Below are 46,143 nucleotides of genomic sequence, written 5' to 3'. Positions count from 1 at the left end.
CGTGAACGGATCGGGAATGCACACTCACCAGAGCCTGTTCGATAAAAAAGGCAATAATCTTTTCTATGACGCGAAAGACAAATATAAACTTTCAAAACTCGCGTACCATTACATAGCCGGACAGCTGCATCACGCGAGGGCGATGAGCGCTGTGCTGGCGCCTACGGTCAATTCATATAAAAGGCTTGTGCCGGGCTATGAAGCTCCTGTCTATATCTGCTGGGCTCAGATCAACAGGTCCGCGCTTATAAGGATACCGAGGTTCTCTCCTGGAAGGGAGCTGGCGACCCGCGCCGAGCTCCGGTGCCCTGACCCGAGCTGCAATCCGTATCTCGCGTTCGCAGTGATGCTCAAGGCCGGAATGGATGGCATCAAGAAAAAAATGGTCATTCCTGCTCCGACGGAAGAGGATGTATACGAATTTGACGAGGAAAAACTTAAGAAAAGGAACATAAAAACGCTGCCCGGATCATTAAAGGAAGCCTTGGATGAAATGGAAAAAAGCCAGATCATTAAGGACGCGCTCGGAGATCATACTTTCAAAAGGTTCCTTGACGCGAAGAACGCCGAATGGGACGATTACCGGATCAAAGTGACCCCTTGGGAGATCGACAGGTATTTAGAGATCCTGTAAGCCATGAAGATCGCCATTGCATCGGATCACGCGGGGTTCGATCTCAAGGAAAAGATAAAGACCTTCCTCCTGAAAAAGAAAATTCGCGTCAGGGACTACGGAACATTTTCTTTAGGACCGGTAGATTACCCCGTCTATGCAAAAAAAGCCGCGTTGTCCGTCTCTTCAAAAAAAGCCGACAGGGGCATCCTTGTCTGCGGCAGCGGGATAGGGATGAGCATGGCAGCCAATAAAGTCAAAAAGATAAGGGCTGCCGCGTGCGAAAGCTTCCATACCGCGAAGATGTCAAGAAAACACAATGACTCGAACGTGCTGTGCCTCGGAGCGAGGCTGCTTTCAGCCAAAAAAGCCCTGAAGATCGTTGATATATGGCTGAAGACAGGTTTTGAAGGCGGCCGCCATTTAAGAAGGGTCAGACTACTCGGATGAAAGCATTCATTATGGCCGCTGGCGTCGGGACACGCCTTGAGCCTCTTACACTTGCGATACCTAAACCTCTTGTCCCCATATGCAATGTCCCTGTAATGGAATACAATATCAAACTGCTGAAAAAACACGGCATAAAAGATCTAACCGCCAATCTCCATTATTTTCCCGAACAGATACAGCACTATTTCAAGGACGGTTCGGGGTTCGGGGTGCATATAAATTACTCGTTCGAAGAAACGCTTCTTGGAACGGCCGGCGGCATAAAAAAAATGGCCGTGTCGGCACATCTTTCCGACAGGGAGTTTATCGTCCTGAGCAGCGATGTTTTGATGGATATCGATCTTAAGAAGCTTATTTCATTCCACAGAAGAAAAAAAGCCCTTGCGACGATCGCTTTGACCAGGGTTGAAGACACGTCTGAGTTCGGGGTCGTGATACGCGACGCGGACTGTAAAATAACAGCGTTCCAGGAAAAACCGAAAAGAGAGGAAGCTCTGAGCAATTTTGCAAATACCGGAGTTTATATTTTTAACCGTGAGATACTTAAAATGATACCGAACGACAACTCATTTGATTTTGGAAAGCAGCTTTTTCCGGAATTGGCGGCAAATAATATGCCTTTTTACGGCATGGAACAGGCCGGCTACTGGAAGGATATCGGCAATATCCATAATTACAAGACAGCAAATTTTGACATGCTGAAAAAAAAGAAACGGCACGGCAGTGACCGCGTCCTGGCCGGACGCAACTGCAAAATAGATCCGAGTGCCCGTTTTGAAGGTAATGTCATAATAGGTGATAACTGTATTATCCGCGGAAATTCCTTGATAAAGGACACCATAATATGGCCTGAAACCGTTGTGGACCGCGGGGTCGAGATAGACGAAAGCGTAATAGGCAGCTGGTGTTATATCGAGAACGGTACCGTCATCGGAAAGGACAGTATCATAGCCAGCCGCTGCCGTATAAGAGCGGGTTCAAAGATCCCCGCGTCAAGTTCGTTTTTGCCGGACCGCGTGATCTAACCGCAACTGCGCCACTTTTTCCTTGATCCATGCAAGTTAATACCGTGATGTTCCGATAAATTACTTGATATGGATAATTGTAAATTGGAGTTCCCGGAATGGTGCGACGAGAAGGTCATCGAGGCGATCATGGAGGTCATCTCGGAAGCGGAGAAGCAGTCCGAGGCGAAAAAGGAAGAGCCGGCGGTGAGCGGCAATTGAAAACACTGCAAGTTTTACGTCATATAGAACGAACAATATATTGAGGAAACAATAATGGCGGCAAGAGTAGACATAGATACAGTTAACGCTCAGGTCAATTCGATATTGAACGAGTTGAAGATGTCTTTCGTCTCGCCAAACACGAACGTTTCGCTTCCGGTCATGAGCAATATTCAAGTGTCAACCCCCGAATTGGATGTCATAAAAGACGCTTTAAAACAGGGGAGTAATAAATAGATGACGCAAGGACAACCGGTAAATCAAGGTTCAAAAGGCCTCGCGACCCAGCTGCGGGACGCATACGAGCAGACCGCGCAGGAATTCCTGAAAGGTAATAATGCGGGGACCAACGTGGCGGGTGCTGAAAAAACAAATCCAGCCGTGAATTCTGAAGATGTGAACATGCTTTTCAATAAGAACATGACATTGAATGTTGTCGTATAGGATAAGACCATGAACATCATCAACCCATATTTTTCATCCAATTCCGTCGATGCGGGGAAAAACCACAGTACGAGCCGGCCGGCAGCCAACTCGGGCGCTTTTCTGGAAGCGGTCAAGAACGCCGGGTTCGGGTTCCTGGCTCCCGTGTCAAAGAACGCAGGCAAGGACAAGAGTGATATAAAAAGACATAAGCAGGAAAAAGGTTCGTATAGCAAGACTGATACCGTATTTGATCTCATAGGCAGGGTTGAATCGGCGGAAAGGAAAAACGGGTTTCTTGAAAGATGATCAATATCTATGCAAGTTACATGAAAACCGTTCCGATAGATAAATAGAGAATAAAGAACGGCTGATCGGAGAAAATAATGGCAGCGATTCAAAATCCGGTAACAATAACAGACGGCAGTGATACAGGAACAACTGTAGATTGTTCTGATTTTACTACTGCGACTGCAGATCAATTCATGTCAGCCGCGGATTTTGATGCCATGGACAGTGCCGACGGATTTCAAGACGGAATAGTAACCGAGAACGGATTCAAAGCGTATCTTAGCAGCAACAACATTGATCCGAGTGATTACAGGGTTGGTACGACAAATTCAAATATTGCCACATCATTCAATACTGTAGCCAATCCCCTAAAACATACAGGGACAAATATAACCTCCGATGATCTTAAGATAACCAGAGACGAATGGACTTCTTATCAACTTCCTAAATTGACTGTCGCAGGTTTATTTACCAACATGGACTTTACTACGATAGACACGAACCATGACGGGGTAATTAACGCAAGCGAATGGGCCGCTACAACTAACCCTTTACATGCTAATACGACATTATTCAATTATCTTGCAGCAAGAAGCGAAGCAGGTGGATATGTAATTAACGCGCAAGGGTTGAATGCCTTTGTGGCTGACGCAGCAAGATTTAACAGCGGAAATTATGGCTTAGCCGATATAGTAAGGATATTCAGATCGTCCTTGGACGCAAACGGGAACGGAGGCATAAAAAATTCCACATTGACCAGTTTAGGGATCACGGCAGCTAATATAACCAGATTTACAAACTCGAATGCAAATCTGGCACTTGGAACAGCAAAAATAATTCCATTAGCAGCAAGCCCGACCATAGCTCAAAATCTGGCCTTTACTAACACAATAAACACTTTCTATAAAAATACCTGGAATAGCGATCAGGTATCAAGTGCTGATTTTACGATGTTAGATGCCAATGGAGACATGAAGATCTCCAAAGATGAATTGTATGACTTTGTCAGCACGCTCGGAATAAATAAGACACGCGCAGAATCAGATCAAATGTTCGACGATATAAGAGGTACCGATGCGGATATAACTTTAAGTCGTTGGAATATACATGTTAACATAAACAACACTAACAGAGCCAATTGGAACCAGGGCATATTTACTTCCGCGGATTTTGGAGCGATTGACGTGGATGGCGACGGGAAAATAAGTATGAGCGACTGGGTAGGATCAAACCTTCCGATTACAAATCTTACCGGAACATTAAGCCGCCTTTATTCATATCTTAACAGCGGTGATAATACAATTGATATCAACAAATTCATGTTCGCGCTTACGGATACGAATAGCGACGGAGTGATCGATTTTGCCACGGAATGGAGCTCGGTTATTGGAACTAGTCCTGCACCCGGAATCGTTAACTCTCAGAATCTTCTCGGATGGAACTGGATGAGAGATGGAGTTAATGTTTTGGCAACGCCCCTTACCAATGACGGCGTAATGACGCTTGCTGAACTGGTGGCGGCCAATCCTTACGGTTTGAATCCTTTACCTACTACTACAAGCGGGAGCTTAATTTCTCAGGGCCAAAATATGATCTACGGCATATACCAGAGGGTACTGGCCCTCGATACGCAGAATAACGATGTGGCAAGGGGCCTGGCCGGCAAATCGGCCAGTGTCTATCTTCCGGGTCTGGGCGTTTATATTGACGCTTCGGACGGACTTGACGCTAGCGAGCTGTTCCAGGTAGGGCAGTCAAGCAACATCATAGAGACCACGATCCAGGCTCTGACGCTCATACCGCAGAAGCTGGATGCGATAGCAAAGGCCATGCTGAAATATGCTCAGCCATAAGCTATATTTAACGCAATATTCCATGCAAGAATTCCCAGGCGGTTACCGATAAGTAAATAGAAAGGCGATGACGAAGTAATAAACGAGAGGGGGTGAAAAAAGATGACAAACTCAATAGCAGGAGTCGTAGCAGATCTGATCGCAAATGACAAAGGGATAGAAGATGTAGCATGTGCGATGGTAGCCAATGCACCGACAGACGTAATGCTTCCGAACTTGTATGACAACAACGGCAATAATCTGCACATCACATTAGGCAAAGGAACGGAAGTGGGAGCAGCGCAATTGTTCGTGATAGGAACAGCGGCAGCCAGAACAGAAGTAAAAAGCTCAGCGGATGCAATAGCCGAAAAAGAAAAACAGACGATGCAGAAGAACGCTCTGAGGGATGCAAAAGGTTAATCGGGTATAGCTTGAGAGAACAAGGATATAGGGGTGTCTTGCAAAACGGGGCACCCCTTAAGATAGATAAAAAGGCAACATGAAAGACGTTAAAGGAGAATGAAATGGTACTCGACTCTATAAATGATCAGCTTTCTATATCAAGTGCCCAGGCAAAACCAGGGAATCTTTCTACCACATCATTCGGTTTCAAGAACCTTTTTATTTATTTGTACGATGCGCTGAATAAGGTGTCGATGGAAATGGCGGACCCGACCACAAAGTCCATTGAGATAAACGGCATAAAACTTGACGACAAAAGTTCCGCAGCAGCTTTATTCGTCATCAACAGGTATACCAGCCAGCTCGAGTCGATCAACACCATGGCCATGGACCTGCTTACAAAACAGGGATCATTCCAGGATTCGGTTTCAAAGCTGATCGGATAATGCGAAGTCCCTTTAATAATAAATAAAAAGGTGAACATCAAGCAATGAGTTACGACAATCCTCTAGAGATCAAGCCGCAGATGTGGCTCCCCATCTCGTCAGAAACTCCGGAATACGGGCTCGAGAATTTGCTTTATAATGAGACCACGCCGCGCGGCAAGAGATGGCTGAGTAACAGGTACAATTTCCTGCTTAACATGATGAAGTTCATCCCGCGCGCAGAATCAGAGATATATTCATCTAACTATGAGGATGGAACATGGGCGCCATATGAGTTTTGCACAAGTACAAATGTAAATACAACAGCTGGCCATCCGTTTACTACAATTTTTACAGGTTCTGATTTTACTGACGCCTGCTCTGGTGCTGGTTTTGAACGACATGGCACGGATTTATTTAACGCCTTGAAAAATTTGGGTTATCTTGATAGCAACGGCCTCTTAAACGTTCAAAAGTATAAAAATCAAATTTATAGGGTTTATAAGGATGAATTGATAGCTGGAGAAGAGTTTTCACGCTGGTATGGGGGATTATCCGATTATGATAAAAACAAATTAGCATCAGCGATATGGGACAAGCTGGGGTCCGGCCCGCAACATGATCCCGTTGGTCAGCCGGGTTTCGGAAAAAGGCATTCCCAATCATCAGATGATGGCGTAGTTGACTTTCTCGGAGCAGGAAAAGGATCAGAATTCCCATTTAACTTTACACCAGCATTCTGGGATTTCAATCCAGTTAAAGAAACCGATACAAGAGTTGATTTTCTTGTCGGAAAAGGAGACCTTTCAAAAAACCAAACTGCCTATGGCATGAGAAACGATGGATCTATAGTTGCTACAGCATTTCCCGTATATGCGGCTTCGGAAGACGCGACAGACCAATATACATATCTTTTGAATAATTCGGGCGGGGATTATAAAACTACAATAAACAATTATCATCCGGTCGATTACAACAACTTCTTCTACGGTTCGAACCCTGCCATGCTCAGAAATTGGGACGGGCCCTCCGGAACGGAGCTTTCAAAACTCGACCTTCCAAATCTGGCGGACTATTCAAGTTCATTTACCAACGCGGAATCATTTTTCAACGGGTATTCATCGAACACGGATTATTCCAAATTCAACGGCGACCAATATAAGGTGGGTGCCCCTTCGTTTTATGAGCTTGCGATGGACCCGAGCGCCCCGTGGAATTTTGATAACAGATATGGGGATAAAGCATATACCAACCCAAATAATTGTTCTGAAGATTCTTGGTGGACGACAGGGAGAGAGCCAAATTTTGAGTCCCAAGCCGCATTCAATATAGCTGTGTTATTACTTGAATCGCGGAGAAGGTATTTTGCGGGGATGACCGAGCTCTTCGGCCCGCATTCACAATATTACAATATGAGCTGGTATAGCCAAAATATCGGCTTAAATAATATATATAATGGCGCTTCTGATGACAAGCCGACTACAACTTATAATGGTTCGCTCGACAACGCCATGATCAAGAGCTTTGATAAATGGATGGGCGACTATCACAGGGGGGATACCGAAAGTTCAGCTGATCCCTGGACAGGGAAGGAATCCGGGGATTACAACAAGACGTTTCTGCAGACATTCTCACTGGCGCAGCACAGGCTTTCCCAGTGGATCATGGACTTCGGTCCCATGAGTGGGAATAGTTTGGGTGGGGGCTGGTATTCCACGACCGATTACTACAGGCTTTCCAATTTCAGAAGCTGGCTGAGCACAAATCTTACAAATTATTATAACAATTCTCCGATGAAAACTTTGCATGATAAATACACAAGCTCTGGTTGTGCCGGCGCAAGCGTATTTACACCTTCTACAACTCCTCCAACACAAGAACAAAAAGATACCTATAACACATATACAACCAACGTCAATGCTTTTATAACTTATTATGGAGCTAATAAAAACGAGCTTAAACTATCAACATATTATCTTGATGCGGATAAACAAGTATGGATACCAGATACTTCTCCTGCTGGAGGATATTGGATCGGCGTCAAGACCGCCATGGACGCTCTTACTGCAGACCTGCCGCCTGCCGAGACAACCACAACCACGACAACAGATGTAACAACATATACAACAACAACAACAACAGATCCTGTTACTGGCAGAGTGACAACAGTAACAACGCCAGTAACAACACCGGTAACAACAAGTACTACTGGTGCTACAATGGATGCTGCTAAATTGCGTGACTACGCGACTAAGATCAACAAATACATGACATATATGGATCCGGCCTTCGATGAATTCAAAGGTGAATTGACGTATACCGATACTTCCACAGCAACACACTCGCGGCAGCCTGCTTCATTTTGGGGGGGCAGGTCATGGGATACCACAGCTGGTAATTTCATTTCAAATATCGGAGTATTTGAAGACGACAACTCCAATTTGGCTCCGGCAGGAGCATCTCGTTACTCTTATAATATAAATTATGATGATGCAAGACACCCATATGGCAGCAAACCTTCGGACATAATAAATAATGTTTATACGAATTATTGGGGAGGAGGCAATCCTCCTTACGACGGATATGTTCATTACGCTTCTTCATCGGATAAGCAAGGTTACGGATATCTAAGCGGACAGCATCATTTTTATTCGATCGGACAACAAATAAATAATTTGAACGTTATGAATCTGAATTCTGCAATGGTCCGAATAAATGTCGAAATGGGCGAATATGCCAAGGCTAATTTCTGGAGAGGAACAATTAATGCCTATGGAGGGTATGATAATCCGGGTGGTATACAGGATTATGGCTGGACTGCCGTCCAGGCCTCAAAATATATTTGGATGACGCATGAGGTCGGAGCACTGTATGAAGCTGAAACATACGGCTTTATGAATGAGTTAATGGGAAACAATATAGTCAACTCCCAGAAGCATAGAGAGTACGAAAGGAAGATGCAAGAATACAAAGAAGGCAAAAAAGAGAAGGAAGATGACGAGAGGGATGACAAAAAAACCGCGGCAAAGCAGGAAAATGATAAGAAGCAACAAAATAACGCCTCATTCTCTGCTTTGATGAAAAAAATCGCGCAACAAAGACAAAGCGGATCCAAACAAAAATCCAAATAATCTGCAACTAAATGCCGATAGCATATATTTGGCCTCATTGAGTAAATTAATTACTTCTTTTTTATGCAAGTTTGTACTTTTCAATTACGATAGATATATAGCATATGAACATACGCGCATTGATGTTGTTTTGGCCTGCTTTGTTATATAACGGAAGGTGTTTTTAATGAACACGGGCACCAGCACTAATCTCGACGGAACAAAGCTTTACAACAAGGCTATGATGGAACAGCTTCTTGCCAGGAAACAGGAAGCTCTCCAGAAGCCCCAGCAGAACAATGCTCCGAAGGTAACGGACAGCGCCCCTGTGATCAAATGGACGGTCGAGGAAGTGGACGGAAAACTCACCCTGAACGCGCTGCCGATATCGTCGGACGTGGACGTGTCTTCGGTGCAGACCGAGGGAAGCGTGAAAAGGCCGGATGTCCTGAACATGTTCGGCATAAAGATAGACCTGAAATCAAAGGTGGACTCGTTCAAGGAAAATTACATGAAGAACTTTGTGCTTTCAAGGTCGCACAACCTCCTGGTGTCGAAGTTCGCCGAAATGAAACTGTCTTTTTACGGGACGATGCTGTCGCTGCTCGGGACCAGCTGCCAGGAGATCATACAGATGCAGAGAAAAGCCACTTCGAACGCGATCTCACAGAATAAGATACTTTTTGAAGAGAACGAATACACTTCGGAACTGCTCAATATAATAGGGGGCCCGAGAAAATACGTCAAGACGCAAAAAACGGTCATCTCCGAGATCAGGAAGCAGCTGATCACGCAGTGCGAAAGGCTCGGACTGACCGAATATTTCACGAAAGAAAAAGTGCTCGAGGTACAGACCGAGCAATGCAAGAAGATATCGTCCAGGCTGCTCGAGGAAAAGATGGGGATCGAATACCAGCTTTCGATGTTCGACCACGGGATCTGCTGAAAGGGAGGGAACGCGCGATGCAGGATCAGGAACAGGACAGGTTATCAAGGGGCGACCTGGCCCTAAAACTTATCAAGATAAACGCTTTTTTGATAAAGGCGGAACGCCGCCTTGAAATGCACAACAAGACGCTCGAAAAAATTATCAAAAAAGCGGTCGCGGAACAGTCTAAGATCGCCGCCGAGATCAGGAAGCTGAAAGATAAGAACCACAGGATCTCTTAAACGGGGGAAATGAAATGTCAGTGAACATACTCAACAAAGCGGCAAGCCAGGAAATGGCGGCCATAGCCAATAACGCCCTGATATCCGGAGTTGCGGGCGATATCAAGGACAAAAACTTTACAAAAAGCAAGTACGACTCCGCAAGGATCGAGGAGAACCTCATGCAGGTGCTTGAGGCGGAGAACTTCGGCGAGGAAGGCATGTCCGTGCTAAGAGCGATAGTCAACAAGGTAGCAGGCTCGGGGATAATACTGGCCGGCAACCCGCTTGATCAAGGACAGAAGATAGGCGCAAGGGAAAAAGAAGACGCGCCGAAAAAGGCCGGGGAGGAGACAGAAAAAGACTCCGTGGAGGTCGGCAAGGTCATCATCAAAAAGACAGCCAGCCGCATAGCCAACAGTTTTAACCTGAACAACGGTTCAAACTTTGCCGACAACAAAGAAGCCCAGACCCTTGTCGAGCAGTATTCGGCCGCTTACTGCGAGTTCCTCACTAACAACAAAAAAACGACTCCCGAAAAACTGGTGAAGCTTGAAGCCGCGCTGAAGGAAAAAGGCCTGTCCGACAAGGATATGGCCGGACTGCAGAAAGAGGCAAGGGCAGCCATCAGAGCCGATATCTCGGTGAAGATAAAAGAGACCCTCCTTATGCGCGAGCTCTCCGGGAGCAAGCTCGAAAGCGCCTTTTTCGAGCAGGCTACCCACAGCATTCTTGAAAACTCCTTCTTCAACGAGAAGACGGGCGGATGGGATTTCGGCGGGTACAACGACAACCTTCAGGGGACGGTCGATTCCGCCGGCGAAAAGGTCAAGGAGGAGCTGTCAAAGTTCGCTCTCGAACATCTTGAAGAAAAACTGATAAGCAAGATGGTAAACAAGGACAAATCGAGCGATGATATTACCCCGATACTGAATATGCTGAAAAAAACCGGCACCGATATCGATAAATGGGCAAATAAAGTCTGGAAAGACAGAAAAGAGGACCTCGGGTTCAATCTGATAGATGTTCCCGTCGGAAACGTAGGCCTGCAGGTAAATACCAGCACCGACGATCAGAGCGGAGGAAAAAAAGAAAAAGGCGAGTTCGAATACACCAAAGATGACGAGAAAGAGATACTTGTGAACAGGATGCGCGGGCTTTATATGAAGCGCCTCCTGAAAAACGACCTCAGGACGTACCTTACGACCAGCTTCGAGATCAGGAAACTCAAGAACGGGCTGATGGCCCTGTCCGTATACACGAGAGAGCTCGACGAGAAGATAGCTTTTGAGGCGGAGATCTCCGCTAAAGAAAAAGTCGTGGAGATGATAAAAGAAGCCCTGCTAGAACGCGCTACGCTGTATCACCTGCGCGGCCCGGCCTTCAAGCTTGTCGAGAAGAAAATGAAAGGCCTTTTGAAGAACGCGGCCCGTCTCGGCATAGACATAAGCGAACCGGAGTTCGAGAGCCTGAAGTATAACGCCAACAAGAGAATGATCGATATAGTCCGGAGGCAGATAGAGGTCATGAACGACATGCTGACGAGAAGAAAGAACAACAATATCTTAAAAGAGATATCAAAACTGCGGCTAGTCGAAAAACGTTTGATCGAGGAGACAAGCAGCGGTCCGGAGCCTGATAAGATCCCGGTCGAAGGCTCCGAACATCTGGTGGAGGCATAACATGGTTTTTCAAGTAGATTACAAACAAATAGATCAAACTAAGATATTAAATCAAAATCAAACGCAGGCAACAGGTCAAGATATTCCCAATGCTGACCGCAGCAAAACAGGCGCTATCGTCTCAAATTGGATGAAAGATAAAAATCTAAATGACGGCAAACTAAAAGACAGCGGAATAAAAAACAGGGCAGAACTTGAAGCATTTTTAAACAAAACAAATTTTGCCGATAAAAATCAGGCAAACCTCGCATTATCGGCCTACTTGGAGATAAAAAGGGCCTCTTATGGGAAAGTAAAAGATGTCGAAATATTGTTTCGAAACGGCAAGTTTAATAAAGATAACGCTTGGATCAGAGTGATCGGCAACATACCCGGCAAACAAGGCCAACCCGGCAACGCAAATGCTGTCTTGAAGGAATTCGCGTGCCAGCTCACAGAAGAAAAAGCCCAGGAAAATATAAAAAATATAATAAATAATATAAACGGGGAGATCAACGTCGCACAGTTTGATGACCAGACATCAGACGATGAAACAGACGGAAGTATAGAAGATATAATTGATGGCGGAGTATTATTCGGTATAAATGAAGACTATTTAACGCAGGCAATAAACACCTGCATGGAGTCCTGCAATAGAATTTCAGAAAATATCATAGAACAGCGGAGACAATTAAACGAGGAGCAAAAAGAACTTGACAAAGAGTTTTATAAGAAAAAGACAATGGAACTGCAGAATGCAGCCAAGTCCATAAAAAACCTAATTAAGAAACTGGATGACATGAAAATGATAGCGGCCATAGTAGCTGCCTCAAACAACCTTTCGATGGAAATGAGGTTGGGCAAAATTCTCGAGATCAATACATCTCTGGAAAAAATAGAAGGCAGCATCAGCAGCGGCAAGGCAGGGACAAACGAAATAAATGACAAAATAGATAAGGTGAATACGTCGGTGGATGAGTTAAACAAGACATTGGACGGACAGGGGGATCAAGAAGTCGAAAACTGGTTAAAACACATGATATTTGATATTTTAGGTAAATAGTGAAATTCCATGCAATTTTGCATATATTTGATACGATAGATATATAGAAGGGAGAAAAACAATGGTTGAAGCAACACAAAGAGTTGGACAAACAAAGTCGGCTGCCAAGGAAACACCAGCAGAAGTATCTCAAGCAAGCATGAAAACTAGGAGTCAACTTGACAAAGGAATAACGAAAGCAGCTATAGATGAATCCACAATAAGAGTTGCAATGGGTCAATTGGAGCAAGCTGTAAGAGATTTTTCAAAGGTAAGTATTGCTTGATATTGGGCAGAGCTGTCAAATGAAAATATTTAGATCTTTTGATCTGACCGCTATGACTGTAGACGCAGTTATGATTTATATTTAGGGGAACGGACAAAGAGGTATTATGGGTACAGGTTTAATCGGGGTTGATCAAACGTGTGACATGTTCAGGAACATGGAGGGAATTGCAAAATTCACCCCGATATACTGGTTGGGAATGGGAATAACAAGTTTGTTTAAGTCTTCAGGATTAAAAGCCAAGCAAATACCAGATCAAAATGATGCTCCAAGCAAACAAGCAAGAGCATCAGAAGCAACGCGACCTGAAGCACGACCAGCTGTTCAAACCGCAGGTAAAACGATTGAAGAGCCGACAACTGCAAGTAGACCGCTTGCAAAACCGGCAGTTGCCAAAATATCAGAAACAACAGGAACAAGAGATTTGCAATCAGCTTTTCCCGTTTCAACTGTTATGGGTTCCGGGAATGATCCAAAATCGACTGACGCGCAGGCAAGGATCGTCGCGGCAAGTTTCGGATGGGAAGAAAAACAAGCGGCCGATCTTGTATCCGGCGTAAAAACGATCCTGTCAGATGAAGGCAAGTCAAGTAAAATAAAAATGAAAGAGGTCAATGATCTACTCGGGAAATATAACCTCGGAAAGTTCAACCCTTATTCGTGGAATGCTTTTTACGGAGATGACCGAATCGATGGGGTGTACCGCAACCACGTGACACCCGACGGCTTCTGGAACACTGTGATCATAACCATGCAGAACGGCCCCGGGAACATGAGCCAAGATAAGTTCAATCAATACGTGAAGCATATGTCGTTCACCGTCTATGACATAAACAATTCCAGGCAATCCGCGATGAACATCAACGCATGGACAAGTTCAGAAACCGGTAGAGAGATCCCAAAAGATAAACGTGATATTTACAGCAGAAAACATGTTGAAGAAGCATTAGACAGGTCTATCGATATGCTGGATAAGATCATTAAGAGAGAGGTCGGTGCTGATGAAGAAAAGAAATATCATCGTAAATTAGCATTATCCATATCTGTCTATGAGGACCTGTCCGATGATAAAAAAGACAAACAAACCCTCGGTTCTATTAAGTCATTTCTTGAGCGGGTAAGAAGTGGCAAGGATCCGAACGTGAAAATTGATACATTTTCCGCAGCGATAAACGCAAAGATAATAAACCTTGTCGAAAAACAGCTTGTCACGGATGAAGATCCGTCCGGGCTGGAAAAACTGAAACAACTGAAAACTGCAATCGATCTGGGCGGCTCGGGAGTCGAAAAATTCTGGAATAAAAAGTTCAAGGATACAGTAGATAATTATTATGAAAATACCTTTAACCTGGTAAATTATAACATTTTCAGTAAAACAGTGGCCGGTTCTAGGCAAAGTGATAAGAGAGGCGTTTCAGTCCTAGATGCTCAACGGGGATCGTAAGGAGGATAATATTATGGGCATGGATATGGATCCGATCAATGGGACAATATTTATGGCGGGAATCAAAGGCAATGGTGGCGTGCCGGCAAAAACGGAGGATAGCAAATGGCTTGCTCTTGCGAGCCTGACAGAAGCAATAAAACAGTTTGGACAAGTAAAAGGAGCCTTTGAGACAGTGAAGAATATCCAGAGATTGGCGGGCTTCGATAAGACGCCACTCCCTGTGAACAGAGTAGGGATCGCATCTTCGGATGAAGGAACGGGAAGGGTAGTGTAGGAGAAAAACAATGACATATATATATATACAAGCTAAACAACAAGGATCACCGCCAATACAGAAATTATATGGCGAACCGGGACAGGCAAGAGTGGCACAGGCAAGATTAGATATAGTAAATAGCGCGGCAGCAGCAATAGCGAACATGCCAGAATTAGTGATGAATGGTTTACAGGCAGTCGTGGAAAACTATTACCAAGGTAAACTGAATAATAGCCTTCCTGTCATTAAAGACAAAGAAATGACGCCTGAACAGGCAAAGAAACCGGACAAAAGCAATATATTCAGTCCAGATAAGCCGGTTTAGTAAAGAAAATTAGAATATAATGAAATTTCGCGATCTTACCATCGATATATAAATAGGGAGATAATATATGTTGCCCGATCCTGCGCTTGTTAAAACCGATCCTAAGATACAGGAAACCGGGAACGGCTTAACATCGCGTACAACGGCAACGCCAAGAACTGTCATTACACCTGTTCCCGACCTATCAAGACCTGCTTACAGGGTACTCGGTTCTTTTACGCAAGAACAGGAAAAGTTCCCTTTCGCGACTACGGAGCGTTTTTCTTTTATGATCGACACTATTTCCTATATGAGACCTTTTGCCGTAGGTCGCAGCTATCTGTCGGAAATGAAAAAACACCAGGAAGCCATTCTTAATTTCAGGAAACAAGAAGGTGAAGGAAATAACGGTGCAACAGAAAACCGAATAAGAACAGAACAATCATTGAGAAGATCAAAACAGGATTTTTTGGGATATTGCGGGCATAATGACGATTCTATAAGTTTAAAAGAATTACTATCATCTTATCACGCTCAAGAATCCGGCTACAATTCTCAAATCGCAGTCCAGACCGAAATAATCCTGAAAAACCATAATAAACAATATGTGATCATAGTCATCACTGGTGATGCTGAGGCCATCAAAAAGATGAATGATATGCTTAATGCAATGCGAGAAAAGTTTAAAGACAAGCAACCGGCCAGATCGATGATCGAAAAAGAGATCACAGCATGCGGGGAGCAGGCAACCAAACTTATATCTATCGCAACAGAAAATGACATTAAAATTGATCCCGCTTTATTGGAGCAGATGCGCGCCATTTCAGCGACACCGATCAAGGAAATGCCGCAAATAGCAAAGAACGAAACCGCTGTTGACGCAGACATGCCTAAAGTTATAACAATAATTACAAAAATATGGACTGCGGCAACTGAAGTGTACGAGTCAGCTCTGAGGATGGCTAAAAGAATATTGGCCGGCATTATCGAGGCAAGAAAGGCAGATGAGAAAGAGAATGAAACAGCATATGAGAAGAGGCACGAACAAAAATTAGCGGATTCAAAAATAACGGAAAAGGTCCGTTTAAGGGCACAGGAATTTATGAAGTCACTTGAAACAACTTTCGCGTCGTCAAACGCACGAAAAAGAATGAATGAAGTTTTAACTTATCCAACCCTCAACACACCGGAAGAGATCGCCCGTTCGATAGCAATGGCTATCGGGTCAGATAACAAAGCAAGAAAAGCAAATACCTGAAAATAATCAGCTAATAAATCGCTATTATTTTGCCATTAAACAGCCAAAAATGACCCATTATTCCCCGCAAGTTTTAGCTTCAATACAACGATATATATATAGACCCGTAAATATATATATTATATGAGCACTACAACTATAGATATTCCTGATCAGACAACCCGCACTGACGTGAATGCCAATATCACGGGTCAGGTCAATTATTCCACAACTGTATCAACCTTTGATGCTTTAATGGCAAACACATCAGCTGACGGTGTATCAACTCCATCAGACAACACAGACAGCAACGCAACTGTTTTCGATGCCGAACAACTTGACACTGTTGATACTCAGGGCAACTATGTCGTGAACCAGCCTTTAACCTATGATAACGAAAGCACCGCGATAACACCCGTCAATTATAATTATCAGGTTGCAGAACCGGACGCGGTAGCACAGGCGGTAGAAGGGCTCGGAGCGGAGATCAAGCAAACCCTGGACATACTTCTGGCGGGGAATTCCTCATCGACATGGACAACAGATTACGGCGACGGTTATATCACGCTTGATCCGAAATTCAAAGACTATTATTACAAGCTGCAGGAATTATGGTCGCTGCTTCTCGGTATCGCGATGATCGGCGAAACTAAGGAAAACATCAAGGGCTACATTCTCCAGCTTTTTAAAGGGCCTAAGGAGGCCTCTTCCAGGGACGTCAAATACACTGAGATCATAAATAAAGGCTTCAGGCATGATATGCAGGGGCCAAAGTTCATATTTACCAACACGATGAACTACATACATGATAAAAACAACGCGGAATATGACAGAAAAATGCTGGGCGCGCAAGCTTCCGCACAAGGCGGGTCCTCCAGCTGTATCAATTCACTTCTTGATTTCATCGGACTCGACGCGACGCACAGAGAGTACGAGGAAAAATACACCGCGGCAAAAGAAGCGATCGATAGAGCATTTAAGGACGTGCAGGCCAGTCTGACGGACACTCTTAAAGGCTTCCTCGACGTGGTGATCGAAGAAAGAAAGAGGAGGACCGCCGACCCGTTCGTCAAACTCGAACTGAATTATCTGGACGAGGCCAACCGCCAGTATCTGATGGCAGCAGCCGGCGATAACGGCTACGGGAATAGTTATTACGACCTGAACAAAGACCTGGCATACGCCATACTCCACGGACAAACGATAATCAACGACCTGAGAAAAGCCTATTACATGTCGCTCTCCGTGAAAGAAAAGCTCAAATCCATGATGATCGAGATAATGTCGGGGATAACCTCCGACTCATCAAGATGGAACATGGTCTTTGATTATCTCAAATACACCACGGACGGCGAAAGAACATTATTGCTGGCCAACATAAACCAGCTGCAACTGGAGATAGAGGCGCGCAACAAATACGCCTATTCAGTGTGGGAACATGAAAAAGCAAAAGAAATGCTGGACTCGATGTGGACGGCATTCGGCATCTGCTTGTTCTGCCCCGCACTTTTTTTTGTCGCCAGTTTTGTGGAAAAAATTACCGATGTCATATATCTGTTGACCATCGAGGATTTCCAGTATACACCGACAAGGATCAATTTCGACAATGTCGAGGAAGCATTGAACCTGTGGGGCATCTCGATGAAGTCGATATGCAATAACATCCTCGACCAGCTGGACAAAGAAGAAAACGATCTTATCATGACCGCTTATAACGGGGGCATAATAGGGGTCGGCGACGGGTTCAAAGCTTTGAACGAAGAATATCTGAACAGTATAGGCGACAAGCTCGAGAGCATCGACAACTTAAGAAAAGCGTATATGCTGGTGATGGAATCAAAAGCGCGCCTCGTGATGATCGCCCTTTACGCGGCCACAGGACAAAACCCGCTGGGCGAAGAGCTTCCGGCAGTCGAGGATTCGTTAGTAACCTTAGAGGACGACATGAAGGTGGCTTTTTCCCTCGTCATGCAGAGCCTCAGGGACGAGGTCGAGGAAAACAACAAGGAAAGAGAATGGGAACTTGAAAAAGAAAAAATAATCGGGAGCTTTTTCGCAAATATGCTCGGCTTCATCATAGGCGGTATGATGGGACAAGGTCTTTTTGATGGAATTTATAACATTATGTACCTGCTGGAACACGAAAAGCCGGAACTTTATCATGAAGATGATAAATTTTACGACAATAAAACAGAAAGACGCATCACCGGCAATATGGTCGCGGATGCGATCAGCGATATCGCCACGCAGTACAGAGGCCTTGTCGACCAGCTGACTACCGGGTCCCATATAAACGTGGGCGACGACATGTGGGGGAACGACGCGGCACAGATCACCGCATTATCCGATGAGATGTCGCAGCTTTTTATGCTCGGACTGGGGATGATGCAGATAGAGACCACCGGACAAGAGATCATCGACCTTATGCTCCAGCTGATGGGAAGAATCGGATGGACGGCAAGACATTTCCAGACCATATCGAACGGCCTGAAGTCCATGAACGCAAGATATATGCAGGCACTTCAACTGAAGACGGAACTGGTCCGGGAGAACATAAGCGCGCATAACGCACGGACACAGTGGGAAAAGCAGCTTGACCGGGCAATGACCAATCTCTGGTTCTCGGCAGTGAAGATTATAATGGAGATCGTCGCCGCAGTGCTGGCCTGCACCGGCGTCGGGGCGATCGTTGCCGCCGTCATCATCGCGGCCATCGTCATAATGCAGGCTTACTATAACAAAAAGTGCGCCGAGGAAGACAAAAATTCCGGGTACGGCGACCTCGACAGGTATAAAACAAATATCCTTGACGAGGTCCTGAAGATCATCGACAAACAAAAAGACCAGGGCCGTTTCGACAAACTCTATCAATCATTAAAAGAGATCCTTTCCCAGGCAACGGAAGACCTGATCGTCAGCACGAGCGACGGCTACGTGGGGTTGAACCAAAGCAATTTCTATATCATGAGAAGAGAGATAGACATGGCCTATAACGCCGCGACAGCTTCACAGGAAGTAATGGACTCTCAGAGGAGAATAAGGAACATGGTGCTCAGGTCCGTGGGCGGCATAGCGCTGGATGCCCAGGATTATACGCTGATGGGCATTCAAGCGAGCAAGGAAGTCTCGACCACAGCGCTGCAGCAGCTGTTCGACACACTCCATACCTACGTGGACAGGATGAACCAGATCAGGGATGCCGAGAAAGCACTCGTTATGGCGAACATCATGTTCATCATATCGATAGTCAAGGCGGTCATCTCGATCGTCGCGGCATGCGTTGGAGCTGCCGACGCGGGAGGTGCCGATGCCGGCGGTAATGTCACCACCGGAGGTACCGAAGGTACAACTACTCCCGGATCAAATACAATGGAAAATGCAGAAGGTTTGCCTTCTAAAGATGCTGCGAAAGAAGTGAAAAATGACCCGGCAAAAAATGCGGATACTTCCGGTAAAACACAAGTTCAAGAGAAAGAGGGAAGCGCAGACGGGACTTACCCGGTAGACGGTGGTTTAGAATTCGGCGGCGAAGGTACAACAGGCACATCAGGCACATCAGGCACATCAGAAAGTCAATCCACACAACCAAATCAATCAGAAAAACCTCAAAATGCTAACAAACAAGAAACTGATGCGCAAAAGGAAGCAAGAGAAAAACAAGAAGCAGCGAAGAAAGCCTCACATCTTTTTAATTCTAACGGCGGCGGCCCTCTTTCAAATTTATCCTCATTTTTTAAAGGAAAAGACAGGTTCATGAATATGACAAACTCGAACACCGCTGTATCGACCTGGGCCCAGAAGCTGCTTACCCCGGCAATGGGCGGTAGAGCCGCTTCCTATGTTGCAAAGGCACTTGTCGCTGTATTATTCAGCGATAACCTGGCAAAGATGATAGCAAACGCAATAAACAAGGGCAATGCAAAGAAAAAAGAAGGAAAGAATTTAAATATAGACAGTGCCGGAGGTTCAGCCAATGCCGCGGGAGGCGCAGGCAAAGCCGGCGGCGGCGCGGCCGCAAAACCAAACGTCTTCGCCATGACGGAACAGCTGCAGCTTCAGGCCCAGGTGGACGCGTCAACAGCGATGTTCGACGCTGAAGCCTTTTACCAGCAGTTCTTAAGGGAACTCGATGAGAAAATGACCCTGAGCGGCCTGATAAAGGAAATGATAATGAGCATCGTCAACAACATCGGCAAGTACGACCCGATGGAGAGCGCCGCTAAGGGCATATACAAGGCTGACGGAAAGACCGTGGACCAGAACTTATTGGCAGATGCGAAAAATAACCTGAAACAATTAGGGTACAATACGGACAACTTGACCCAGGCCAATATCGATAAATTTTACAAAATTGCCGGCTCCATACAAAAGCCGGGAAGGGACGAAATGGCCAGTCTCTATGTCAACTCGGGATCTAAAGAACAGATCAACGTAGTCGTGGGCACGGACACAGGGAAACTACCGCAATTTGACACAAAAACAAATACCCTCACAATGCCTCAAGAATTCCTGGATAAATTCAGCAAGGCCAGCGCCAGCGAAAAGCTTGAGATGCAAAACAATTTTCTGAAATCAGAGGGGCAGGCCTTGGCAAAGCTTTACAAGACCGATTCCGCAAACTTTCAAAAGGTCGCCGATGCATTCACCAAGAGAATAATGAATGCCAAAGAGTCTCAAATACTCAAGGCGAGGGACTTGGTGCAGCATCCGCCAAATGTCATATCATTATTAACGTCGAGCAAAGATCAAACCGTCTCTCCTGAAGTGCAGATAAAGCCAGCAGACAGAACAAAGACAACTCGCAGCGTCAATGATATCATACGCGAGGCTTTATCAGCATCCGCGCTTTCCACGATGCCGAATGCATTAAACAATCTGGCCTTGATCAAGCTTATCGTCCCGGAAGAGCAGTATAACAAAACAGCAGCAGAATACGCAAAAATAACACGTTCCAATGTTGAAAATATCAAAAGTGCGGTCGATAAAATAATCGATGACATTTTAACAGATATTGCCACAAGGGTGGAAAAACCGCAGCCAGCATCAAGACCTGTGAGCAAACCTGCAGTCAGAAGTGAAGCGATCAATGTAAAACAAAGCCTGCAGAACGAAGTAATGACGTTAGCGATCGTAAAGCCCGAGGAAGCAAAAGACAAGGTCAACCAGATCACCACAGCCACCGACAAGGCGGTCAAGGCCAACAATGTCACAAGTGCCAGCGAACTATTGTCGGTCCTCAGCACGATCATAGATAGAACGCCAGTATCAATGACCCGATCGGAGAAAGAATCCGTGTCCGTGCTCGAGATGGCTGCAAAAAACGCGCAAAATATGGCCTCCAAGATAGTGGCTAAAGTCTCGACGAGCGAGATATCGGCCTCAGAAGCGGCAAAGATGCTTGAAGTGCTGCCCGCGCAGATGATAGTGCCCGCAGTTAAAGATATGGAGCCATCGCAGGCGGCAATGATCATAATAAGGCTTGAACCGCAGAAACAACAGCAGGTGATCACCGTGGCCAAGGATACAAACCAAGCCGTCAGAGCGGCGGAGATAGCCGAGAGGATCATGAGCAAACTGATGACGCCGGCCGTCAACCAGACACCGGCTGCCGCAAGATCGGATAGATCCAATGACACCGTGCAAACACCAAGAGCTTCAACAGTTGCAATGTCCAGTGCCACTATGCTAGAAGATATAACCTTAGCAGCAGAGATAACCCAAGTACAAACGGAAGTGAACAACGCGACCGCACCCAAAGCCAACAAGGCTGAGATGATGATGTTATCCGCAGCCGTCAGGATAAAGAGGAGCGCTGAAGTCGCTGAGCGGGCATCACTGAACGCACTTGATACCACGACGCAGCTCAATGCATTAAAGAAGCCTATGGAACAGCTTCTGACACAGATAGCGGCAAAGCTACAGCCGACTGAGGCCAAAAAAGCAAAGGAAATGATCTCGGAGATAAAGGGAGCCAGTTTCACTAATACCGAAGATGTTGTTAATTTCATGGATCGTATAAAGGACCTGGCAAGCAAGGCCCAGGTCAATGACAAGGTAAAAGAAGTAATTGCACAAAAGCTGACGCGGGCCAAGGAAGCTGTAGAGAACACCTCCGACAATGTAAAGGCAAAAGAGGTAGCCATCAAGGTAGTTGCCAATATAGTCAGAAACATGCCGGTGGACCAGGTGGTACAGGCAATAAGAAGCAAGCCAAATATGATAGACAAAATGGCAAGGATGATCCCGATCGTCATAGAGCAGTCTGAAAAGCCGGTAAAGCCTGAGAACGTCCAGCAGATAGTGATCGCCCTTGAACAAGTAAAAACATCCGATCCGAGGAACATCCCCGTATCCGTAGCCATAGACAAAGCGATAGAAAAGATCATTCAAAATATGAAAACCGCACCGCAGGCGATCATACAACAGCCGCAGGTCGAAACAACTAAACACCCCGCACCTGCAGTTACCAGACCGCAAGTACAGGAGGAGGTACAGAAAGCCGTTTCGCTGGTTATCTCAAAGGTCGCCGAAGGCAAGATAACTCCTGAAGAAGCGGCCACAGCGCTTAACAACGTTCCTGCTGAAGTGACAGTGAGAGCCATGGCAAAGGCGAGTCCTGAGGCAGCGGCTATGGTGATAGTCAATCTTGAACCTGGAAAACGGCATCAGGTGATCGCTATGGCCAATGAGAAACAACAAGCTATCAAAGCTGTAGTTATAGCCGAGAACACCAGGAGGAACCAGGTATCTCCAGCCGGCATCCAGGCTCAGCCAATCATAATGCAGGATTCATTCAGGAATCCCAGGCAGGTAGAACAAGCCCCGACAACTGAAGCGTCCAAAGAGGTCTCTACTGATGAGGAGTTCACAAGGTTAGAAACAGATATGATAAGGGCGGAGATGAGCAATATGAAGAGTTTGTCCAAGGCCAGCAAGGCGGATACAAGGATAGTATCCACAGTCATCGTCATAAAGAACGGGGCTCTAGCCGCTAAAGAGGCATCCCAAAAAGCCGTTGACCCCGCGACGCAGCTCAATGCCTTAAAGAAGCCAATGGAACAGCTCCTGACACAGATAGCGGAGAAGCTGCCGCAAACAGAGGCCAAAAAAGCAAAGGACATGAGCTCAGAGATAAAGAAAGCCGACTTCACGAACACGGAAAAAGTGGCGAGGTTCATATCTCAGGTGAAGGACATGGCAAACGGTGCAAAGATCAACGAAAAAGTGAAAGAGGTCATAGCACAAAAGCTGACGCAGGCCATGGAAGCAGTGGACAATACCTCTGTCAACGTAAGGGCAAAAGATGCGGCACAGAAAGCGGTGAACGATATAGTCAACAACAAGCCGGTGGAAGATGTTGTGCGGGCTATAACAAGCAAGCCCAACATGATCGACAAAGTGGCAAGAATGATCCCTGCTGTCATAGAACATTCGGAAAAGAAAGTGAATCCGGAGAATATGCAGCAGATAGTGATAGCGCTTGAAGAAGTAAAAGCAGCGGTACCGAACAATATCAGAATCACGGTGGCCTTAGACAAGGCGATAGAGAAGATCACGCAGAAAATGGAAGCTGCTCCGCAGGCTGTTATAGAGCCTCAAGTCAAAACAGCCGTGCAGGCCGCTCCTGTAGTCAATAAACCGCAGGTGAAGCAGGCTGAAAGCATGCCGACCTCATATACACCTGTGAAGGAAGCACAGCATGCACCTCAGGCAATGAACATGAAGCCTACAACGGAAGATAAAGTTGTACAGATGGTGATGGATAATCCCAAAAAGGCAGAAGATGTAATAAACCAGATAATAATAGTAATAGATGACGAGATAAGCGCCAACAACACGGCAGCGGTAAAAGACCTGGTGGCGGTACTTTCCAAGGTATCGACCGACGTGCCCAAGGACATGAATACCAACGTAGTGGTAAGCAAGGCAGAACAGGCTGTACAGAAAGCGGTCTCGCAGGTGGTCTCTAAGGTCATCAAAGGCGAGATGACGGCCACTGAAGCTGCAAAAGTGCTTGATGTGGTGCCGACACAGATGATAGTCCAGGCGGTTAAGGATAAGGAACCCACGCAGGCGGCGCAGATCATATTGAACCTTGAGCCGCAGAAACAGCATCAGGTGATGGCTATTGCCAAGGAGACAAAACAGGCCGTAAAAGCCGTTGAGATAGCCGAGAACATAATGAGGACGACACAGAGCCCTGTAGTCATCAACCAGGCGCAGGCTGCCATAAGGCCTGATACGTTCAGAGATGACAAGCAAGTATCAAGGAGTTCAACTGCTTCATCAGTTACTAACGAAACCAAAGGGGTATTTGATGAAAACGAAATGAAGAAAATTGAGGCGGAGATAAATGCCGATAAAAACAATAAATTAAATAATGAAGACGCATCTATATTAAGGATAGCAATAGGAATAAAGAACAGGGCAGACAACGCCAAAAGGATATCCGCTTCGGGCAACGAAACCGAGGCTCAAATAAAATCGTTGAAGAAACCGATCGAACAGTTCCTTAACAGCATATCGGCTAAACTTGATCCCACAAGCGCGGCAAACGCAAAGAACATCATCTACGGACTTAAACAGAAGAACTTCTCAAAGCCTGAAGAAGCGCAGGATACGCTTACGCAGGTAAAAGCTTTGGTGACCGGATCGAATATCAAAGAAAGCACAAAACAATTGGTGATCAGCAAGCTTGAAAATGCCGTAGAATCACTGCAAAACACTTCAACGAATATTACGTGCAAGCAGGCAGCACAGACAGCACTAAAACTTCTTGAGGGCAACGCATCAAATGACTATATCGCCAAAATGATACTTGAAAACCCGGCAATCGCCGCAAGCAAGATCATCGGCATGATCTCGACCCTTACTGATAAGCCGGATATAAATGTGTCGATGCCAAAGCTGCTTAATCTCGTAAGCACTATATCAAATCTTCCGGGATCTCCCGCGTTAAAGGATGAGACCGATAAGATCATGCGGAAGATGTTCGATCAGATCAATTCCCAGCTGTTCATGACAGCCACTGTAAAGGATCCTGCCGACCAAGACATCGTCAAGCCGAAGATCGAACAGGTCGCGGTGAGCAGCATATTGACATTTGCAACCAAAGAATCTGCCAAGGTAGCCCTTTCTCAGATTATCGCTAATGGGATGGGACCGGAGGAGACGGCTAAATTCTTAAGGAATTTCAAGCCTGAAGTGGCCGCCTATATACTTTCAGTACTCGAGACCAAAGATGCCATAGCCGTCTTGTCTCAACTGGCGTTGGTATCTAATTCCGAATATGTAAAGAAAGCGATCTTAAGAGTGGACAATGACAGCATCGGAAAAGACCTGAAGGCCAAAATAGAAGATATGCTCAACAGCAAGGACAGTAATACTATATGTGCCGGTTCAATAAAAAAAATAGATCCGATAACCGGCGAACCCGACAAAAACGGTAATAACAACTTTATGTGCTGAGCGGAATGCCGTTCTCCTAAATAATACAAACAATGGAAATCAGGAGTTCATTTATAACTGAGGTCGTATTGTAAGAACTATTTTTTCAGCATCGAATCGATCTTTCTGACTATTTCTTCTGTGAACTTAACCCTTCCGATCCTGTCATTTTGCTCATTTGACATTATTGGCTCTCCGATCCTGACCTTAATGACATCTAACACCTTTTTACGGACGAACATGCCATATATAAAATTAGTGAATACAGATAATTCCGGGGTCGAATTTATCGCAATAGGGATGACCGGGATATTAGTTTCAAGGGACGCAAAAGCGGGGCCGTGAACGGGACTGTCAATGTCTGTCCTTCTGCTTATGAACATAAAAATAGCCGAACCCGCCCTGAGCTTTTCTATTGTCTTATCCATCTGCTGCGCCGCGATCAAAAGATTCTTGTTGTCAATGTTCAGATATCCTGCGCTTTTGCTCATAAATGAAAGCGGAAAAACAAAAAATGTCGAATCCACGGCAAGATATACTTTTCTCTTAAAAATTGCTGTGGATATTATAAGATCTATGGGGAACCTGTACCTTGCCACAATGATCACCGGGCCGGTCGCGGGGATATTTTCGAGGCCGGAGAATTCAACCTTGGAATTTATCACCCAAAATAATCTGTGCGACCACTTATATAGAAATTTCTGGGCGTCAAGTTCTTTGTCATTTGAAAAAATATTGAGCAACAGATCTACCAATCTAGCAATTACAAACACAACTATTATAACAATAATACCGCTATATATAAAAAAGTTTTTCATAACCTGACCGATTATTTTTTAAATACTATCATATTTGTTTTTTATTTGCAAATATATTTTATGTTTTGTATAATACATTTATTATGGCGCTCGAAAATAAAGTCGTCCTGGTAACCGGCGGCACAGGCGGAATAGGCAAAGCCATCGTAAAGGCCTTTCATGGGCTCGGCTATTTTGTCGCCATAAACTTCAACAAGAGCACGGCCGCGGCACAGGAACTGCTGCGTGAAATAGAAGGGCAGGGGATGTTAGCCAAAGCTGATGTAAGTAATTTTTGCGAGGTTGAGAGCATGGCCGAGGAGATAATCGGCAAATGCGGAAAGATCGATGTACTCGTAAATAATGCGGGTTTAGTAAAAAACAGCTTCCTTCTGACTACTCCCAATGATGACTTCGATCTCACCCTGAAGACAAATCTTTACGGCACTTTTTATTGCTGCAAAGCCGTCTCCAAGCACATGATCTCACGCAAGAGCGGGAAGATAATCAACATAAGTTCGATCGCGGCAAAGAACGGTGCGGCAGGACAGACAAGTTACGCCGCTTCAAAAGCTGGGGTGATCGGTTTTTCAAATGCGCTTTCAAAGGAACTGTCCGGTTACGGAATAACCGTCAATTGCGTCCTTCCCGGACTGATAGACACTGATATGGTTTTGTCGATCCCGGAACATATACTTGACAGATATCGGGAAGCTATTCCTTTAAAGAGGTACGGCAGGCCGTCTGAAGTCGCATCTGTAGTTGCTTTTCTTGCCTCGGGTGAGGCATCATATATTCAGGGACAACAGATCATCGTTGACGGTGGTCTAATAAACTAAGGAGATTTATATGGAATATCATGAGATCCTGCAAAAATTAAAGGAGATGCTGATCACTCAATTAAACCTGAATATCCGGCCCGAGGACATCAACGAACGGACGCAGCTTTTTAACATGGCACAGGAAAGCCGCCCTCAAAATAGGCCGCCTGACTCCGATTCCCTCGGTCTTGATTCGATAGATTCTCTGGAAATAATAGTCGGGATCGATAAGAATTTCGGGGTAAAGATCACTAACGAAGACCTCAAAAGCCCTGAAGCAATATTTAAAGATATCGGCACAATGGCTAACTTCATAAAAAGCAAAATGAAATAAGAAGTGTTAATCAACGACCTGGTCTTTGAACCTTTTTACAAGCACAAACCGCCTTTCGTATTTATCGACGAATTCATCGAGGCCAAAAGCAATTATATTTTATGCAAAAAACGGTTTTCAAAGAACGACCCCGTTCTCCGCAATGAATTTTCCGTCCCGGGCACGATACTTCTTGAATGCCTGGCCCAATCGATGAACCTGGCCGAATTTTTTGTCCCGGATATGATAAAGATGGACAACAGCGACAATGAACCTGGGTCTAATTTTTCACATTTTATTGTCTCGTTCAAAAACTGTCATATGTTAAAAAGTGTCGGGTTTTCGGATGAGCTTATAATAAAAACTGAATTCACCGATAAAATCGGGGACTTTCTGATAGCTAAAGGCACGATACATTCAAACGGCGAGCTTGTCTTTGAAAGCGAGATATCATTATTTATCAGGAAAGAGATCGAAATTGCCAAACCGGTCTAAAAGGGTGGTTGTAACGGGCATGGGAGTTTTGTCTTCGATCGGCAACTCCATCGATGAATATGCTTTAAATCTCAAGAACGGAGTTTCAGGTGTGGCCCCGGTCACGCTGTTTGATACAAACGGCCTGCGCGTCCATATAGCCTGTGAAATAAAGGATCTCCCTGCGGTAAATTTCCCGTATTCTTACAGGGCCCTGGACATGATACATATTTCTGCCGTACAGGCCGTGAAGGACTCCAAAATATGTTTTAAAGACGAGGATCCTTACAGGATAGGATCGGTCTTCGGCCTGTCCCAGGGTTCTATCGAATCCTTAAAAGTCATCTTTAGAAAGATCATTACAGAAAAGGATATCAGCGGTTTAAAACCCGAACAGCTTGTCGCTAATACCGCTTACGGACCCGCAAAGGCTATCGCGTCATATTATGACCTCAAAGGGCCCTCTTTGACGGTTTCGACAGCCTGCTCCTCATCTCTGAATTCCGTAATGATCGCATCCGATCTGATCGGAAACGGCTTGTCAGAAATATGTTTCACGGGAGGAGCCGAGGACCTGTTCGATATCGCTTATTATGGTTTCCATTCTTTAAGAGGTCTTGCCGAAAAAAAATGCCAGCCGTTCGATAAGAACAGGTCGGGTTTATTGCTGGGAGAAGGGGCGGGGATCCTGATCCTGGAAGAACTTGAACATGCTCTAAAGAGAAAGGCCATGATCTATGCGGAGATACTCGGCTACGGTAACAGCAGCGATGCTTATCATGAGACATCGCCCGACCCGAGCGGCAGGGGAGCGGCCCTTGCGATGAAAGCCGCTCTTGAGGACGCACATTTGCGAACGGATGCCGTTGAATATATTAATGCTCACGGCACCGGGACACAGCAAAATGATGAAATGGAGACAAAAGCCATAAAAGGAGCTTTCGGGGAAAATGCCTACGAAATACCGGTAAGCTCTACTAAATCCATGACCGGTCATGCTTTGGGAGCGGCAGGGATAATTGAAATAATCGCATGCATACTGGCCATGCGGGGATCCTTTATTCCTCCGACAATAAACTACGAAACGCCCGACCCTGCCTGCGATCTGGATTATGTCCCGAACAGATCAAGGCCCAAGACGTTCGATATATCAATGTCAAATAATTTTGCTTTTGCTGGCAACAACTCGAGCATCATAATAAAAAAATGGAAGACCAAATAGTAATAACGGGTATAGGGATAGTAAGTCCTATCGGGACGGGTACCGAAGCTTTTCTTGAGTCCTTAAAGACAGGGAAAAGCGGCGTCGATAGGATCAAAAGGTTTGACCCCTCAATATTCGGATCAAAAAAGGCCGGTGAAATAAACGACTTTTCGATAGCAGATCATATACCGGCGTCAAACGCCAGAAAAATGGACAGGTTGACCCGGTATTCGACCGCTGCGGCGGTAATGGCCGTGAAAGATTCGGGAATAGATATGGCAAAGACAGACAGCGGCAGGATCGGGGTGATATTCGGGACCGCCTTTGGCAACAGCGCATCACTCGAGAAATTTATTTCCGAAATCAATGCCAATGGGCCTCAACTTGCAAATCCCTTTATTTTTCCCAGTCTGTCAATGAATATCAGCGCCGGAACTATCGCCAAAGAATTATCCCTTAACGGGGTAAATTACACGTTATCATCCGAAGTGACATCAGGAGGCATGGCGATATTTTATGCAGTACAGCTCCTCAAGAACAAAAAGGCAGATTATATTATCTGCGGCGGAGCCGACGAACTCTCGCTTCTGGTTTTTGGGGGCGTCCATGCTAAAGGCGAGCTGGCTTATGAAGACCAAACGGTCAGTGAAGACAGCAGGCCGTTCGATCAATACAGGAACGGGTATATTTGCGCTGAAGGAGCATGTTTGTTATTGCTGGAAAGGCTTGAAGACGCCAAAAAAAGAGGCGCAAATATATACGCTAAGATATCCGGCATTTCAACCGGTTCTTTCGGGAACGGAACTTCGGCAGAAGAGGTGATCAGGCGATCTGCCGGACAAGCGTTACAGGAATCCGGGCTATCCTCCTCGGATATTGATTTCATCTGTTCTTCTGCGAACTCTTCGCGCATATGCGACAAACTTGAGATCGATTCGTTAAGATCGGCCATGGGCACGGACGCAAAGGATATCCCTGTAAGCGCACTCAAGTCCATGACGGGGGAAACTTTCGGCGCGAGCTATCCCCTGAACATATGCGCGGCCATGTTATGCATCAGGGACAGGTTCATATTTCCGACCATCAATTATACTTCTCCGGACCCCTTGTGCAGGCTGAACTTAACAACCAAATATGCAGAGGATGCTATAATTAATAATTCATTAATATGTTCATTTTCATTGGATTCACATACCAGATGGGGGAATTGCGTTTCGATCTTAATCGGCAAAGTCTGAACTATATATGCAAAAGACAACCTTAAATATCTGTATGATCGTCAAGAACGAAGAAGTGAATATTTCAAAGACACTTCCAAACCTGGTCTCCTCGTGCGACAAAGTCATCGTCATGGATACGGGGTCCACTGACAGGACAAAAGATCTCGCGGCTTCACTCGGGGCGGAAGTGCATGATTTTACATGGATAAATGATTTTTCGGCTGCGAGGAATGAATCTTTAAAATATGCGGATTCGAACTGGATCATGTGGACAGATGCCGATGAATACCTTAAAAAGGAAGATGTCCGCAAATTAAGGGCTCATCTTGACAATACCGGAGCCAATATCATCTATATCCCCATTAATGAATGTGAATACGATACGACCGAAGTGAAATCTTTCTATATGAGGGATAAGATCTTCAGGAACAAGCTGGGCATTCATTTTCAAAGGCCGGTGAATGAACAGGTCGTTTTTCCCCAAGGAATAAAAAGAATAGAGGAGAAGCTGGCTGATATCGCGATCTATCACTGGGGCGGCAATATGCCCGCGGACCTGTCAAAGAAAAAGAACCGATCCAGGCTGGAGATCCTGGAAAAGGCTGCGTCTGAAAATGCCGATGATCCCGGATACAGCTATCTCCTTGCGAAGAAATATTGGCAGATGAACAGGACCGATGATTCGCTTGCCGCTTTTGACAAGGTCATTTTTGCCTGCAGAGGAAAAAATGAGCTCTCTCATCTGGAGGAAGACAGTCATAATAGCAAGGGCTGGATATATATAAATGAGTTGAAAGATTTTGAGAAAGCTTTGAACGAAGGCATACGATCTATCGAATGCAATCCTGAAAATATAGACCAGTATTGCATCGCAACGCGGGCATACATGGAACTCAACAGGTTCGAAGACGCGTACAATCTAATAAAGAAAGCCGTAGCATTACCTAAAAAAATGCACGATAAAATATCAAACCAGGATTTCTTTTGGGATGCGATGAGGTTTTCGCAATATGCTGTCTGCTGCGCAAAACAGGGAAAACTTGATGAAGCCTTAGAATTTCTCAAAGTTTATGCAAAGCAGGATCCGGAAAACGAGCACACTAATAAAATACTGTCAATCATGGAAAGAAAAGGATAGCCATTACTTTTCTTTAGAGGAAGCCTCTTCTTTTAATTTTTCGATCTTGTCCGTAAAATAATCCTGCTTTTGTTTGTCGCCGGATCTCGATGCTTTTTTTAACAGGTCTAAATACGGGAATATAGCCATATATCTGATCAGATCGCTGATCTTTGCGGGCCTTAAATTTAAAAGGAATTCCTTTTTGATGACTATACTGCTCACGGGTTTTCTCGGGTCCGCGGCTTTGCACAAAGAATCTATCATGAACAACGGAAAGATTATCTCCTGGAACTGTGTGTCCATACCGAGCGCCGTAAAATATTCATCTGCAAAAGAATCTATTAAATCGAGCAGGTACTTGCTTTCCGAAAAAGTCTCAATGCCTTTCGGGTAATTGTTGGCGGAAAAATCATATAGAGCCTCAAAATATGTCGTAATGAAATGATATATGTCAAAAGCCGGGAGCTGCTTCGCTGAAAAATCCTCCCAATCAATGACCCCAGAAATACTGCCGTCCGACATAAAAATATTTGAAGCGTGATAATCCCCGTGGGAAGCGGGCAGCATTATCTGCATCCCGTCAAAAGTATTTGCGAGCGATACAAGACCCGTGAAATATCCTTCATGAAGATGTTTTTTATCCGGAAATAATAATGAGTACCTGTCAAAAAGAGATTTTAAATGGTCTTCCGAGAATTTCGCGCCTTTGATAATCTCGTTTTCCGGACAAAGCTTCTTTTGAAAATCTATAAGCCATTTGCTCGCGGACTTATAATTTGACACGAAAAGATCATCGATCTTGCTGCAAACCATGTAGTTTGACATGTCATTTCCACTAAGGTATTCTACTGCGCCGACCAGGGACCCTCTAATGGACCGATCGAATAAACTTCTTGGGATAGACCGTTTGATCCTGATATCATTTATCTTTGAATGGATAAAACGGAGATTAGAATGCTCGATCCTGATAGAATCGTTCGCCTCATTACTTGCCGGATATCTCGGGACCCTGATTATCGCTTTCGGTTCTTCATGACCTTTATACAGAGCATTGACCTTGAATGAGATCACCCCGTATTGCGCCGGACGCAGCATCCTGTCGGAAAACTTAATAAAGAGCAGATCGTCAGGCTTTTGACCGAGGTCAAAATCATCCCAGGCTTCTGTCAGATATTGTTTTATATAAGGTATCATTTTTTAGCAGCTATAAAATATGAATCGCATAATGCTTTTTCCAGTTTAAAGAACTTAACAAGCGCCAGCACGTATTTATTGACGATCCTTTTCCCTATATTATTTGCGGTCTCACCGCTTTCTGCAGGTAAAATGGCCGTTGAAGCGGACCTGTAATCGTCCCTGGGATAGAAAAAAACAATATCTTTAAAACCGGCTTTCCTGAACATCCTCCCGTATCCCCAAAACGAGTGGGTGTATGTCCTGTACGCTACGCCGAGCTTTCTTTTTGAAATGATATTTGCGACCAGCCTGGGAAGCAATGTCGTGTATTTTACAGGCTTTTCACTGTAATGCTTCAAATGGTCGTCAGCAGTACCTGTAAAATATCTTAAACCGAATCTGTTCTCTATCCCTATCAAAATGTGACCGTCCTTTTTCAGGACCCTGTTAATTTCCTTTAAGCATTTTGTCTGCATTTTGAGCGGGTCTCCATTTTTCAGATACGACCCGACCCATTCCAGAACGCCGTTCATGATGACGCTGTCAAACTGGCCGTCAGCAAAAGGTATCTTGCCGAGATCCAAAGGTTCGATGTGGACGGGCGTGATATTAGAAATATTGTCTTGTTGTGCTCTCAAACTGATAAATTCAAGCGATTCAAGGCAGCTGTCGGCCGCAACGACCTGATCCACACGCGGTGAAAGAGCAAAGGTGTAGGAGCCCCAGCCGGAACCAAGATCAAGTACAATACTGTCCTTTGTTAGCGGCAGATAAAACGTTGAATCGGCCCTCGAAGGACAATCAGTCCAAAGGTATTGTGCCCTTATTTTTTCGTCTTTATTTGAAAGTATCGCTTGCTTCCAGCCGATCTTCTTCGCCTCTTCCAGGAAAGCCGACATTTTTTCTTTGGGGATGATGTGCCAGTAGGAAATCCCGCTGCTCAAACAGATCACACCATTTTTTACCGGATATTCTGTCCGGCACTTTGGGCAGAAAAAGAGGTCAGTGATCTTCTGGACGCTGCCCCCGCAATTCAAACAAGTAAAGTTCATAAATTGTCCGGCCTAAGGATCAAATTAATATTTTCCCCTCATAAGCCGCTCTTCCGATTATGCATCCTTCGACATTTTTTATCTTCGAAAGTTTCTCAATATCGGCGTTTGTCGTTACACCGCCTGAAGCGATCACTTTTGCCTGGACCGCAGCGGCGAACTTCCTGATCGACCCGAAATTAGGGCCCTGCATCATTCCGTCCTTTGACACATCTGTATAAACAAACCTTTTTATTCCGAGATCGACCAGCCTTTTCGCGGCATCGATAGCTTTAAACGATGTTTTTTCAAGCCATCCTTTCTTAAGCACGATGTTTCTTTTGGCGTCTATGCTCACCGCGATTTTATCGCCATAAAGCTCAGACACGGTCTTTACCAAGGAAATATTCTCGAATGCTATTGTCCCGATTATTACTCTTGAAATGCCCGAATCAAAAAGCCCCTTTATGGTGTCCAGGTCCCTTATTCCTCCGCCGACTTCCACGGGTATTTTTAACTCTTTTGCTATGTCCTTTATGATGCCGAGATTCTTCATCTGCCCGAACTTGGCCCCGTCCAGGTCAACTATATGCAGCCATTTATATCCTTCATTCTCCCAGCGGAGAGCCGCGTCTACAGGGTTTTCATAATAAACCGTGACTTTTGTATAATCGCCTTTTTCAAGGCGGACGCATTTAGAGTCAAGGATATCGACAGCCGGAATGACTATAAAACTCATTTGCACATCTCCCCGAAGTTCTTAAGGATCTTTAAGCCGGCGTCACCGCTTTTTTCAGGATGGAACTGCAGGGCAAAGGTATTATCCTTTGAGACTGCCGAAACAAAAGGAGTCCCATAATCGGTCCTGGCAAGGATGTCTTTTTCGTCCGACGGAACACAATAATACGAGTGAACAAAATACATTTTTAATTTGCTGTCTAATCCCTTAAAAATAGGGGAGGGCTTTGAGATGTCTATTTCGTTCCAGCCCATGTGGGGGATCTTTAGTCCGCGGCTCGTAAAATTAAATCTTCTGACTTTACCCTTTATCACTCCAAGCCCGCTTTCTTTGCCTTCTTCACTTTCATCGAACAGCAGCTGCATTCCGAGGCATAAGCCGAGAAACGGCTTCTTTTTAGCGATATTTGAAATGATAGCGCCAAGAAGCGACTTTTTTTTCAGCTCGTTCATTGCCGGATCAAATGCGCCGACACCGGGAAGGATTATGCCTTTTGCAGAATCTATGGTCTTGATGTCATCTGTTATCGATGAATCACAGCCGAGTTTTTCAAGGGCTTTCTGAACACTTCTCAAATTCCCCGCACCGTAATCTATTATTGCTATAGACATAACGCGACCGCTCCCATGACCCCGACATTGTTCTTTAACCTGGCGGGAATGATCTTTACGCGGGCAAGAGCGTTCTCTTTTACGGTCTTCCTGATAGGATCAAACAAAAGCTTCCCAAAATTAGAAATGCCGCCTCCGACAATGATCGCTTCCGGATTCAACAGGTTAACGGCATTAGAGAAACCTATTCCGATAAGATACCCTGTATATTTTATCTCTTCGATGGCTTTCTTATCACCGTTCATAGCTTTTTCTCTCAGGACCTCGGGTTTCATTCCGGCGCGCTTTGATATTGCCGGGCCCGCGGCAAGTCCTTCCAGGTGGCCATATTTTCCGCAGGGGCATTTCGGACCGTTGATATCGATCACTGTATGGCCGATCTCTCCCGCACTGTCAGATGAACCGCGAAATAGTTTTTTGCCGATCACTATCCCGCCGCCTATACCCGTGCTGACCGTAACGTACATAAAACTGTCAAAGTCTTTTCCCGCACCGAACTTTAGTTCGGCCAGCGCTGCGCAGTTGGCATCATTTTCAAGGATGACTTTCTTTTTTAATTTTTTTTCAAGTATCGACCTTAAAGGAACTCTTATCCAGCCGGGGAGGTTCGGGGGATCCATAATGATACCCTTTTCAGTGATCACCGGTCCGGGCGCGCCTATGCCTATACAAAGAACATCTTTTGGGTCTATACCCGTTCCTCTGTAAAGTGCCCTGACCAGAAAAACTATGCGGTCTATGACGTGTTTTTTTCCTCTGACAGCTTCCGTCGGGACAGTTATCTGCTCGATGATCTTCCCCTTAGCATCGGCTATCGCCGCTGATATTTTTGTGCCGCCCAGGTCTATGCCTATTATGTAATTTTTCATTAGAAAAAGTATAACATAAAAAAAGCTGTAAGCTGTAAGTGGTTCGGCTGCGCACCCCGACTTTGCTCGGTGCCCTGAGCTTGCCGAAGGGCCCACCACAAGCCGTAAGCGGTAGGCGGTCATTAGCACTCCCCTTGACAGAGTGCTAATGCGTTGTTATACTGAGTTTCAGTAGAGATCAAAAACTTAAAAAGAAAGGGGTGATGATTATGGCAAAGACGCTTAAGCCGCTCGGGGACAGAGTCGTGGTAAAACAGGAGCCGTCCGAAGAAAAGACATCCAGCGGGATAGTGCTTCCTGATACCGCAAAGGAAAAGCCCCAGGTCGGCACGGTGATAGCTGTCGGCACGGGAAGAGTTCTTGATAACGGGCAGAAAGTGCCTGTCGAAGTAAAAATAGGGGATAAGGTAATTTATGCCAAATACGGCGGGACAGAAGTGAAAGTTGAAAATGAAGAATTTATAATACTTCAGGAACGCGATATTCTGGCTATCAGAATAAACTAAAGAAAGGGGTGATGTCCATGTCAGCAAAGGAGATTGTATTTAATGATGAGGCCTGGCGCGCTCTTGAGCGCGGGGTCAATAAAGTGGCAAATGCCGTAAAAGCGACTCTCGGACCGCGCGGCAAGAACGTAGTGCTGGAAAAGAAATGGGGATCTCCGACCATAACAAATGACGGGGTTACCATTGCAAAAGAGATCGACCTCGAAGACCCGTTCGAGAACATGGGAGCGCAGCTCTTAAAAGAGGTCGCGAGCAAGACCAATGATATCGCGGGAGACGGAACAACGACCGCGACCGTGCTCGGACAGGCGATATTCAGGGCCGGACTTAAGAACGTGGTATCCGGCGCGAACCCTATGGCCATAAAAAAGGGCATTGAAAAAGCGGTCAAAGCAGCTGTCAGTGAATTAAAAAGGCTGAGCCGCCCTGTAGAAACAAAAGAAGCGATCGCCCAGGTCGCGTCAATATCCGCGAACAATGACAGCGAGATCGGAAACCTTGTAGCGGACGCAATGGAAAAAGTGGGCAAGGACGGAGTAATAACCGTCGAGGAAAGCAAGGGAATAGATACTACTTTAGAGGTCGTTGAAGGTATGCAGTTCGACAAAGGATACGCTTCCCCATATCTGGTAACAGACAGAGAAAGGATGGAAGCCGTTCTTGAGGATGCTTTCATGCTGATCACCGATAAAAAGATCAGTGCGATAAAGGACCTCCTGCCGACACTGGAAAAAGTGGTGCAGCTGAGCAAACCTTTACTGATCATCGCGGATGATATCGAAGGCGAGGCCCTCGCGACGATCGTGGTGAACAAGCTGAGAGGGACCATAAACTGCGTAGCCGTAAAAGCGCCGGGATTCGGGGACAGAAGAAAATCCATGCTCGAAGATATCGCTATCCTGACCGGAGGGACCGTGATATCTGAAGACACGGGAGCAACTCTGGAATCCATCAATGAATCGGCTTTAGGCAAGGCAAAAAAGATAATCGTCGAAAAAGAAAAAACGACCATCATCACGGAGGACGGGAGCAGGAAACAGGCCGTAAAGGACAGGATCTCCCAGATAAAGAAAGAGATAGAGATGAGCGATTCTTCTTATGACAAGGAAAAGCTTCAGGAGCGCCTTGCAAAGCTTTCCGGCGGTGTCGCGGTCGTAAAAGCCGGAGCGGCGACCGAAACGGAACTGAAAGAGAAGAAGCACCGTATAGAAGACGCCCTTTCAGCGACCAGAGCCGCTGTCGAAGAGGGGATAATCGCGGGTGGCGGAGCTACGTTCATCCATATACTGTCATCGATCGAAAAAGTGGAGATGAAGTCTGAAGGCGATGAAAAGATCGGCATCTCGATAGTGAGAAAAGCGCTCGAGGAACCCCTCAGGCAGATAGCGAACAACGCAGGGGTCGAGGGTGCGGTCATAATCGAGCAGATAAAGAAAGAGAAGAACGATGCCATCGGCTTCAACGCCCAGACCTTTGAAGTGGTCGACATGTTCAAAGCCGGTATCGTCGACCCGCTCAAAGTGACCAGGTCGGCGCTTCAGAACGCGGCAAGCATCGCTGCGATGCTGCTCACGACCGAGGCTTTGATCGCGGAGATCCCTGAAAAGGGAAAAGCCGCTCCACAGATGCCCGGCGGAATGGGCGGGGGCGGTTACGGGGATATGATGTAATAGTTTAGATCTTAAGAACAGAAAAGGGGCCTTTAGGGGCCCCTTTTGTTTTTATTATTCTGACTGATCAGGTTATCTCCTCATCATCGGATGCATCGCCGGAGAACCCCCCTTGTCCTTCATGCCGCCCATCATCTTCATGTGCATCATGGACCTGCCATCCATTTTGCAGCAGTGATTCCAAGGCCTGTCACCCGTCGTCATCATCCATATGCCTGCTATCAGTATCAGCAACGCGCTCACCCAAAGCAGAACTGCTATAACATTTCCGAATATTTTGAGATTCTTAGAATCAGTTTTTCCGACCACAAAAAGTACAAAAAAACTGATCGTCAGATAGATCGTCACCGGAATAATACAATATACACCCATCAAATTGAATAATCCCATTTTTTCACCCCCCTTGTAATCTTTCAGATTGTTGCATAGTTAATGGTGCAAGTCAATTAAAAAGCCGCGCTTGCAAACATCGTTTAGGCATGATATTATTTAGTGGAAATCGCGGAAGAAAAACAGTGGGCAAACCCCACTTTTTGTTTTATTTAAGAGGGTATGAAAATGAAAAAAATAGAAGGCTTCTCAAATATGCTGGATGTGATCCAGAAAGAGCGCGGCATCCCCAAAGAGATGCTTGTGGGGGCTGTCGAAGCTGCTCTATTGTCCGCCTGCAGAAAAAAGTTCAAGAACGGCGACAATCTGAGCGTAAAAATAGATAATGACGGCAATGTCACTGTATTTGCAAAAAGGACCGTGACGGAGTCTCCCGAGGACCTTGAACTTCAAATCTCGCCCGATCAGGCAAAAAAGATCGATAAAAAGGCGAAAGTTGGGGATGAGATCGAGATCAATGTCACCCCTGAGGATTTTGGCAGGCTGGCAGCCCAAACGGCCAAACAGGTGATAATCCAGAGGATGAGGGAAGCCGAAAAAGAGATCTCCTTCGACGAATTCTCAAAAAAACAGGGTGATATCATCACCGGGACCATCCAGCAGAAGGAATTCAACGGATATCTGGTGAACCTCGGGAGGATCGAGACATTGCTGCCTTTTTCCGAGGTCCCGCCTACGGAAACACTGAGGATAAAAGACCGCGTAAAGCTGTATGTGATAGAAGTCAATAAACTGGCGAGAGGTCCCGCGATCCTTATTTCGAGGTCGCATCCCGGCCTGGTAAAAAAACTCTTCGAACTTGAAGTGCCTGAAATAGTGGAAGGCACGCTCGAGATAAAAAACGTCGTGCGGGAAGCGGGCAGAAGGACAAAGATATCTCTCACCTCTAACGACAGTAACGTAAGTGTGGTCGGCACCTGCGTCGGGCACATGGGCGGCCGCATACAAAATATCGTAAAAGAGCTCGGGAATGAGCGCATCGACATCATAGAATGGAAAGAAGACCCTAAGGCATATATCACCAACGCTCTCAGCCCGGCAAAGATAGACAAGATAGAGCTTGATAAAGAAGCAATGAACGCGACGGTCACTGTAGCGGAAAGCCAGCTTTCGCTCGCAATAGGCAAGGAAGGCCAGAACGTACGACTTGCATCAAAATTGACAGGGTGGAAGATCGATATCCGCAGCGAAACAGGGGAAAAGATATCCGGTCAAAAGCAAAAGGCTGATAAGGAAGCCGAGGCAAAACCCCAGAAAAAGAAGAAGGATAAAAATGCAACAGAAGAAAAAACAAGTCCTTCCGAAAAAGATAAAGGTTGATGCGCTTGCCGTTGAACTGAACACTGATGTAAAGCAGCTGCTCGGCATTCTAAAAGACCTCGGCATCAATGCTAAAACAAAAGCTTCTTCTATTGATGAAGAATCAGCAAAGATAGTAAGGGAACTGATCAAGGGCGGCAATGAAGAAAAGAAACAGGACTTAAAACCGGAAGCACCTGCTGTGGAAGTAAAGGCAGAGGTCAAAAAGCCGGAACAACAACCCGACACCCCGCAAAAAAAGACCGTAACCATATACGAACCGGAAATAACCGTCAAAGACCTTTCCTCAAAATTCAACATGAAAGTCAGCGATCTCATCAAGGAATTGATGCTTAAAGGCGTGCTTGCCAACATCAACCAGAGGATCGCTTTTGACATAGCAAGCGGCATAGCTTCCAAGCTCGGTTTTGAATTGATACAGGAAGAAAAAAAGACGGTAAAAGAAGAATCTTCGGCCGATGTCGATCAGTCCAAGCTCAGGCCCAGGCCGCCGGTGGTAACGATAATGGGGCATGTGGACCACGGTAAGACCAAGCTCCTTGACGCGATAAGGAAGACGAATGTCATCGATACAGAGGCCGGCGGGATAACCCAGCACATAGGAGCGTACCAGGTAGAGATAAAAGGCAAGCAGATAACTTTTTTAGACACGCCCGGGCACGAAGCCTTCACGGCCCTGAGAGCAAGAGGGGCTAATGCTACCGACATCGTTGTGCTCGTAGTAGCTGCCGATGACGGGGTCATGCCCCAGACAAGGGAAGCCATCGACCATGCCAAAGCCTCGAGCGCTCCGATAATAGTCGCTATCAATAAGATCGACAAGCCTGACGCCAATCCCGACAGGGTCAAGCAGCAGCTGTCTGAGCTGGACCTTACGCCCGAAGACTGGGGAGGCAAGACGGTGACGGTTCCCGTATCCGCAAAACAGGGCACGGGCATCGACCATCTGCTTGAGATGATCCTTCTTGTGGCGGAAATGATGGACCTTAAAGCCGATCCTTCCTGCCCGGTGAAAGCTATCGTCATAGAATCTTTTATGGACAAATCAATGGGGCCCGTTGCGACCGTCCTTATAAAGGAAGGGACGTTGAGAGTAGGGGACGCTTTTTATTCAGGTATTACCAGCGGCAAGATAAGGGCCCTGATAAATGACAAGGGAAAAAGGATCTCAAAAGCGGGACCGGCCTTTCCCGTCGAGATAATAGGCATCTCGGACGTCCCTAAAGCCGGCGACATCCTTAAGGTCGTAAATAGTGAAAAAGAAGCCCGGTCCATAGCCGAGAAGAGCAAAGAACTGTCCGGAGAAGGAAAGTCAAAAGGCAAGGTCCTTTCACTTGAAGACTTCTCGATGCAGGTCAAATCAGGGGAAATGAAGACCTTGAACCTGATAATAAAGGCTGACGTCCACGGTTCACTGGAAGCTCTTGTAAAGAGCCTGAGCGACCTTTCCACCGGCAACATAAAGACACACATAATACTTAACAGCACCGGCAACATCAACAGGAGCGACGTGATGCTCGCGAAAGCATCCGAAGCGATAATAATAGGGTTCGGAGTGGATTTTGAGGGCGAGACCAAACCGCTTGCCGAGACAGAGGGCGTTGACGCCAGGCTGTATTCTATCATCTACAATGTCATTGACGACATCAAGCTGGCCCTTGAAGGCATGCTGGAGCCTGAATACGAGGAAGTTATCTCCGGCCACTCGCTTATCAGGCAACTGTTCAAATTTTCAAAGGTAGGCGCTATCGCAGGCTGCACGGTGACCGACGGAAAGATGGTCCGCGGCGCTTCCGTAAGGGTTAAAAGGAACGGGGATATGATCTTTGAAGGAAAAATATCTTCCCTTAAACGCTTCAAGGACGATGTGAAAGAGGTCAATACGGGTATGGAATGCGGCATAACGGTCGCGGACTTTGATGATTTTGCCCCTGATGACATCATCGAGCAGTTCGAGACGCGGGTAAAGAGGAAAAATGTCAAGGTCTGACAGAGTGGCCCAGAGAATAAAGGTCCTTATCAGCGAAATACTCCACTGCGAGATAAACGATCCCCGGATAGGTTTTTTGACAGTGACCGATGTGTCCGTCTCCCCCGACCTTAAGAACGCGAAGATATATGTGAGCGTACTGGGAAAAGAAAATGACAAAAAGGAAGCGTTAAAAGGGCTTGAAAGCGCAAGAAAATTCATCAGGGGCTGCCTTGGAAACAAGCTTTCCCTCAGGGCAGTACCTGAAATATCGTTCCATCATGACGAATCGCTTGAAAAAGCGAGCAAGCTGTGGAACCTGATGAGAGAGCAGCAAAAATGAAAAAGATCATCGAGGCGATCAATAATCACTCTAATTTTCTTGTGTGCCTGCATGTCGATCCTGACGGCGACACTATAGGTTCCGCCAGCGCTCTTTCTTCTATACTTAAAAAACTCGGCAAAAAAGTCTCGATCTATTCAAGGGATAAAATACCGGAGATATATGGTTTTCTCAAAAACATCGATCAGATAAAATCTTCTTTGGTCCCCGAAGACAGGTTTGACGCCGTCATAGCCGTGGACTGCGGGGACATCAAAAGAATAGCGGTCGGCGATAAAATAAGACAGCATTCGGACCTGCTGATCAATATCGACCATCACGAGGACAATAAAAAGTTCGGCGATCTGAACCTTGTAAAAAAATGCTCTTCTACGGGAGAGATAATCTACAAGATCGCAAAAAAAATGGGGGTAGGCCTTGACCCCGACATCGCGGCCGCTATTTACGCCGCTATTATAACTGATACCGGTTGTTTCAAATATGATAATACAAACGCAAAAATATTCTCCATCGCAAAAGACCTGGCTGATAACGGGGCCGATCCGCACGGCATCGCGTTCAAGATCTATGAGTCCAAGACCAGGTCAGAGATCAAGATCCTCGGTTTTGCGCTGGAAAAGATGGAAAGCACCGCTGACGGAAAGATAAGCTGGATCATCCTGACCAACGAAGACATCAAAAAGTGCGGGGCTAACAGCGAGGAAGTGAGCGGCATCGCCGACCACCTGCGGTCCCTGAAGGACACCGATATAGCTGTTTTTCTGAAAGAAACGGAAAGCGGGACGGTAAAGGTCAATTTCAGATCAAAGACAAAGAATGTCCAGAGGATAGCCAAAGAATTCGGAGGGGGAGGCCACGTCCGCGCCTCGGGAGCGGTGCTAAAAATGGAGATAAATAAAGCAAAAGACTCTATTCTTGAAACCGTAAAGTCATTATGGACGCAGTTGTAAACCTCAACAAACCCTTCGGCATCACTTCATTTAAAGCGGTCGAAATAATCCGCGATCTCCTAAAGATAAAAAAAGCGGGGCATGCAGGAACTCTGGACCCGATGGCTACCGGAGTCCTTATCGTATGCCTCGGAAAAGCCTGCAAATACTCGTCTTTTCTTATGGTCTCCGATAAAGAATACGAGGCAGTCATCACTTTCGGTATCTCTACGGACAGCGGTGACAGCGACGGCAAAGTGACGGCAAAGCAGGATGTACAAATAAAAATAGAAGATATTAAAAGGGTTCTCAAGTCTTTTATCGGGGAGCTCGAACAGGTCCCTCCGATGGTGTCCGCAATTCACTATAAAGGCAAAAGGCTCTATGAACTGGCAAGAAAAGGGATAAAAGTCGAGATAAAACCCCGAAAAATAAATATCTATGATATTAAATTGCTTGATTTTGAAGATGGGGTGAATCCGAAAGCAAAGATCCTTGTCTCTTGTTCCAAAGGTACTTACATCAGGACGTTATGCGAAGATATAGGCAAGAGCCTGAATGTTCCCGCCCATGAATCATCACTGATAAGGACAAGAAGCGGGAAATTCACCGTCAAAGACAGCAGGACGCTTGAAGAGATCAGAAAATTGTATGAAAATGGAAGTCTGGAAGAAGCCTTGTGCTATGAGTATAAAAAAAGAGATTGAAGACCTTAAAAAAGAGATAAGTCGTCACGACCGTCTCTATTACGTCCTTGACGCTCCCAAGATAAGCGACAGGGAATATGACCTTTTAATGCGCAAGCTTATCGATCTTGAAAAAGAACATCCGGATCTTGTCACAAAAGATTCTCCGACCCAAAGGATAGGGGGAAGCCCGATTGAAAAGTTCAACACCGTCACACATAAGGTCCCTTTGATCAGCCTGGATAATGCCCTGGACCTTAAAGAACTTAAGGATTTTGATGAGAGGGTAAAAAAAGGTCTTTCCGTAAAAAAAGACATCGAATATGTCTGCGAGCTGAAGATGGACGGACTTGCGGTTTCGCTTTCCTATAAAGACGGCAAGTTCTTTAAGGGCTCTACGCGAGGTGACGGCGTTCGCGGAGAAGATATCACTGCTAATATAAAGACTATAAAAGCCATCCCGTTATCATTGAATGAAGAGATCGATATAGATGTGAGGGGTGAGGTCTATTTACCGTTAAAAGATTTCTACAAGCTGAACGAGGAGCGTGAAAAAGACAGTGAAGCAGCCTTTGCAAATCCCAGAAATGCAGCAGCAGGTTCGCTCAGGCAATTGGATCCTAAAGTCACAGCTAAAAGGCCGCTGAATATCTTCTGCTATTCTGCCGTGATAGACAGATCGGGCCAAAGACCGGGCACCCAAAAAGAACTTCTGGAGTTTCTCAAAGACCTGGGTCTTAGGGTTAATCCCGAGATGAAATTATGCGGCGGCATCGATGAAGTGATCAGTTTCTGTAAGAAGATAGAAAACAAGAGGGGGAATCTTGGATATGAGATCGACGGAATAGTTGTCAAGGTAAATGACTTAATGGGCCAGGAAAAGCTCGGCGCGACCATGAAAAATCCGAGATGGGCGATCGCGTATAAATTTCCTCCCCAACAAAAAGAAACAGTAATAGAAGAGATCGATGTGCAGGTAGGAAGGACCGGAACTCTGACCCCAGTAGCCCACATGAAACCGGTGCATCTCGGCGGCGTGATAGTAAAGAATTCGACCCTACATAACGAGGATGAGATAAAAAGAAAAGATATCAGGATTGGCGACCATGTGATAGTCCAGAGGGCAGGGGACGTCATCCCTCAGGTCCTTAAAGTACTTAAAGATAAAAGGACCGGCCATGAAAAGATATTCCATATGCCGAAAAAATGTCCTGTCTGCGGAGGAGATGTAATGCGCGAAGAAGAAGAAGCTGCCACGAAGTGCATCAATTCAAGCTGTCCCGCAAAACTGAAAGAATCGATAAGGCATTTCGCGAGCAGGCAGGCGATGGACATTGAAGGAGTAGGGGAGGCACTATCGAATGAACTGGCGGATAAAAAACTGGTAAAGGACCTGGCAGACCTTTATTATCTTACAAAGGAAGATATTTTGAGCCTTGAGCGGAAAGCCGATAAGTCGTCTGAGAACATCCTTTCCGCGATCGAAGTGAGCAAAAAGAGAGATTTTGATCGCGTCTTATTCGGGCTCGGGATACTCCATGTCGGCCGCCGCGCGGCCGAGCTTCTCGCTGATAATTATAAGGACATCGACGATCTTTCCTAAGAAAGCCGGATCGATCATCATGTTCTTTAATGAAAAACATAACCAGAAGCTAATAGAAAAACTTAAAAAAGCAGGCGTCATTTTAAAAGGGCAAGGATCAATGGTCAATAGACAAGCAGGTGAATTATCCGGAAAGACATTCGTGTTCACTGGAGGTTTAAGCGGCTTTTCAAGAGAGGATGCGGAAGCCCTTGTTAGAAAACTCGGCGGGAAAGCCAGTTCTTCGGTCAGTAAGAAAACTGATTATGTAGTAGCGGGGACAGAACCCGGCTCGAAATATGATGACGCCGCCAAACTTGGGGTTAAGATAATCAGTGAAGAGGGATTTAAAAGATTGACAACATGAGAGATATCCGCAGCCAAAACGAATCGCTAAACAAAAAGTCAACAGAACATCCTGATGATGAAAAGACAAAAATTGAATTGGCCTATCATTATATTTCCAACAAAGATTACGACAAAGCATTTCTTGCCGACACTAAGCTGGATATTATTTTAGAAATGATAAAAAATGATATTTTTAAGGTGGCCGGCTCATGTAAAGCTTGCGGCAAATGCTGCCGGGATTCAGCACTGACTTATGACGGCAGATATGTCGCAACAGAAGATGAGTTTAATAAATTATGCGCCATGGACCCAGGTTATCACATATGGATATTCACAAAAATGGTAAATGGTGTAATGCACTTTGATTGTAAATATCTTGATCCGAGCGGAAAATGCGCCGATTATGATAACCGGATGGATC

Annotated in this window: 42 protein-coding genes and 1 pseudogene; 36 read left to right on the top strand and 7 right to left on the bottom strand. The window is 45.6% G+C overall.

The window, feature by feature from the left end:
- The 21 genes from NTZ10_03815 to NTZ10_03715 all read left to right on the top strand — a co-directional run.
- A partial coding sequence (locus NTZ10_03815; GenBank protein MCX5749355.1) for a glutamine synthetase occupies nt 1-634 on the top strand: 634 nt, incomplete at its 5' end.
- Nucleotides 635-637: 3 nt separating this feature from the next.
- Complete coding sequence (gene rpiB, locus NTZ10_03810; GenBank protein MCX5749354.1) at nt 638-1,063, top strand: ribose 5-phosphate isomerase B; 426 nt, start codon at nt 638-640, stop codon at nt 1,061-1,063.
- Complete coding sequence (locus NTZ10_03805; protein MCX5749353.1) at nt 1,060-2,088, top strand: NDP-sugar synthase; 1,029 nt, start codon at nt 1,060-1,062, stop codon at nt 2,086-2,088. Before rpiB ends, NTZ10_03805 begins: the two co-directional genes overlap by 4 nt.
- 69 nt (nt 2,089-2,157) lie before the next feature.
- Nucleotides 2,158-2,289 carry a hypothetical protein gene (locus NTZ10_03800; GenBank protein MCX5749352.1) on the top strand — a complete coding sequence of 44 codons (132 nt, stop codon included), beginning with the start codon at nt 2,158-2,160 and terminating at the stop codon, nt 2,287-2,289.
- Nucleotides 2,290-2,343: 54 nt separating this feature from the next.
- Complete coding sequence (locus NTZ10_03795; protein MCX5749351.1) at nt 2,344-2,526, top strand: hypothetical protein; 183 nt, start codon at nt 2,344-2,346, stop codon at nt 2,524-2,526.
- A complete protein-coding gene (locus NTZ10_03790; protein ID MCX5749350.1) occupies nt 2,527-2,733 on the top strand; it encodes a hypothetical protein in 207 nt (68 codons plus the stop codon).
- Between the two features lie 9 nt (nt 2,734-2,742).
- Entirely contained in the window at nt 2,743-3,021 is a 279-nt protein-coding gene (locus NTZ10_03785; protein MCX5749349.1) for a hypothetical protein, read from the top strand.
- A gap of 77 nt (nt 3,022-3,098) precedes the next feature.
- Nucleotides 3,099-4,856, top strand: a complete 1,758-nt coding sequence (locus NTZ10_03780) for a hypothetical protein (GenBank protein ID MCX5749348.1) — start codon at nt 3,099-3,101, stop codon at nt 4,854-4,856.
- Nucleotides 4,857-4,958: 102 nt separating this feature from the next.
- Complete coding sequence (locus NTZ10_03775) at nt 4,959-5,258, top strand: hypothetical protein (GenBank protein MCX5749347.1); 300 nt, start codon at nt 4,959-4,961, stop codon at nt 5,256-5,258.
- Nucleotides 5,259-5,362: 104 nt separating this feature from the next.
- Nucleotides 5,363-5,686 carry a hypothetical protein gene (locus NTZ10_03770; protein MCX5749346.1) on the top strand — a complete coding sequence of 108 codons (324 nt, stop codon included), beginning with the start codon at nt 5,363-5,365 and terminating at the stop codon, nt 5,684-5,686.
- Between the two features lie 44 nt (nt 5,687-5,730).
- Nucleotides 5,731-8,796 (top strand): hypothetical protein, encoded by a 3,066-nt coding sequence (locus NTZ10_03765; protein ID MCX5749345.1) that lies wholly within the window; start codon nt 5,731-5,733, stop codon nt 8,794-8,796.
- Between the two features lie 166 nt (nt 8,797-8,962).
- Nucleotides 8,963-9,721, top strand: coding sequence for a hypothetical protein (locus NTZ10_03760; GenBank protein ID MCX5749344.1), 759 nt, complete (start codon nt 8,963-8,965; stop codon nt 9,719-9,721).
- Between the two features lie 17 nt (nt 9,722-9,738).
- On the top strand, nt 9,739-9,945 hold the full coding sequence (locus NTZ10_03755) for a hypothetical protein (protein ID MCX5749343.1): 207 nt from the start codon (nt 9,739-9,741) through the stop codon (nt 9,943-9,945).
- 14 nt (nt 9,946-9,959) lie between these two features.
- On the top strand, nt 9,960-11,606 hold the full coding sequence (locus tag NTZ10_03750) for a hypothetical protein (protein ID MCX5749342.1): 1,647 nt from the start codon (nt 9,960-9,962) through the stop codon (nt 11,604-11,606).
- A gap of 1 nt (nt 11,607) precedes the next feature.
- Entirely contained in the window at nt 11,608-12,648 is a 1,041-nt protein-coding gene (locus NTZ10_03745; GenBank protein MCX5749341.1) for a hypothetical protein, read from the top strand.
- A 61-nt stretch (nt 12,649-12,709) separates the two neighbouring features.
- Entirely contained in the window at nt 12,710-12,913 is a 204-nt protein-coding gene (locus NTZ10_03740) for a hypothetical protein (GenBank protein MCX5749340.1), read from the top strand.
- A gap of 106 nt (nt 12,914-13,019) precedes the next feature.
- A complete protein-coding gene (locus NTZ10_03735; GenBank protein MCX5749339.1) occupies nt 13,020-14,357 on the top strand; it encodes a hypothetical protein in 1,338 nt (445 codons plus the stop codon).
- A gap of 52 nt (nt 14,358-14,409) precedes the next feature.
- Entirely contained in the window at nt 14,410-14,634 is a 225-nt protein-coding gene (locus NTZ10_03730) for a hypothetical protein (GenBank protein MCX5749338.1), read from the top strand.
- 10 nt (nt 14,635-14,644) lie between these two features.
- Entirely contained in the window at nt 14,645-14,941 is a 297-nt protein-coding gene (locus NTZ10_03725; protein ID MCX5749337.1) for a hypothetical protein, read from the top strand.
- A gap of 67 nt (nt 14,942-15,008) precedes the next feature.
- The gene (locus NTZ10_03720) at nt 15,009-16,178 is read left to right on the top strand and encodes a hypothetical protein (protein ID MCX5749336.1); all 1,170 of its coding nucleotides are present in this window, start codon (nt 15,009-15,011) and stop codon (nt 16,176-16,178) included.
- 234 nt (nt 16,179-16,412) lie between these two features.
- Nucleotides 16,413-25,625, top strand: a complete 9,213-nt coding sequence (locus NTZ10_03715; GenBank protein MCX5749335.1) for a hypothetical protein — start codon at nt 16,413-16,415, stop codon at nt 25,623-25,625.
- A 77-nt stretch (nt 25,626-25,702) separates the two neighbouring features.
- Here the strand turns inward: NTZ10_03715 and NTZ10_03710 are convergent, their stop codons facing one another.
- A complete protein-coding gene (locus NTZ10_03710) occupies nt 25,703-26,422 on the bottom strand; it encodes a lysophospholipid acyltransferase family protein (protein MCX5749334.1) in 720 nt (239 codons plus the stop codon).
- 83 nt (nt 26,423-26,505) lie between these two features.
- Between NTZ10_03710 and NTZ10_03705 the strand changes: the two genes are divergently transcribed.
- The 6 genes from NTZ10_03705 to NTZ10_03680 are packed head-to-tail and all read left to right on the top strand — an operon-like array spanning nt 26,506 to nt 31,571.
- Nucleotides 26,506-27,240 (top strand): 3-oxoacyl-ACP reductase FabG, encoded by a 735-nt coding sequence (locus tag NTZ10_03705; protein ID MCX5749333.1) that lies wholly within the window; start codon nt 26,506-26,508, stop codon nt 27,238-27,240.
- Nucleotides 27,241-27,250: 10 nt separating this feature from the next.
- Nucleotides 27,251-27,556 (top strand): phosphopantetheine-binding protein, encoded by a 306-nt coding sequence (locus tag NTZ10_03700; GenBank protein ID MCX5749332.1) that lies wholly within the window; start codon nt 27,251-27,253, stop codon nt 27,554-27,556.
- A gap of 3 nt (nt 27,557-27,559) precedes the next feature.
- The gene (locus NTZ10_03695) at nt 27,560-28,030 is read left to right on the top strand and encodes a hypothetical protein (GenBank protein ID MCX5749331.1); all 471 of its coding nucleotides are present in this window, start codon (nt 27,560-27,562) and stop codon (nt 28,028-28,030) included.
- Nucleotides 28,014-29,231 (top strand): beta-ketoacyl-[acyl-carrier-protein] synthase family protein, encoded by a 1,218-nt coding sequence (locus tag NTZ10_03690; protein ID MCX5749330.1) that lies wholly within the window; start codon nt 28,014-28,016, stop codon nt 29,229-29,231. The genes NTZ10_03695 and NTZ10_03690 overlap by 17 nt, the downstream gene beginning before the upstream one ends.
- Nucleotides 29,216-30,451, top strand: coding sequence for a beta-ketoacyl-[acyl-carrier-protein] synthase family protein (locus NTZ10_03685; GenBank protein ID MCX5749329.1), 1,236 nt, complete (start codon nt 29,216-29,218; stop codon nt 30,449-30,451). Before NTZ10_03690 ends, NTZ10_03685 begins: the two co-directional genes overlap by 16 nt.
- Before the next feature lie 7 nt (nt 30,452-30,458).
- Nucleotides 30,459-31,571, top strand: coding sequence for a glycosyltransferase (locus tag NTZ10_03680; GenBank protein ID MCX5749328.1), 1,113 nt, complete (start codon nt 30,459-30,461; stop codon nt 31,569-31,571).
- Nucleotides 31,572-31,574: 3 nt separating this feature from the next.
- Here the strand turns inward: NTZ10_03680 and NTZ10_03675 are convergent, their stop codons facing one another.
- The 5 genes from NTZ10_03675 to NTZ10_03655 are packed head-to-tail and all read right to left on the bottom strand — an operon-like array spanning nt 31,575 to nt 35,979.
- Nucleotides 31,575-32,747, bottom strand: a complete 1,173-nt coding sequence (locus NTZ10_03675; protein ID MCX5749327.1) for a phosphotransferase — start codon at nt 32,745-32,747, stop codon at nt 31,575-31,577.
- A complete protein-coding gene (locus tag NTZ10_03670; protein MCX5749326.1) occupies nt 32,744-33,781 on the bottom strand; it encodes a class I SAM-dependent methyltransferase in 1,038 nt (345 codons plus the stop codon). The genes NTZ10_03675 and NTZ10_03670 overlap by 4 nt, the downstream gene beginning before the upstream one ends.
- 19 nt (nt 33,782-33,800) lie before the next feature.
- Nucleotides 33,801-34,499, bottom strand: a complete 699-nt coding sequence (gene hisA / locus NTZ10_03665) for a 1-(5-phosphoribosyl)-5-[(5-phosphoribosylamino)methylideneamino]imidazole-4-carboxamide isomerase (protein ID MCX5749325.1) — start codon at nt 34,497-34,499, stop codon at nt 33,801-33,803.
- Nucleotides 34,496-35,110, bottom strand: a complete 615-nt coding sequence (gene hisH / locus NTZ10_03660) for an imidazole glycerol phosphate synthase subunit HisH (GenBank protein MCX5749324.1) — start codon at nt 35,108-35,110, stop codon at nt 34,496-34,498. Before hisH ends, hisA begins: the two co-directional genes overlap by 4 nt.
- Nucleotides 35,101-35,979 (bottom strand): ROK family protein, encoded by an 879-nt coding sequence (locus NTZ10_03655; protein MCX5749323.1) that lies wholly within the window; start codon nt 35,977-35,979, stop codon nt 35,101-35,103. Before NTZ10_03655 ends, hisH begins: the two co-directional genes overlap by 10 nt.
- 203 nt (nt 35,980-36,182) lie before the next feature.
- Here NTZ10_03655 and groES point away from each other — a divergent pair, with 203 nt between their 5' ends.
- Nucleotides 36,183-36,485, top strand: coding sequence for a co-chaperone GroES (gene groES, locus NTZ10_03650; GenBank protein MCX5749322.1), 303 nt, complete (start codon nt 36,183-36,185; stop codon nt 36,483-36,485).
- A 17-nt stretch (nt 36,486-36,502) separates the two neighbouring features.
- Entirely contained in the window at nt 36,503-38,155 is a 1,653-nt protein-coding gene (groL, locus tag NTZ10_03645; GenBank protein ID MCX5749321.1) for a chaperonin GroEL, read from the top strand.
- 72 nt (nt 38,156-38,227) lie between these two features.
- On the opposite strand, the gene NTZ10_03640 is transcribed toward groL, so the two are convergent.
- Nucleotides 38,228-38,545, bottom strand: a complete 318-nt coding sequence (locus NTZ10_03640; protein ID MCX5749320.1) for a hypothetical protein — start codon at nt 38,543-38,545, stop codon at nt 38,228-38,230.
- A 168-nt stretch (nt 38,546-38,713) separates the two neighbouring features.
- On the opposite strand from NTZ10_03640, the gene nusA reads away from it, so the two are divergent.
- The 7 genes and pseudogenes from nusA to NTZ10_03605 all read left to right on the top strand — a co-directional run.
- Nucleotides 38,714-39,865, top strand: coding sequence for a transcription termination factor NusA (gene nusA / locus NTZ10_03635; protein ID MCX5749319.1), 1,152 nt, complete (start codon nt 38,714-38,716; stop codon nt 39,863-39,865).
- Nucleotides 39,819-41,855: a translation initiation factor IF-2 gene (infB, locus tag NTZ10_03630; protein ID MCX5749318.1), complete on the top strand. Its 2,037-nt coding sequence runs from the start codon at nt 39,819-39,821 to the stop codon at nt 41,853-41,855. Before nusA ends, infB begins: the two co-directional genes overlap by 47 nt.
- The gene (gene rbfA, locus NTZ10_03625) at nt 41,842-42,177 is read left to right on the top strand and encodes a 30S ribosome-binding factor RbfA (protein MCX5749317.1); all 336 of its coding nucleotides are present in this window, start codon (nt 41,842-41,844) and stop codon (nt 42,175-42,177) included. Before infB ends, rbfA begins: the two co-directional genes overlap by 14 nt.
- The gene (locus tag NTZ10_03620) at nt 42,174-43,127 is read left to right on the top strand and encodes a bifunctional oligoribonuclease/PAP phosphatase NrnA (protein ID MCX5749316.1); all 954 of its coding nucleotides are present in this window, start codon (nt 42,174-42,176) and stop codon (nt 43,125-43,127) included. The genes rbfA and NTZ10_03620 overlap by 4 nt, the downstream gene beginning before the upstream one ends.
- A complete protein-coding gene (gene truB / locus NTZ10_03615; protein ID MCX5749315.1) occupies nt 43,112-43,813 on the top strand; it encodes a tRNA pseudouridine(55) synthase TruB in 702 nt (233 codons plus the stop codon). The genes NTZ10_03620 and truB overlap by 16 nt, the downstream gene beginning before the upstream one ends.
- Nucleotides 43,791-45,741: pseudogene (ligA, locus tag NTZ10_03610) on the top strand (NAD-dependent DNA ligase LigA). The gene truB and the pseudogene ligA overlap by 23 nt, the downstream one beginning before the upstream one ends.
- Nucleotides 45,738-46,143, top strand: a 406-nt coding sequence (locus tag NTZ10_03605; GenBank protein MCX5749314.1) for a hypothetical protein, incomplete at its 3' end; no start/stop codon positions are given. The pseudogene ligA and the gene NTZ10_03605, both read left to right, overlap by 4 nt.

It is taken from the genome of Candidatus Saganbacteria bacterium (genome assembly GCA_026387835.1).
Lineage (GTDB): Bacteria > Margulisbacteria > WOR-1 > JAKLHX01 > JAKLHX01 > JAPLKZ01.
Note: the sequence above shows the minus strand (reverse complement) of the source record. Positions and strands in the feature narration are given on the sequence as shown.

Excerpts from the sequence above, each read along its gene's own strand:
- NTZ10_03800 (MCX5749352.1), top strand. The coding sequence starts at position 2,158 with ATGGATAATTGTAAATTGGAGTTCCCGGAATGGTGCGACGAGAAGGTC.
- NTZ10_03795 (MCX5749351.1), top strand. The coding sequence starts at position 2,344 with ATGGCGGCAAGAGTAGACATAGATACAGTTAACGCTCAGGTCAATTCG.
- NTZ10_03725 (MCX5749337.1), top strand. The coding sequence starts at position 14,645 with ATGACATATATATATATACAAGCTAAACAACAAGGATCACCGCCAATA.
- NTZ10_03740 (MCX5749340.1), top strand. The coding sequence starts at position 12,710 with ATGGTTGAAGCAACACAAAGAGTTGGACAAACAAAGTCGGCTGCCAAG.
- NTZ10_03715 (MCX5749335.1), top strand. The coding sequence starts at position 16,413 with ATGGCAAACACATCAGCTGACGGTGTATCAACTCCATCAGACAACACA.
- groES (MCX5749322.1), top strand. The coding sequence starts at position 36,183 with ATGATTATGGCAAAGACGCTTAAGCCGCTCGGGGACAGAGTCGTGGTA.
- NTZ10_03765 (MCX5749345.1), top strand. The coding sequence starts at position 5,731 with ATGAGTTACGACAATCCTCTAGAGATCAAGCCGCAGATGTGGCTCCCC.
- NTZ10_03770 (MCX5749346.1), top strand. The coding sequence starts at position 5,363 with ATGGTACTCGACTCTATAAATGATCAGCTTTCTATATCAAGTGCCCAG.
- NTZ10_03785 (MCX5749349.1), top strand. The coding sequence starts at position 2,743 with ATGAACATCATCAACCCATATTTTTCATCCAATTCCGTCGATGCGGGG.
- hisH (MCX5749324.1), bottom strand. The coding sequence starts at position 35,110 with ATGTCTATAGCAATAATAGATTACGGTGCGGGGAATTTGAGAAGTGTT.
- NTZ10_03720 (MCX5749336.1), top strand. The coding sequence starts at position 15,009 with ATGTTGCCCGATCCTGCGCTTGTTAAAACCGATCCTAAGATACAGGAA.
- NTZ10_03755 (MCX5749343.1), top strand. The coding sequence starts at position 9,739 with ATGCAGGATCAGGAACAGGACAGGTTATCAAGGGGCGACCTGGCCCTA.
- NTZ10_03750 (MCX5749342.1), top strand. The coding sequence starts at position 9,960 with ATGTCAGTGAACATACTCAACAAAGCGGCAAGCCAGGAAATGGCGGCC.
- NTZ10_03735 (MCX5749339.1), top strand. The coding sequence starts at position 13,020 with ATGGGTACAGGTTTAATCGGGGTTGATCAAACGTGTGACATGTTCAGG.
- NTZ10_03780 (MCX5749348.1), top strand. The coding sequence starts at position 3,099 with ATGGCAGCGATTCAAAATCCGGTAACAATAACAGACGGCAGTGATACA.
- NTZ10_03670 (MCX5749326.1), bottom strand. The coding sequence starts at position 33,781 with ATGAACTTTACTTGTTTGAATTGCGGGGGCAGCGTCCAGAAGATCACT.
- rbfA (MCX5749317.1), top strand. The coding sequence starts at position 41,842 with ATGTCAAGGTCTGACAGAGTGGCCCAGAGAATAAAGGTCCTTATCAGC.
- NTZ10_03710 (MCX5749334.1), bottom strand. The coding sequence starts at position 26,422 with ATGAAAAACTTTTTTATATATAGCGGTATTATTGTTATAATAGTTGTG.
- groL (MCX5749321.1), top strand. The coding sequence starts at position 36,503 with ATGTCAGCAAAGGAGATTGTATTTAATGATGAGGCCTGGCGCGCTCTT.
- NTZ10_03655 (MCX5749323.1), bottom strand. The coding sequence starts at position 35,979 with ATGAAAAATTACATAATAGGCATAGACCTGGGCGGCACAAAAATATCA.
- rpiB (MCX5749354.1), top strand. The coding sequence starts at position 638 with ATGAAGATCGCCATTGCATCGGATCACGCGGGGTTCGATCTCAAGGAA.
- truB (MCX5749315.1), top strand. The coding sequence starts at position 43,112 with ATGGACGCAGTTGTAAACCTCAACAAACCCTTCGGCATCACTTCATTT.
- infB (MCX5749318.1), top strand. The coding sequence starts at position 39,819 with ATGCAACAGAAGAAAAAACAAGTCCTTCCGAAAAAGATAAAGGTTGAT.
- NTZ10_03775 (MCX5749347.1), top strand. The coding sequence starts at position 4,959 with ATGACAAACTCAATAGCAGGAGTCGTAGCAGATCTGATCGCAAATGAC.
- nusA (MCX5749319.1), top strand. The coding sequence starts at position 38,714 with ATGAAAAAAATAGAAGGCTTCTCAAATATGCTGGATGTGATCCAGAAA.
- NTZ10_03620 (MCX5749316.1), top strand. The coding sequence starts at position 42,174 with ATGAAAAAGATCATCGAGGCGATCAATAATCACTCTAATTTTCTTGTG.
- NTZ10_03675 (MCX5749327.1), bottom strand. The coding sequence starts at position 32,747 with ATGATACCTTATATAAAACAATATCTGACAGAAGCCTGGGATGATTTT.
- NTZ10_03680 (MCX5749328.1), top strand. The coding sequence starts at position 30,459 with ATGCAAAAGACAACCTTAAATATCTGTATGATCGTCAAGAACGAAGAA.
- NTZ10_03685 (MCX5749329.1), top strand. The coding sequence starts at position 29,216 with ATGGAAGACCAAATAGTAATAACGGGTATAGGGATAGTAAGTCCTATC.
- NTZ10_03745 (MCX5749341.1), top strand. The coding sequence starts at position 11,608 with ATGGTTTTTCAAGTAGATTACAAACAAATAGATCAAACTAAGATATTA.
- NTZ10_03760 (MCX5749344.1), top strand. The coding sequence starts at position 8,963 with ATGAACACGGGCACCAGCACTAATCTCGACGGAACAAAGCTTTACAAC.
- NTZ10_03700 (MCX5749332.1), top strand. The coding sequence starts at position 27,251 with ATGGAATATCATGAGATCCTGCAAAAATTAAAGGAGATGCTGATCACT.
- NTZ10_03705 (MCX5749333.1), top strand. The coding sequence starts at position 26,506 with ATGGCGCTCGAAAATAAAGTCGTCCTGGTAACCGGCGGCACAGGCGGA.
- NTZ10_03730 (MCX5749338.1), top strand. The coding sequence starts at position 14,410 with ATGGCGGGAATCAAAGGCAATGGTGGCGTGCCGGCAAAAACGGAGGAT.
- NTZ10_03805 (MCX5749353.1), top strand. The coding sequence starts at position 1,060 with ATGAAAGCATTCATTATGGCCGCTGGCGTCGGGACACGCCTTGAGCCT.
- NTZ10_03790 (MCX5749350.1), top strand. The coding sequence starts at position 2,527 with ATGACGCAAGGACAACCGGTAAATCAAGGTTCAAAAGGCCTCGCGACC.
- hisA (MCX5749325.1), bottom strand. The coding sequence starts at position 34,499 with ATGAGTTTTATAGTCATTCCGGCTGTCGATATCCTTGACTCTAAATGC.
- NTZ10_03640 (MCX5749320.1), bottom strand. The coding sequence starts at position 38,545 with ATGGGATTATTCAATTTGATGGGTGTATATTGTATTATTCCGGTGACG.